Below are 54,902 nucleotides of genomic sequence, written 5' to 3'. Positions count from 1 at the left end.
CGCCGTGCAGGAGGGTAGTGTCCGGCGTCGAGAATTCCTGGTGGGAGATGCCCCGGCCGGCAATCATCAGGTTCACCTCGCCCGGACGCACGATCGCTTCAAAGCCGGCGGAATCCCGGTGCGCGATCTTCCCCGAGAACAGCCAACTGACCGTGGCCAAGCCGGTGTGCGGGTGCCGGGGAACCTGCATGCCGCCGCTCTGCGAGACCAGATCCGGTCCGTAGTGGTCGAGGAAGCACCAGGCCCCGATCAGGCTGCGCCGTTTCTGCGGCAGTGTCCGACGAACGTTCATGGCACGGATCCCGCCCAGCGGCACATCCCGTGGAGTCAGGACTTCCACGTCGGCGGCGTCGGCTTCCAACGTGCAGACAACTTCCCGTGGTGCAGTCTCCATGTTGCTCATGGCCTAAGTCTAGGCACCAGCACGCTGAAGCACCCGTGCGGCATCCGTTGGAACTTCCACCTCTGTGCTTCGGAGAGGATAGAGGTATGGAGGAACTCGGCGAACTGCTGCGCAGCCTGGATTACTGGTGGATCTATCTCGCCGGGACGTTATTCGTGAGCGTCTCCGCCATGGTTCCCCCGGTGCCGAGCACCACGTTGTTTGTGGCGCTGGGTTCGCTGTCGGTGCATACCGACCAACTCAACCCCTACCTACTGGTGGCAGCCATGCTGGCCGGAGCGGTAGCGGGTGATGCTGCGACTTTCGTGCTGGTGCGCCGCTTCAACCTCCCGGAGCGCAGGTTCTTCTCCGGGAGCCACTGGCAATCCGGCTTCCGTGCCGCCCGGACTAAGCTGGGGCGCAAGGGCCTGCCACTGGTGATGACGTCCCGGTTTGTGCCCTTGGGGCGGCTGACGCTCAACGTGGCGGCCGGGATGATTCCCCAGCCCGGCCGACGGTTCCTGGCGCACTCCGTCATTGCCGGCGTGTTGTGGTCCGCCTACTCGGTGGGCGTCGGTGCCCTCTCCGGTGCCTGGCCCCAGCTGACCACAGAGTTCGCCGTACTGCTGGCCATTGCCGTGTCCTTGGTGCTGGGAACGGTGATCAACCACGCGGTGTCGTGGTGGGAAGGCCGGCAACTGCCGGAATTTGTTCGGAAGCGGGGCAACTAGACAGCAGCCGCCAACACCGGCCGGAACCAGTGTTGACGGCATCTGTCCTATCCCCGCTCTTCCACCCCGCACCAGTTGGCGATGAACAGCGCGATGCTTTTGGTGATGCGACGGACTGACTCGACGGACACACGCTCGTCAAAGCCATGGATCGCTTCGGAGACCGGTCCGTACACCAGCGTGGGAGTGTCGGCGTAGAGCGTGAAGACCCGTCCGTCGAGGTAGCCGGGGGTGGTGAAGCTGCCGAGCTCGGTGTCAAAGACCTGCTGGTGCGTGCTCTGCAACAGGGACTCGGCTTCACTGCCCGGTTCCAAGACGTAACCCTCGGAAAAGAATCCGGTCTTGGCGGCGACGGCATGGATAGGCGCCGGACCGGTCCCAAGCTGGGCGAGTCGCTCCTGCAGTTCGTTCCAGGCTTGTTCAGCCGGGATCCCGGGGTAGATGGCTGCCCGCACATCGAACTCGCACCACGCGGGAACACTGGAGGGCCAGTCGCCGCCGGCGATCTGCCCGAAATTGAAGTTGATGGGGTGCTCCAGGTCCTCGAAAAAGCGGTGCTGGCCGCGGTCAGCGTTCCATTTCTCCTCGACCTCGCGCAGAGCGGTCATGGCGGTGTAGGCGGCGTCAATGGCGTTGAAGCCGGTGCCCATCTCGCGCGGGTGAGTCGGGTTGCCGGTAACACGCACCTTGAACCAGAGCACGCCGACGTTGGCCCGGACCAGCATGTCCTCTTCGGGCTCAGGAATGATCACGGCATCCGCCCGGTAGCCGCGCATGAGCGCCGACAGTGAACCGTTGCCGGTGCATTCTTCTTCGACCACGGACTGGAAGTGGATGCGGCCGGCCGGGTCCAGACCAGCGGCCCGGACGGCGTCGAAGGCGAAGAGATTGCCGGCCAGTCCCGCCTTCATGTCACCCGCGCCGCGGCCGTACATCCAGCCGTCGATGATGGGTGCGTCCCAGGGGGAGCGGGACCAGTGCTCTTCCGGACCCTCCGGCACCACGTCGACGTGCCCGTTCAGGATGAGTGAGCGGCCGGCTTCGGAGGCGGGGCGGTAGGTACCGACGACGTTCGTCATGTCCTCGTAGGAGACGTTGACCGGCCCGAAGCCTTGGTGCGTAGCGAGCTCCTCGGGGTCAAGCTGCCAGCGGTCCATGTCCAGCCCGCGAGCGGCCATGGCCGAGTGCAACAGGTCCTGAGCGCTGCCTTCCTGGGTGCGCAGCGACGGGTGCTTCACCAACTCCTGAGTAAAGGCCAGCTGGGCGTCGAAAGCGGCGTCGACGGCCTCGAGGATACGCCGGGACTGTTCTTCGGTGATCATCCATTGCTCCTTGGGTATGACGTGGGGGAGCCGCTTGGTCGGGCGGCTCCCCCACGGTTGTTGGAGAGTGCTGCTTGCGACGGCGGCGCTTGCCGGCCGTCGGGATCCGCACCTGTTGGGGCGGGAAACGGGTCTAAGCGTCTGCCACGATCTGCTTGTCCTGGACCCGCATCCGCTCGCCGAGGAATCCGCCGACGGCAGTGAGCAGCGCGATGATGGCCAGGATCATCGCAGCTCCCCAGGACGCGTTGCCGGAAACACCGAGCATGGCGGTGGCGATCATCGGCATGAAGCCGCTGGTAGCACCGGCGATGTTGTAGCCCAGGGCCACACCGGAGTAGCGCAGCTTGGCCGGGAACAGTTCGGTCAGCAGCGCGCCGTTGACCGCGTAGGCCACGGCAATCAGCATGATGCCCAGAGTGATGGCCAGGGTGATCAACAGCGGGGACTTGGTGTCGATCATCGCGAAGATCGGGAAAGCCAGGACGGCGGTCAGGATGCCGCCCCACATCGTGACCTTGCCCGGGCCGACCTTCTCGGCCAGCCGGCCCATCAGGATGGTGACGATGATCTGCGCGACGGCGGCGACCAGGGTGGCATTGACCATGACGTTGCGGTCCACGCCCAAAGTGTTGGCTCCGTAGCTGACAGCAAAGGTGGTGATCATGTAGAAGCCGCCCACGCCCAACAGTGCGGCGAGTACGGCAACCACCAGGCGGCCGCCGGCATGCCGGAAGACTTCGAACGCCGGCACCTTGGCGGTGTCTTCTTGAGCCAGCAGGTCCTTAAAGATCGGGGATTCCTCAACCTTAAGCCGGATCCAGAGCGCGACCAGCAGCATTGGAATGGCCAGCAGGAACGGAATGCGCCAGCCCCAGGCATCGAAGCTCTCAGACGGGAGCAGCAGCACCAGCGTGAAGGCGGCGGAGGCCATCAGGGTAGCGACCGGTGAACCAATCTGGACCAAGGCGGCGTAGCGGCCGCGCTTTTCGGCCGGGGCATGCTCGACGGCCATGGTCACCGCGCCGCCCCATTCGCCGCCGACGGCCAGGCCCTGGACCAGTCGCAGCACGGCGAGCAGGATCGGTGCGGCCAAGCCTATGGTGGAGAAGTCCGGCAGCAGGCCGATCAGTGCGGTGGCGACGCCGATCAGGACGATCGTCGTCAATAGCGCCGGACGGCGTCCATAACGGTCACCGATGTAGCCGAAGACGACGGCGCCTATGGGGCGTGCCGCAAAGCCCACGCCGAAGGTGGCGAAGGAGGCCAGCAGGGCTGCGGTTGGGTCCAGGTCCGTGAAGAACAGTCGGTTAAACACCAGGGCCGCGGCAGTGCCGAAGAGGTAGTAGTCATACCACTCAAGGGCTGTCCCGACGAAGGCGGCGCGGGCAATTTTGCCCGCGTCCTTGCCGGAAACTGTCGGCGGGGCGCCGGGAGTGTTGAGGGATTGCGGCGTCGTCACGTGGTTGCCTTTCAAGCTGTGTGGGCCGGCGTCGTTTGTGGAGCGGCGGCACCGATAATTCCAATGGCCCTGAACGGAGGACATCCCGCGGTAGAGCTGTGAAGTACCTCTCGACTGTATGGGAGTGCCAATAGCCTAAACAATGACAATACTCACCGGTTTGACAGGGGTGGATTGTGCTTATTCACAAAACGTCTCAACTTTTGTAATCCGCGAGGGCAACCAGCGCCAAGGCAGCTTGTGCTGGCACGGTCATGTCCAGCCCGATGACCTCTTCCAGCGAATGCAGTCGGTTGACCACCGTATTCCGGTGGCAGTACAGTTCCTCCGCCGTCTCCTTGATCGAACCAGTGCGGGCATAGCTGCGTGCCACCTGCAGCAACCGCTGCCGTTCGTGCGGCGTGCAGTGGTCCAAGGCGGTAGTGACCGGAAGCGAGAATCCGGGGAGGGCGTTTTCCAGCAGGTCCCGGGCGATCGTCATCCACGTTCCCGGGATGGTGGCCAGTCCCGCCTCCGCCCCGTGTTTGGCGGCCAGGACCAGGGCGGACGCTGCCGCTTGGGGAATCGCCGCCAGTCCTTCAACGCCGGGGACGTAGCCGGCCGGAAACTCGGGCGGGTCGTCCTGCCACGTCCGTCCGGCGCGGACTACGCGGAAAAGGTACAACGCGCCCGCGCGTTCGTAGCTGAAGGTCTGGCGATCCGCGGCAGGCTGACGCGGCAACTTCGCCGCGGTTTCCCGGGTGACTGCCATCAGTTCGAAGACGTCCGAGCTTTGCACTTCCAGTCCGGCGGCGATGTCAGAGACCTCGGACGTGTTCCGCGTGTCCGTATTAAAGAGCCTCGACAGCAGTCGTTGCCGGTGCAGTTGTTTGTCGCGGGCGAGCAAGGCTTCTTCTTCTGAAAAGGCTTGCTGGATGCTGCTGACGTAAGTCTCCACCGTGTCCAGAACGCGGTCCATGTTGGCCACCAGGATCTCGGTGCCGTGCCCGCGCGCCACTCGTTCAAGCCCTTTCCACAGGACCCTGAAGTCGTTGCGGACAGCGCTGAGGAAGGCCTCCAGCGGAACGCCCTGGCGGGCCCGGCGCGCGGCGACATCCCGCGGCAGGGAGACAAGATCAGCGGGCAGTTCCAGTCCGGCGAGCAGGAACAAGAACCTCTCCATGGTGTCGACCGCGGTCCGGCGGACATCCTCGTCCGGCACCAGAGCTCCCTCGTAGGAGATGCTGGCGAAGCGTTCCAGGAAGTCGCTGACCAGCGAATCGCGTTCCTGCCAGAGGCGCTGGATCAGTTCCATCCACTGCGGCTCCGCGGACGGGTCCGGATCGAAGTCCCGGGGCGGCCCGGCGCGGTGCGGAAGGATCTCTGCTAGCGACTCACTCATGGACCCATTTTAGGCAATCGCCTAATTCTTTCGGAAGTTATGGCGTCATTTAGCCATTGAGTGCGACATTACTCCAGTGTTGAATGGACGTGGCGGCCCGGCATGGCCCTGCACGCCAATCGTCGCTCCGGGCACGCCGCAGCGAAAGAACGAAGAGGACTCATGCTCGTCGATCTCCTGATCCGCAACGCCCGCATTCTGACCCAGGATTCCGAACAGCCGGTGGCTGAGAGCCTGCTAATCCACGACGGGAAGGTGCTGGCACTCGACGTCGACCAGCAGAGTGTTCCCCGCGCCCGAAGGGTTATCGACGCCGCAGGCGCCGTGATTGTCCCCGGCTTCAATGATGTGCACGCCCACAGCGTGTGGTTCGGGCTCGGCCTGATGGAAGCGAATCTTGGCTCCGTTGCGAGCCTTGACGAGGCCTACGCGGTGATAGCCGAAGCCGCTGCTTCGCTGGCGGAGGACGAATGGGTGGTGGCCTCGGGCTACAGCCCGCTGCTGCACAACGGCGCCCAGCCTGACCGCGATCGGCTCGATGCTGCCGCCGGCGGCCGTCCGGTCTGGATTAAGCACTCGTCCGGCCATGCCTGCAATGTCAACGGCATCGCCCTCGACCTGATCGTGAAACGCGGGGCGGACCTCGCTGCGCCGATCGACGGCGGCGTCGTTGCCACAGATTCTGAGGGCCGGCCCACCGGGCTGCTGGAGGAGAACGCCATGCGGCTGGTGCAGGACATCATGCTGCCCTACCCGCTGGCCACCATCGAACGCGCGCTGGACCTGGCGACGTCCCACTACCTGACCGAGGGCATCACCAGTGTCACGGACGCCGGCATCGCGGGCGGATGGATTGGCTACTCGCCGCGCGAATTCGGCGCCTACCAGAGCGCGCGCGACAAGGGCCTGCTGAGCGTCCGCATGCAACCGATGATGGTTTTGGATGCTCTCCATCGGGTTCCGGGACACGAGGCAGACCCTGACTCCCGTGGGCTTGACGCCGGCATCCGCACCGGCCTGGGCGACGATTGGCTCCGGCTGGGCCCGGTGAAGATTTTCAGCGACGGATCGCTGCTGGGCAGCACCGCGTACGTCACCGAAGAATACGTGGGCTGCCCGCATAACCACGGCTACCTGCAGATGGACGCCCAAGAGCTGCGCTCATCCTCGCTCGAGGCCTACCGGGCCGGTTGGTCCATCGCCATGCATGCGATCGGCGACCATGCCGTGGACCACGCGATCGACATCATCACGGAAGCCCAGGAAACGTACGGCCGCAAGCCGCTGCCCAACCGGATCGAGCACGGCGGCGTGGTCCGGCCAGAGCAGCTGGACCGGATTGCAGCGGCCGGCATCGTGCTGGTCCCGCAGCCGCATTTCATCACGGAGTTCGGCGATGGCATGGCCAGGCTGCTGGGACCGGAACGGACGGCGACGTCCTACCCGGCCAACAGTCTGTTGAAGCGCGGCGCCACGCTTCCGGGAAGCTCGGACCGTCCGGTGTCCAACGGCCGACCGCTTGATGTGATGCAGTCGTTCGTCCAGCGGCTGACCCCCTCCGGCGAGGTTTACGGTCCGGACGAGAGGATCACCGCGGCCGAGGCGCTGAACGCCTACACCGCCGGCTCCGCCGCGGCCACGGGAACTGACGGGACCAGAGGTCGGCTGATGCCGGGCATGCTGGCCGACCTGGTCTTTTTGGACCAAGACCCCACCGTCGTCGACCCCTCGCAGATCAGCGCCACCCAGGTGCTGGCAACCATGGTGGGCGGAGAGATCCGCTTCGGCGCAGAAAACTTCCCGGCGCAGGAAGACCGGGACACAGCGATGGCATCGACCGGGGAGGAAACCCGATGAGCACCACCCACCAGGAATTTCTGGTTGACTTCGCCGCCATGTCCGGATTCGGCGCCACCGCCGGCGGCGGCGTTGACCGGCAGGCGGGCACGACGGCGGACCACGCCACCCGCCGCTGGTTCGGCGAGTGGCTGGCCCAGCATGGCTTTGCCGAAAAAGTGGATGCCGCCGGAAACCAGTTCGGCACCCGTGACCTTGTTCCCGGCGCTCCCTACGTGCTGCTTGGATCGCATCTGGACTCGCAGCCACTGGCCGGCCGGTACGACGGCGCCTACGGCGTGCTGGCGGGGGCCCACGCGGCGGCCCGCGTCGCGGCCGAAGCTGCTGCCGGCGGGCTGGAACCGGCGTACAACATTGCCGTGGTCAACTGGTTCAACGAAGAAGGCAGCCGCTTCACGCCCAGCATGATGGGCAGCTCGGTGTTCACCGGAAAGCTGCCCTTGGAACAGGCACTGGCCACCGCTGACCCGGCCGGGACCACCGTTGCCGAAGCCCTGGCTGCCGATGACCGCGGCACCAACTCCGCCGCGCCGGTGCTGGCGGAGGTGGCCCGGTACGCCGAAATCCACATCGAACAGGGCAAGAACCTTGAGGAAACCGGCACGCAGGTAGGGATCGTGGACCGCACCTGGGCGGCCAGCAAGTACCGCGTCACAGTCGACGGCGCGCAGTCGCACACCGGCTCCACCCGGATGGAGGACCGCCGGGACGCCCTTTACGGAGCCGCGCTGGTCATCTCCGCCACCCGGGACCTCGCCGCCGAGTTCGCGCCCGGGCAGCTGCACACGTCGGTGTCCGAGATGTACGTGCTGCCCAACTCGCCGGTGACCATCGCACGGCAGGCAGTCATGAACCTGGACCTGCGTTCACCGGACGAGGAAGTCCTGGCCCGCGCCATGGAGTTGCTGGACAAGCGCATCGCCGACGCCGAGGCCCTCTCCCGAACGGACATCTCGCTGGTGCAGACGCACCGGTGGGGCTTGGTTTCCTACCAGCCCGGGGGAGTGGCGCTGGGGACCGCCAGCGCAGAGCAGCTCGGCTTCAGCCACACGAAGATCATGACGGTAGCGGGGCACGACTCCACCAACATGAAGGACGTGGTCCCCACGGTGATGCTCTTCGTGCCCAGCGTCGACGGCATCTCGCACAATGAAGCAGAATTCACCCGCGACGATGACGCCCTGCGCGGCGTGGACCTGCTGACCGAGGTCACACGGCGGCTGGTCCGCGGCGAGCTCGCCGCCGACTAACAGTCCGTCGGCGACTGCTGGGGGCTGTTCGAGTGGCGGCAAAGAACCCAGACATTATCCTCGCCGTGGCGTTCGAAGGTGACCGTGCTGACCAGGGCATGGATCAGGTTGAGCCCCCGGCCGGACTCGGCGTCGTCATCGACTTCTGGCGGATTCGAGATACCGGGGCTGGAGGGCGCTGATTACCGGCCGGGCTCCACAAGGCGCAAACAACGACGGCGGAGCGCACCTGCGCTGGTGTGCTCCGCCGTCGTACGGGGTTGGCTGTGCAGTGGTCCCGTTCAGTCCTTGGGTGTCTCCTTGCTGGGATCGAAGAAGGGCTTCTGCACTACCGCGCCTTCGCGGATTCCCTCGGGTGTGTGGATGGACAGCGAGGTGCCCTCTTCGCTGAGATCGAACGGCACCATGGCCAGGCCGATGTTGCGTTCCAGCCGCGGCGAGTTGCAGGCGCTGGTGACTTCGCCGATCTGCGCGCCGCCGCCGACCGAGACCGGGAAGGGCTCGATCATGGAGCCGTCGTTGTAGCTGCCCAGCGGTTCGCCGTCGATGTCCACCCCGACCAGCAGCCGGTCGATGCCCTTCTCGCGGATGCGGCCGAGCGCCTCTTTCCCGACGAAGTCCGCCTTCTGGTCCAAATCCACCATCCAGTCGTAGTCGTAGCCGACCTCCAGCGGGTTGGTCTTGAGCGTGATGTCGCAGCCGTAGGCGAGCATGCCTGCCTCGATCCGGCGGATGTGGCAGGGCCCGATGACGCGCAGGTCGTGCGGCTGGCCGGCTTCCCAGACGGTGTCCCAGAGGCGGCCGGCGTTTTGGGTGGCGTTGTATAGGTAAATCTCGTAGCCGATCTCCCCGGTGTAACCGGTCCGGCTGACCACCACGTCCATGCCGTTCAGGGTGTGGTGCTGCATGTAGTAGTACGGCATGTCCAGGATCTGCGGGCCGAACAGGTCGGACATCAGCCCCTTGGCCTTGGGGCCTTGGACCTGGACCGGGGCCACGTCCACTTCTTCCACCGTGACGTCCCAGCCGCCGGCGTGCGCCAGGCCCATGGCCCACAGGTGCACGTCGCTGTCCGCCAGCGACAGCCAGAACTTGTTCTCCTCCACGCGCAGGATGATCGGGTCATTGATGATCCCGCCGTCGGCCGCCGTGATAAAGGCGTACTTACATTGGCCCACCTTGCACTTGGTTAGATCGCGCGGGGTCAGCATGTTGGTGAAATCGAACGCCTGTGGGCCGCTGATCTGCAGCTGCCGCTCCACTCCGACGTCCCACAGGGTGACATCGTTCAGCAGCGACCAGTACTCGCTGACTGGATCGCCGTAGTGGCGCGGATGGTAGGTGTGGTTATAGACGCTGTAGGCCGCGACGCCGTGCTCCCGCGACTTCCAGAAATAAGGGGACTTGCGCAGCCGGGTGTAGAGCGTGACAGCCGGATGGGGATTGACGCGTGATTGGGTGCCGTTGAACGGGGATGAGCCCGAATCGAGAATCTCCGACATGGGTGTTTCCTCCTTCGAGGTTCTGGCGCCAGCCGGACCGGAAGTAGTTGCGCATGATGCGCAGCTCTGCGCCATGTGGGACATCGTGGCAGCTGATTAACGGGCCAGTCAAGGGTTCTCGACGGACGGCCTGCGGAGCCCCGCCGCGCAGGCCCTGGGAGCGCCGGAGAGAGGTGGCACGGGAGCGCCGGAAGGCTGGCCGAGCCTTTTTCTCACCGTCAGAACGGCGCCGGCCGGGAAGATTGGCTTCTCTTCCCGGCAGGCACCGTTCAGGGTCAGGCAGAAGTCAGCTGTGACGCGGGGGACAGGTCGCGGCTGCTGTGGTCGTAAGCGATGGCGACCGGACCGCCGTCGTGCTGGAACTCGTGGTTGGCCCCGTCGAGGAGGCCGTAGGCCCCGTAGTTTTCCTCCCACGATCCGTTGAGCGCGAACTTGAAGGCATATCGGCCCTCGGGTAGTTCGCCGTCCAACCGCCACAGCCCGTCACTGGGCTCGAAGCGCATCTGCACCGCGCTCGCGGCCGGATCCCAGTCCCGCTCGGCGCCGAGCAGGACACCGAAATCGCCGACCACCGCTACGGACGCCGGTTGGTCACTGGGATGTTCCGGATCCGCCGCCGCAGCGGGCGCGTCCGGCAGCGCGGAAAGCGTGGCTTCCTCCGTCGCCGCTGGCCCTTCCTCGGCCGGCGCTGCTCCTTCCGGTGGGACGGGAAGTTTTGCGTCCTCCACCGGCGCCGGCCTGTCGGGCAGCGGGGTTCCTGCGTCGAGAGCTTCGGCCAGCTCGGACGGGCTGGAGAAAGCGGCAATGGCCCGCAGCCCGTCCTCGGTGATGCCCCAACCGCCGCGGCCCTTGGACATCCAGCCCGCCTTGACCAACCGGGCGGTCGCCGTCGTCAGGTTCTTGAAGCCGCGTGGCACTCCGCCGCTGAGCAGTTCCTGTTCGTGGGCGGTCGGCGGTACCCGGCGCAGCGCTTCGCTAACGACTGCGCGGGCATCGGGGCGAGTGCCGTTGGCGGCCGCATCGGCCAAAATCTCAAGGACGGGTCTGAGTCGAAGATGGGCATTGTTGGGCATAGCCGTGGCTCCTTCGCGGTGCAGCCGTAACGGGTGACGCTCCCAGTCTGGAACCCGGCCGTGGGAAGCGCCACTGTTTCGTGGTGTGTGTCGGTGCCGCTGATGCTTTTTTGTCCGGTGGTTGAGGAGCCAGCCTGGCCGGGTGGCTAGATGGTAATGACGGCTTTGCCCCGAACCTCTCCGGCGTCCAGACGGCCGATTGCCACCGGCATCTGCTCCAGCGGGTAGGTCCGGTCGATGCTCGGGGTCACCCCGCCTGCGGCAGTCAGTTCGCTCAGCCGCTCGAGGTCGGCGGCGTTTTGCCGTGCCATGAACATGACAAAACGTTGCCGGCTAAAGAGCGAGAGGAGCATGCCGCCGATCGGTCTGAACAGCCCACCCGTCCAGCGGTCGCCGTGTTCACCGCCGACGATGACCGCCGCACCGCGAGGAGCCAGTGCCCGGCGCAGGCGCTTCAGCGACGGGTTGCCGGCCGTGTCCACGATCAGGTCGTAGCGGCGGCCGGAAGCGGCGAAGTCCTCGCGGGTGTAGTCAATGACGGTTTCGGCGCCGAGGCCGCGCACCAGATCCGCCTTGGCGCCGCTGCACACGCCGGTGACTGTTGCGCCCATGGCGACGGCGATCTGCACGGCGTAACTGCCCACGCCTCCGGAAGCGCCGGTGACCAGGACGTGCTGCTCGGCCTGGAGTTTGCCCGCGTCCCGCAGTGCCTGCAGGGCGGTCAAGCCGGAGACCGGAAGCGCCGCCGCCTTCTCGAAGGTCAGAGCGGCCGGCTTCAGGGCGAGCAGAGACTCGGAGGCGACCGCGTACTCCGCGAAGGAGCCCTTGCCGAAGCCGAAGACCTCGTCACCGACGGCGAATCGCGTGACGGCAGCGCCCACCTCGGCCACCGTTCCCGCGACATCAAGCCCCGGAATGGGATTCTTGGGAGCCCGCCAGCCCGAAACGGCGCGGACCGGGTAGGGCAGGCCGGTGGCCATATGCCACGTTCCGCGATCCAGCCCGGCCGCACGGACCCGGATGAGCACCTGATTCTCGGCAATCTCCGGCACCGCCACGGTGGCCGGATGCAGGGCGTCGGCCAATCCGTACTCGTACTGCACAATGGCGCGCATGGTGCGTCCCCGTGTGGTGGCGCTGCCCTCGGTTGGGGGCGTCTGGGCTGCCGGAACGGATGAATCTTTCGGTTCCATGGGGGCTTCCTTCGTGAGGATCGGACGGTGTGACTGCTGATTCTCGTACTTTGTACGAAGTTATCGTACAAAGTACGAGAATGCTATAGTTTCCGGAACAATGAATGAAAAATCCGCTGATCCGCCCGCAGAACGACTTCCGCTCAGCCGCGAACGCGTATTGCAGTCGGCCATGGCCATAGCCGATGGCGGCGGGCTGGCCGGGCTGACTATCCGCTCGCTGGCCAAGTCCCTAGAGACCAAGCCGATGTCCCTGTACCACTATGTGCGCAATAAGGACGAGATCCTTGACGGCATTGTGGATGCCGTCTTCAGCGAGATCGAGCTGCCGGTACCGGGCGGCGAGTGGAAAGCCGAGCTGAAGCGGCGGGCAGTATCCGCCCGCAATGTGCTGCGCCGCCACCCGTGGGCGATTGCCCTGATGGAATCCCGGACCGTGCCTGGGCCGGCGAACCTCCGCCACCATGACGCGGTCCTCGGTACCCTCCGCGCGGCCGGCTTTTCCCTTCCCCTGGCCGCGCATACCTACGCCCTGCTGGACGCCTACGTGTATGGCTCAGCTTTACAGGCGGCGGCGTTGCCGTTCGATGGACCGGAGAGCTTGGCGGACGTCGCCGGGCCGATGGTGGAAATGTTCAGCGCCGGGGACTATCCCCATTTGCGCGAGTTTGCGCTGCAACACGTTCTGCAGCCCGGCTACGATTTTGCCGACGAGTTCGACTTCGGTCTGGACCTGATCCTTGATGGCCTGGCCGCTCATTTGCCGGATCACGGTGGCGTCGAGGCAGGGGCGACCTAGCCGGCGAAGGGCTTGCCCTCGGCCGCGTTTTCCGGGGATGTTGGATCCGCCAGCAGAGTGCGAACAACCGCGAGGGCGGGGCGCCCCATCGACGAACTGGTCGAATGGAGCGCCCCGCCCTCAGTTGAAAGCGAACCGGGTTGCCAGCCGGCTACGCGGCGGCGGCCATGCTGTCGACCGTCACGCGGAGTCCGCCCTCGCCGGCGGTCACGCGGATCCGGCCACCGTCAGCCACCGCCTCGGCCACCAGCAGGTCCGCAATCCGGTCGTCCAGTTCGCGCTGGATCACGCGGCGCAGCGGCCGGGCACCGTATTCCGGTTCGTAGCCGGCCTCGGCAATCCAGTCCACGGCGGCTTCGTCCACCGCCAGCGAGATGCCCTGGGCGGCCAGCCGGGCCTCGGACCTGCGCAGCTGCAGCCGCACGATGGAGCGCAGTTGCTCCTTCTCCAGCTTGCGGAACAGCACAATTTCATCGATCCGGTTCAGGAACTCCGGCCGCATGGCCTCGCGCAGCCGGCCCATGACCCGGGCGCGCAAGTCCTGCTCGGAGGCGAAGCCGTCCACGCCGTTGTTGGCGGTGAAGCCCAAGGCTCCGCTCTTGCTGGCCAGGAACTCCGAACCGAGGTTGGAGGTCATAATCACCACGGTGTTGCGGAAGTCCACGGTGCGGCCCTGCCCATCGGTGAGGCGTCCGTCGTCGAGCACCTGCAGCAGCAGGTTGAACACGTCCGGGTGCGCCTTCTCCACTTCATCCAGCAGCACCACCGAGTATGGATGCCGACGGACCCGCTCGGTCAGCTGGCCGGCCTCGCCGTAGCCGACGTAGCCCGGAGGGGCGCCGACCAGCCGCGAGACGGTGTGGCGCTCGCCGTATTCGCTCATGTCGAAGCGCACCATGGCGTTCTCGTCACCAAACAGCGACTCCGCCAGCGCCTTGGCCAGCTCGGTTTTGCCCACGCCGGTGGGGCCCAGGAACAGGAAGCTGCCGACGGGGCGGCCCTCGTCGCCCATGCCGGTGCGGTTGCGCCGCACGGACTTGGCGATGGCGGTCACCGCATCGTGCTGCCCGATCACCCGGGCATGCAGGTCCTCCTCCAGCCGGGTTAGCCGCTGCCGGTCGCCCTGGGTCAGCCGGGCGGCCGGAATGCCGGTGGCGCGGGCAATGATTTCGGCAATCTCCGCCTCGCCCACCACATCGGAGGGTGCGACGCCGAGGCTCGCCCCGCCGTCGTTGTCCTCCATTGCATGGGTGGCTGGCTGGGCTGAATCGATCTTGGCCTTCAGCGCCTCGATCTCATCACGCAGCGTGGACGCGTCCTCGTAGCGCTCCTCCGCCACGGCTGCGTTCTTGGCAGACTCCAGCGAGGCCAGCTGGCCGTGCAGCGCCTCCACATCAACGCGGGGGCCGCGCCGCAGGCTCAGTCGGGCGCCGGCCTGGTCGATCAGGTCGATCGCCTTGTCCGGCAGGAAACGGTCGGTGATGTAGCGCGAAGACATCTCGACGGCGGCCCGGATGGCTTCGTCGGTGTAGGTCACCTGGTGGTGCTCCTCGTAGCGGTCCTTCAACCCGGCCAGGATCTGCACGGCGTCCTCGATCGAGGGCTCGCCGACCATCACCGGCTGGAACCGGCGCTCCAGGGCCGGATCCTTTTCCACCTTGCGGTATTCGCCCAGTGTGGTGGCGCCGACCAGGTGCAGCTCGCCGCGGGCCAGCCGTGGCTTCAGGATGTTGCCGGCGTCCATGCCGCCCTCGCCGCCTCCGCCGGCACCGACCACGGTGTGCAGTTCGTCGACGAAGACGATCAGCTCGCCGCCGGCGGTGCTGATTTCGTCCATGGTCTTGGTCAGCCGCTCCTCGAAGTCACCGCGGTAGCGGGTGCCGGCCAGCATGCCGGGCAGGTCCAGCGAGATGACGCGCTTGCCGCGCAGCTGCTCCGGAACGTCGCCGTCCACGATCGCCTGGGCCAATCCTTCAACGATGGCCGTCTTGCCGACGCCGGCCTCGCCGATCAGGACCGGGTTGTTCTTGGTGCGGCGGGCCAGGATCTCGATGGTCTGCGCGATCTCGTCGGCGCGGCCGATCACCGGGTCCAGTTGGTCCTCGCGGGCCCGTGCGGTCAGGTCGAGGCCGAACTGGTCCAGCATGGGGGTCTCGGAGCCGGAGTTCTGTTCCTGCTGGGTGCCGGCGCTGCCGCCCGGGCCGGCCTGGGCCTGGGCTGCTTCTGCCGCGTTGGCCTGCTGCAGTGCCTGCGGGGTGACGCCGGTGGCGGCGAGGATCTGGCCGGCTGCGGCTTCCTGGTTCAGGACGAACGCGGCGAACAGATGCTCCGGGTCGATGTAGGTGGAACCGAACGCCCGGGCCACCTGGTGCGCATCCAGCAGGGCGCGCTGCGCCGACGGGGTCAGGGACGGCGCCTCGCCGATCGGCTCGGCCTTTTCCGGCAGGCGCTGCTCGGCGGCGCGGACGATGTCCTGCGGATTGGCGCCGGTCAGCTTGATCTGGCCGGCAGCCGGTTCCTGCTCGGCCATCACGCGCAGAATGTGCAGCGCATCCACCTCCGTATGGCCGAGGCCAGCGGCGAACGCGGCCGCCTGCCCCAGCACTTCGTGGGTGCGGCGGCTGAGCAGCCGGGTGATGTCGACCGTGCGGCGGGACTGCGCCGCGCGCTGGCCCTGCAGGTAGCGGACCAGGAACTCGTCAAATGATCCGTTGCCGGATGCGGGTCCGAAGAACAATGGCATTGATGAATCCTTCCGTGGACTTGAGTGCCTTTCGCTCATGTTAACGCTTCATGATGAAGTTTATTCCAGAAGTTGGGAAAAGTTGAGTCATGCCGACTCATATTGAGGATGCCTACACATGGGGATAACGCCGGCAGCGGATCGACGCGGAGCGTAGCTTTGCTCTTGCCGGCATCAGGAGTCGAGGAGCGGATCATGAATGACAGCAGAGAGGCGTTCGTGAAGCGGCGCGAAGAACTTGAGCGGCTGTTTCGGGAGGGAGGGCCACGACTGGAGGCATATTTGCGCGAGCAGGCCAAGGAAGGCATCAGGGACGCCTATATGAATTATGACGACGCAGCACAGGACCTTGGCGGGGTGATTATCGACGGGTACAAGGCGGGAATGAACGCAGAGGAAATCCAGCGCCTGCTCGACGAACTGGCCAAAGAGGCAGAGTACTGGGCTGAATTTCCGGTCACCGTCCGTCTGAGCCCCAAGCGCGTGCAGAGCATCATCCAAAGCGCCGCGTGACGTACTGACTGCTTCTCAGAAGGGCGGGGGATTGTCGTCCCGTTGTTCTCGACCTTCTCCAGCGGGGTAACGGCCGTTGGCATCATCAGGCTCCACCTCGCTGCCACCTTCCCCTTCTGCTGTGGGGTAGGTGATGGCCCAGTTTTCGTCGGGGGTGGTGGTGTGGGTGTGTCCGGAGCGGGTGGTGAAGTGCAGGGTGCCGTCGGTGTCTTGGGTGACGGTGCCGCCGCCGTGGTGTTTGGTTTTGTGGTCCGGTTTGCAGTGGGCAGCGAGGTTTTCGGGGACTGTTTTGCCGCCGTCTTCCCAAGCGATGGTGTGGTCGATCTCGCATTGGTCGGCGGGGACGGTGCAGCCGAAGCCGCGGCAGTGCCGGTCGCGTAGCCGGACGAGGCGTTTGAGCCATTCGGGCGGGATGCGCAGGTCTTTGGCCGCGGCGATGGCTTGGCCGTAGTCGTCGGTGAGCACGAGGAGCCATGATTTGGCCAGTGCGGTGAGGTTGCGGATCATCTCAGGCGGGATGAGTCCGTAGGCGGTGAGTTCGCCCGGGTCTTCGGCCAGTCCGAGCAGGGTGGGCAGCGGGGCGGTGACGGCGACGGAGGCGGTGGTGTTCGCGCCGCCGCAGGTGCAGGAGCCCTGGTCGGGCGATCCGGACGCTGCCGGACCGGTTGCAGTGTCCGCGGAGGCCGTCTCCTTGGCGGCGGTTTCGCTTTTCGTCGTGGCCCGGGCTTCCGGTGTTGTTGTCGCAGCGGTAGCGCTGTTGCCCGTGCCAGTGCCAGTGGCGGTGGTGGTGGTGGCTGGTTGGTAGGCGTGGTCGGGGTAGCGCAGGAGCATGTCGGTGAAGACGTCGGCGCGGAGCTGGCCGAGGGTGCGGGTCTCCTCGGCGGTCTGCAGTTTCCTGGCATGGGCCTGCATCAGGTTGTAGGCGAGCAGGGCTTTGTCCGCGGAGGTGCGGATGTAGAGTTCGGCCATGCCGTCGTCCTGCGGCAGGTATTGGACGGTACGCCGTTCCATCGCGGCCCGGTGCCGGGACTCGAGGGATTCGGGATACAGCCGGTCGCGGGCGGTCCGGGCGCGGGCGTGGACGGATTCGAGGGTGATGGCCCCGGCGCCGGGCAGCACCGCGTTCTCGAACTCGGCCAAGGTCTCCGGGGACAGGTCGGCGCCTTTGCGGGCGATCGCGGCGGCGCGGGGCAGGTCGATCGCGCCGTCATCGAGGGCGGCGAGGGTGGCGGGCAGATGGGTGGCGATCTGGTGCGCGTCGGCCAGTTCCGCGGCGGCCTGCTTGCCGGGCACGGCGAGGATGGGGGCGAGTTCCTGCGCCGCGTGCCGGCTGATCCCGTCCGGCGCGCCGGCATCGGTGCCGGTAGCGGGCCGGAGCACGGCCATCCGGTCGATGGCGCGGGCGCGGCGGGACTGGGTCCAGGCCTCGTGCTTGCGCACAGCCTTGAGGTATTCGAGCACCGACCAGTCATCGAGGCTGCCGGGGTCGGTGCCGGCGAGCAGCCCGGCCAGTTCCGCCGGTTCCAGCTCCCGCCAATCCTCCTCCCACAACTCCCGCCCCGCCGGTTCTCCAAGCCCGGTGGTGCCACTCTCTCCTGTGGCACCCGGTTCGGTCGCCGGTGCTGCAGGGCCTTTCGTTGAAGTGCCGGCAGGGTCGGGCACCACGGGGCCATCAGCGGCGACATGGCCGGAACTGGATTGATCAGCTGCTGGTGTGGGAGAAGAAGCGGCATCGCTATCGGAGCCAGGTATTCCCTGCTCGGGAGGATTGGCGGCGGCAGGGCTTGTTGGGCCGATTGAGCCGGTGGCCGGGGCGGCGTCGTCGAGCGGGGCTGAGGTGCTGGAGTGCTCCTCCGGCTCCTGTGCCTCGTCCCACGGTTCCGCTGCCATGCTTCAACGCTATGCAGCGCAAGCTCAGAGTAGAACGAGTATTCGGCTCAAGTGGATAACCGCGGCTGTCCCCAGCCTGTGGAGGACAAGTCGACCGAGCTCCGACGTGAGACTGGTGAACCTCATGTCACCTGCGGAAGACGGGGCCAAGCCCATGTGAGACGCGGACGCCGTGGTCAGCGATTTTGCGCTCCCAAGAAAGTCGGTCCAGCCGGTCGAGGCCCTGCGTCGGCCGAGCTAGTCCCAAGGCATTCGAAGTTCCCGGGGTGATATTCTGATCTTCGAAGATGCGTTCGAAGATGGGGGCTTGTCATGTTCGGCTTGGAGCGGCCCTCCGGCGCGTCCGCCGGCCCGGATCTGGGCAGCGGGACGCCCGAAGACGCCCGCGGCTTTCCCTCCCCGGCACGGGACTACTTCCATGGCGGCATCGACCTGAACCGGCACCTGATCCGGGACCGCACCAGTACCTTTGTGATGCGTGTGGCCGGAAACTCGATGGCGGCGGCCGGAATTTGTGACGGCGATGAGTTGATCGTGGACCGTTCGCTGGAGCCGCGCGATGGGTCGGTGGTGATTGCCGTGCTGGACGGCGAACTGGTGGTGCGGCGGCTTCATCTGGCCGCCGACGGGGTGCAGTTGCAGACGGACGACGGCGGCGTCCCCACCGAGGTGGGCGAACTCGGCGACCTGAGCATTTGGGGCGTGGCGACGCGCTGCCTGCACCATGTCTAACCAAGGACGGGCCGAAGCGGCGACGCCCCGTGAACGGATTGCACTGGTAGACGTGAACAACTTCTATGTCTCCTGCGAGCGGGTGTTCGATCCGTCGCTCGAGGGCCGCCCCGTCGTCGTGCTGTCTAACAATGACGGATGTGTGGTGGCGCGCTCCGAGGAGGCCAAACAGCTGGGGCTGAAGACCGGCACGCCCTGGTTCCAGGTGGCGCCACGTGCCAAAGCCTGGGGGCTGGTCGCGAAATCCAGCAATTACGAGCTGTATGGAGACCTGAGCGCCCGGGTGATGGAAGTGTTGGGCCGGTTCGGCGCCTGGCAAGAGGTGTACTCGATTGACGAGTCGTTTCTGGGGCTGCCGGGGGATGAACCGCAACTGCGCGAGACGGCGAGTCGGATCCGTGCCGCGGTGGCCCGGCAGGTGGGCGTACCGGTGTCCGTGGGCGTGGCCAGCACCAAGACGCTGGCCAAGTTCGCAAACCATGTGGCCAAACGAAACCCGCAGATGGCCGGAGTCTGTTCGCTGGGTTCCATGCCGGCGCCGGACATTGAGTGGATCCAATCGCGCGTTCCCGTGACCGGGCTGTGGGGCGTGGGCGGGCGGACCGGGAAACGGCTCAACGCCATCGGGATCGAATCGATCGCCGATTTGAAGGCTGCGGATCCACAGGTGATCCGCAAAAAGTTCTCCGTGGTGCTGCAGCGGACAGTACTGGAGCTGAACGGGACGGCCTGCATCCCGCACACCGAGGAGCGGGCGGACAAGCAGCAGATCATGTTCTCGCGCAGCTTCTCCACGCCGGTGACCACGCTGGAGGAGATGGACCAGGTGATGGCTGTCTACGCCCAGCGCGGTGCGGCCCGGATGGCTGCCGAGGGGCTGCGCGCCTCGGTGCTGACCGTGACCGCCGGGACCAGCAGGTTCGCCGGCGGCGAGGCATCGTTTCCCGCCGCCAGCGTGCACCTGCCGGCGCCTACGCAGGATCCCATCCAGCTGACCAAGGCAGCCGTGGCCGCCATGCGCGGCTGCCTCATTCCCGGCGCCCACTATGTCCGGGCAGGCGTGCTGCTGTCCGGGCTTGAGCCGGCGGCCGGCCAGGAGGCCTTCGACCCGTTCGTCAGCGACCTGGACCAGCGCAACATCGGCGACTTACTCGGTGCCGTTCGGTCCAAATTTGGCGAAGCCGCCATCGGGCTCGGCCAAGGCGGGCTGGCAGCGCCGGCAGCGTGGTCGATGAAACGCGAATTCTCCTCGCCGCGCTATACCACCGAGTGGGCGGACCTCCCGGTGGTCAAGGCGTAGGGGTCAGCCGGGTCGGGGTCAGCCGTGGGCGGAGTCCTGCTGCAACGGCGGTACGCGGGTGTGGCAGATGCTTTCGAACGCGGCCGGATCGGTCAGTTGGATGGGCAAGCCAACTGCAGCGGCATGCCGGGGGCGCTCTGGCCGTGCCAGCAACGTCAAGGAAACGCAGGACGGCGCCCCGGGGAAGGGCGCGTCGCGGGCCAGCGCCCACCAGCCGTCGTCGTGATGGGAAATGCCCAGCAGTTGCCGCATCTCAGGCACCCGGAGCCAAGCCAGGGGCATTGTCCCTTCGGCAGGCCCGCCGCCGACGGCGTCCAGGCGTTGCCCGTCGGCTGCGGTGGCCAGCATTCCCACGAGAAGCGGTTCGCTGGGGACGATTCGGGTCAGCAAACCGATCCAGATGGCCTCTCCGTCCGGGGAAGGGACTGTCAGGCCCTCAGGCGCCGCGGCGCAGAACGGCAAGGTTCCCAGACTGGCAGGCGCGACGTAAACAATACCGTGGTCGGGGTAACGGTAACGCTGGAACGAGACCGACAACTGCGGTGTCAGCTTGTACTCAAACACCGCGCTTGATCCCTATCGCTGCCGCCCACTGCACCGACATTGGCGCCGGCGTCGTCAAGAAGGATGGGAATGTTCCTGGCCACGGCTCACGCTTCTGTTCAGCAGTTCCGAGCACCTCGCTGACACGAGGAGCGCCACCGCTTCGGGGCGTGGCATCGGTTTAGTCCTGCCGGCGTTACTGGGTCGTTACTGCGTTGGGCCGGGATGCGCAGGCTGGAGGAGACGAGACCCCCCAACTGAGTGAAAGGTTTAAATTCGAACGGCGCCAGCCCCGCCTTAAGAGACCTGCGTGGGCCCACCAACAGCCCTGCATCGGCCCACCAACGCCCTGCATCGGCCGTGCTGGCTCCTCCGGATCCCGACCAGCCGGCGGCGGCAACACGCTGGCTGCGTTGTCATCGCCGCCCGGCCGGTGCGGGCTAATCGCTGGGACTGGTGTCCGTGGTAAGGCCGCGGTCGTCCGGTGTTTTCCGGTCTTTCTCTTCAGCCGGGCCTGCCGGTGCGCTGGTGTCCTCTGTGTCCCCAGGCTTCCCCGCGGAATCGGTTTGCGACGCCTCTTCGGCGACGCCCGCTTCCGCCGAAGGGTCCTCTTGGCCGCGTGGCGTCTTGTCCTCGCTGCTTTCGGTCATGCCCGTCCTTCCCTCAGATGTTGTGTGGTCCGGCGCCGGCCGCTGGCTGTGTTTTGAGCCGGCCGCTGGTCCGAGAAGTCAGACGACGGGGCCGGGCGGACGCAGACCATCGCTGTCGCTGGCGGCCGGACTGCCCGGCATGGCGCCGCCCTCGTCCGTCCAGTCCTGTCCCATTGTGTCGTTGAGGGCCGGATCCGTGACGGTGTCGCCGACGGTGGTCGTGGTCCCGGTGGAGGCCCCGCCGTCGCCCTTCCCATGCTTTCCGGGCAACTTGGATGCCGCCGCGGAGCTGGCCTTTTTGGCTGCCTCGGTGAGCTGTTCAGCGACTCCCGGGGCCTTGTCCTTGACCGCGCCCGTTGCTTCGTGGACCTTGTCCTGCACGGTGGGGTTGTGCCAAAGCTCTCGGCTCTTGGTTTTCAGCGATTCATAAGCCGACCGTCCCGACTTTGAGCCCAGGACGAATCCAAGGGCCAGGCCGGCGCCAAACACGAGTTTCCCTTTCACGGGGTGCTCCTTTCATACGGTGTGGGTGATGGAGGTGCTCTGTCTGAAGGGCCTAGGGGAACGGCGCGTTGGGAGTATCGGCTTCGCCGTCGTGGTCCTTGTCGCCGTAGGCTTTCTTGGCCAGATCGTCGGCCAGCTTTTCATCGCCGTGCACCGGGATGTGGGCTTCATGGACGTCGTTGTCGTCCTTGTCGCCCGCGCCGGGGCGCTGGGATTCGTCTTCCAGATCGTCCGGGTGCTCCGAACGAGGATTCTCGCTGTTGTCCATCAGGTCCTCCTTCTCGAGTGTGTCGTTCTGGGGATCGGACAGGGCCCCGCGTTCTTTTGTGCGGCGCTCTGCGGCTCAGACTACGCGCCGGCCCGCGGCTTCGCACGGGTCCAGCGGCTCCGCGGGCGCATCGCCGGCGATTCCGGAACGCCTCCTGCAGCGGCCATGCCATGGAGCACCTCCCGAATCGCCGAGACCGAATCTACCCGCGGGTTCCACCCGAGTTCTGTCCTCGCGCGGTTGGTGTCCATCACCGGGGCGGCGCGGGCCATGTCCACCCATCCAGGGTCGCTGGCCAGCAGCCGGGCTGACCAGGCCGCGCCCACCAGCAACCTGACAAGCGGTACGGGGACGGGCAGCCAGCGCCGGGCACCGAATAGGCCAGCCACCAAGCCGGGCGTTATAACGGGTTCGGCGGCCACATTGAAGGCTCCCCGGGCACCTTGATCCAGCACGCGCCAATAGGCGTCCGCCACATCATCTGCATGCAGCGCCTGGAACACGAACTCCTCCGGAAACGGGAACAGCGGCAGCCGCAATCGGTTAACAAAGAACTTCGGGATCCACGGTCCCACGAAGTAGCGGCCAATCTGGCTGCCGGCCTTGGCTTGGAAGATCAGGCCCGGCCGCAACCGTGCCACCTTGATCTCCGGATGGTCGTCGGCAAACTGGTCCAGCAGTTCTTCCTGTTGACCCTTGAACCGGCTGTAGTGCGAAGTTTCGATGCCGCGGGCCGGCCAGTCTTCGCTAACCCGGGAGTCCTTCGGCCCGGGGCTGTATGCGCCCACCGAGGAGGCGCACACCACCTGCCCGACGCCGGCGTTGACGACAGCGGCCAGCACATTCGATGTGCCGTCCACGTTCACCCGGCGCATCTGCTCTTCGTCGTGGTTCGGCTGCAGTACCCAAGCCAGATGGACGACGGCGTCACACCCCTTAAAGGCTTCGGCTAGCCTCTGCTGCGCATCCCCTGCGGTGATGTCCAGCGCAACCCAGGTCATGCCGTCGTAGGGTGCTTGCGTGGCATCCGGCAGGCGCCGGGCAATCCCGACGATGTCCAAGTCATCCGTGCGTTCGCGTTGCGCGGCATGCAGGCGCCGCAAAAGCGCTGTTCCCACGTTTCCGCTGGCCCCGACCACCGCAATTCGCATGCTCCAGACGCTACCCGCCGATGCCGGGGCTTGGCGAGGGCCGGAAGCGGGCGACGTCTGTCGCAGGAGGTGTTCTTCCCGGATCGGTCCAGGGCATAGCTGCAGGTCAGAGCGGTTATTTAAGCCGGACGTTGATTGTTATCCATAGATAGTGCACCACTTTGTTTTGCCGGCGGGTGAGGACCGCCGTGGGCCGTCGCTCGGCTGCTGAACGAAGCTGTGCGCTCAGCGTCAAGTCCTCGGCGCGCAAAGTCTAAGGAGCAGCACCGGGTCTGCGGCAAGCTGGAGGCAGTTGTCGTCAGAGACGGGGAGGAAAAACCATGACCACCGAGACCACTGCCGAAGGTACTTTCGCTTCAGCTGCCGAATTGCTTGCAGCAATCCAGCCGGCCGAGGGCGGGCGGGAAATCAAGGATCCGGCTACCGGTGAGCTGGTCGGCCGGGTGGCGGAGCCGGGTGTCGCGGAACTGGACGCCGCCGTGGAGGCCGCCCGCCGCGTGCAGCCGGAGTGGGCCGGGCGCGGACACGCCGAGCGCAGCGAGTACCTGAACCTGGCCGCCGATGCGGTGGAGGCCAATGCCGAGGCGCTGGCCGAGCTGCTTTCGCGCGAGCAGGGCAAGCCGCTGAACGGGCCGAACGCCCGGTTCGAGGTCGGCGCCTGCGCGGGCTGGCTGCGCGCCACTGCCGCGTTCGAACTGGAGCCGGAAACATTGGTGGAGGAAGACGGCAACCACGCCGAATTGCACTACCGGCCGCTGGGCGTGGTGGGTGCGATCGGGCCGTGGAACTGGCCGATGATGATTAGCATCTGGCAGTTGGCCCCGGCGCTGCGGATGGGCAACACCGTGGTGATGAAGCCCTCCGAATACACGCCGCTGTCCGTGCTGGCGCTGGCAGAGGTGCTCAACACCGAGCTGCCGGCGGACGTGCTGCACGTGGTTCCGGGTGGCCGCGACGTGGGCGAGGCCCTGGCCGCGCATGAGGGCATCGACAAGGTCATGTTCACCGGTTCCACCGCCACCGGCAAGGCGATCATCCGCTCTTCCGCGGACACGGTGAAGCGCCTGACCCTGGAACTGGGCGGCAACGACGCGGGCATCGTGTTGCCGGACACCGACCCGAAGGCCGCCGCGCAGGATTTGTTCTGGGGCGCATTCATCAACACCGGCCAGACCTGCGCCGCGCTGAAGCGGCTGTATGTGCACGAGGACATTTACGACGACGTGTGCGCCGCGCTCACCGAGGTCGCCGAGCAGATGCCGATGGGTGTCGGGCTGGACGAGAACAACGTGCTGGGCCCGCTGCAGAACAAGGCCCAGTACGACATCGTCGCGAAGCTGGTGCAGGCGGCGAAGGATTCCGGCGCCCGCGTGCTCACCGGCGGCAACCCGGACGAGGGCCAGGCCGGCTACTTCTACCCGGCCACGCTGGTGGCGGACATCGACAACGACAACCCGCTGGTGGCCGAGGAGCAGTTCGGTCCGGCGCTGCCGATCATCAAGTACTCCACCGTGGACGAGGCGGTGGCCATGGCCAACGGGCTGAAGGTTGGCCTGGGCGCCTCGGTCTGGTCCTCCGACCCGGCCAAGGCCCGCGAGGTCGCGGCCCGGGTGGAAGCCGGCACGGTCTGGATCAACAAGCACGGCGCCATTGATCCCCGGGTCCCGTTCGGCGGGGCCAAGCAGTCCGGCTACGGCCTCGAGTTCGGCGTCGAGGGTCTCAAGCAGCTCGGCGCCCCGCAGGTCATCGCCGGCTAACCACGGCAACGCGGCTGGCCGGACGGAACGGTCCGGGCCGGCCGCGTTGACTATCGGCACCTTCACAGGCGAGACAACGACGGCGGGCGAGCCCCGCCGTCGTTGTTCTTTCCGTGATTCCACCTCCGCGGCCGGGACGAGGGCAAGAGACGGAGGGCTGGGTGGCAGGGGCCTCGCGGCAAGCGGTGAAGACCGGCAGTCTCGCGTTTTTCGCTCCCACGTCTCGGCGAGGGCTCCAGACGTTTCTCCTAGTCAGCGCACTTTGGTGGCCGCCAAAGATGGGAAGTTACTCCTATACCTGGGAGCGAAACCGGCGGGCAGCGCCGGCATCGCCCAGAGGGGCATGCGCCGGCGTCGCCGGTGGGCAGCGCGGGCGTCTCCGGTGGGCGGCACCGGCATCGCCCAGGGGGCAGCGCCGCCCAGACCCCGGGGTCACCGGTGGGCGAAGTTCAGGCCCAGCCGCTTCTCGCTCAGGTACAGGCTCAGTCCAATCCCGAGCAGGGCGAACGTGCAGGTCATCCACCAGGTGGACTGCCAGCCGCCGGTTGCGGTGGCCAGCCAGGCGACCATGGCGGGGCCGGTGAAGTTGCCGACGTTGAAGATCTGTTGCATCAGGCCCATCGCGGCCGGGGTGGAACCGTCCGGCGGTGCCAGGTCCACTGCCATGCGGGTGAGCGTGGACGGGATCACGGCGCCGACCATGGAGAACACGGCCACGCAGGCGAACTGGATCGCCATGCCCCCGGGCACGGCGGACCAGTCGACGGCGAAGGTGAGCACCGTCGTCGTGCCCATCAGGATGAAGGTGGGGATGAGCAGCAGCCGGGGCGGGACGCCGCGCTGCAACAGGGGAGCGGTGCCGATGGCTCCCACCGCATTGAGGCCGCCGACCACCGCGGACAGGATGCCCGCCCAGATGCCGGTGACGCCGTTCTGCTGGTAGATGGTGGGCAGGAAGCCGACCACCGCCATCCACTGGACGGTGTAGCAGCCGAACACCACGCCGGCGATCCAGGGTTTGGGGGAGCGGACGGTGCGGCCGATGCGGCGGGCGGCCGCGGGCAGGCCGGAGCCATCGCGCGGCGGGTCCTGCGGCACGAACTTCAACACCAGCGGGATCGGCACCAGGGTCAGGGCAGCCATGATCCACCACCAGACATGCCAGCTAGTGGCCTGCAAAATCAGCGCACTGGCCACCAGCCCGGTGAACGTGGCGAAGCCCTGATAGGCGCTCCAGAAGCCGACGGCCATGTTCACCCGGGCCAGCGGGGTGCTGGCTCGGATCAGCCCGGGCGCCACCACCGTGGTCAGGAGGAAGCCGGCGCCTTCCAGCGCGCGGCAGGCCATGAGCACGACGGCGGAGTCTGCGAAGCCGCCGATGACCGAACCGGCGATGAGCAGCCAAAGGCCGACCAGCAGGCAACGCCGCGCGCCAATCAGTTCCGCCAGCAACGAGACCGCCAAACCACCCGCCATACCGGCTACCTGCACCACGCCCAGCAGGACGCCCGCCTGCACCAAGGACATGTTGAGCTCGTGCTGGATGACGGGAATGGCGGTCGGCAGCTTCCAGATGTGCATGGCGGCGGTGACGCCCGCAAGTACGACGACGATCCACGCAGCGTCTGCCCGCTGCCGGGTGGCGATGGGTGCGGTCATGGTGCTCCTTCCGCACGAGTGCCGATTTTGTTGCCTGACCAGACTAACCGGGCCCGGGGGTAAGGTGACGCACGGCACGTAAGACGGGCGTCGGCGTCGTAATAGTTGACTCGGATCCGGGCTCCGGAAGGCGTCGTGCGGAGAGTTGACTCGGCGCCGGCGCGGAAACCATGGGGCGGCTATCAGGGAGTCCACGGGACGGCTGACACGGAAACCAAGGGGCGCCCGGTTTGGAAACCATCGGGCCGCCTGCGGCGTGGCGGCTGTGGATAGACTGGCTGAGGCGGCAAAATCGCCGGGAACCACGGGAGGGCATAAATGTTTGAACCTGGGGCGCCGATCGACGAGGTCGAGCGCGACGTCGAATCCATCATCATGGACTTGGTGCACGAGCTGGGCGAGCGGGCCGACGCCGATCCGGAGCCGCTGGGCGCGGAGGAGCGGGCCTACATCGCGGCGTTCTCCGACGCACGGGCCAACAACGACCGCAACCAGGCGGGCTTGCTGTCCACCGCGATCCGGCAACCGAACCTGGCCGAATCGCTGATCTACCTTAACCAGCGGCTGGACCGGCAGGACCTGGATCCGCGCGAGCCCGTGGGCATCCTGGGGATCATCGTCCGGCTGGCGATGGACGGGCTGTGGGTATCCGACATCCTGGACAGCACGCGGTTCAAGCCCGCGGACCGGCGCCGGATCACGGACGTCCTCACCGGCATGACCTATCTGACCGACGAGCGGCTCAAGGAGTTGCTGGCCGAGCTGCAGCCGAAGGCCCGGGGCGACAAGAAGGACTAAGCCGCCGGGCCGTCACGCACCAGTGGCGTCGTGGCCGCGCTGCCGGGCCAAGGCTTTGACCACCCGGGCGATCAGGTCGTATGGAACAGGTTTGCCCAGCGGGAACTTCAAGGTCCCCTTGGCTGCGACGTAGGGTTCCATGTCGTGCTTCAGCGCTGCATCGGCTTCAGGCAATGGGTAAAGCGAGACGTGATGCTTCCAGCCGGCGAAGTAGACGAGGTAGTGACCCTCGAACATGATGGCGGGGATGGCGTAGCTGATCTGTTCGCCGGCTCCGGGGATGGCGTTGTGAATGGTCCGCCGGACTTCCTGCAGAATGGTCTGCACGTCTTCCGGAAACGACTCGATGTAATCGTCGACGTTCGAAAACTTTTCCGCCATCCCTGGTCGCCCCCTTTGGTCATGCCACCTGATTCCGGCGTGCCGCCACTTATCTGGGTGCTGCCGCTTACCCGGCCTGCCCCGTGAACGGCGTCAGTATGATCTTCCCAGAGGCGTGGCCTTGCTGACTGTGCCGCATGGCGTCCGCTGCCTGGTCCATCGGAAAGGCGCGGTCGACGTCCACGCTGAGCTTGCCGGCATCGGCCAGTTCGCTCAGCCGTGCCAGCTCCGATCCGTATGGACGCACCCAGATGAAGCGGCCGCCGTGTTCGGTCACCGCCGGGTCGGCGATGGACGCGTGCCGTCCGCCGTTGCGCAGCACGGCTTGGGTGTCCTGCAAGACGCCGCCCACAAAGTCGGCCGCCACGTCCACACCCTGCGGCGCCAGTTCGCGAACGCGGTGCACCAAGCCGGCGCCGTATTCCACAGGTTCGGCACCCAGTTCCCGCAGCCGCTGGTGGTGCTTCTCCGAGGCCGTGGCAAGGACCCGGAGACCACGCTCGACGCCGAGTTGGATACCGATCCGGCCGGCCCCACCGGAGCCGTTGTGGATCAGGAGGGTTTCGCCGGTGGACGGTGCCAAAGCATCCAGGGTCCGTTGCGCCACCATGCCGGTCAGCGGCAGGCCGGCGGCTTGTTCCCAACTCAACGATTGAGGCTTCCGCGTCACCATCGAGACAGGCAAGGCGACGAACTCCGCATAGGTGCCACCGGCCACCGTGTCCCGGCGGCCGTACGCGTACACCTCGTCGCCGGGCGAGAATTCCGGAGTATCCGGCCCGACCCGCTCCACCACGCCGGCCACATCCCAGCCGGGGATCACCGGGAAGTGGACGTCCAACATCCCGTCCAGGCCGCCGGACATCACCTTCCAGTCCACCGGGTTCACGCTTGCGGCCTTCACGCGGATGAGCACCGTCCCCGGGGCGACCTTCGGTTGCGGGACCTCGGACTGTTCCAGCACCTCCGGTCCGCCGTAACGGGAGTACGTCATCGCACGCATGCTCTTGGCCAAGGGGAACCGCCTTCCTGCTGCTTCCTGTTTCGGTCCACCCTAGTGGCGGGCAGCGGTGCTTTCCATGGCGCCGCGGGCGCGCGGGCAGGTGCACACGGAGGATGTGCGCACCCCATACAGGCCCATTCACGACGGCGATGCGCACCTGCCGTGGTGAGCATCATGGACAGATCCTGCTGAACTCGGACAACAACGCAAGCAAGCGGACGCCCACGCAGGCCTCGGTGTAGCGAAGGTCACCCCGCCCGGAGAAATTCCGGCACCGGGCCACGGCGTTAACCCAAGCAGACACCACACCCCCAACTTGAGGAGTCCCATGAGCGTCGAAACCGCTGAGGTCAACCTGGAAAACCTGCTGTCCGTGGACCGCGAGGCCGCGGACCAGCTGTTCCTGGAGGCCCGCACCGCGAACACCTTCTCCAACGAGCCGGTCTCGGACGAGCAGCTCGCCGCGATTTATGAGCTGGCCAAAATGGGCCCGACCATGATGAACAACCAGCCGCTGCGCATCACCTGGGTCCGCTCCGCAGAAGCCCGCCAGAAGCTTGCCGCACGCATGGCCGAGGGCAACCGCGCCAAGACCGAGACCGCTCCGATGGTCGCCGTGCTCAGCTACGACGCCGATTGGCACGAGCACTTCGGGACGTTCTTCCCGCATGCGCCGGAACGCAAGGAAATGTTCGACGGCAACGCCGAAATGCGTGCCGAGGTAGCCAAGAACAACGCGTGGCTGCAGGCCGGTTACTTCATCATGGCCGTCCGCGCCGTGGGCCTGCACGCCGGCCCGATGGGTGCCTTCGACGCCGCCGGCATCGACGAGGACTTCAACGCCGGAACCGCCAACCGCACCTTCATGGTGGTCAACGTCGGCACCCCGGGCGAGAACCCCTGGTTCCCGCGGCTGCCGCGCCTGGACGCCGAGATCGCCGTCCAGACGGTCTGACCCCTTCCTGAACCGCTGACGACGGCGGTGCCCACCCCACCGGGGCCTTGCGAGCTTCCCGGGGCGGGCACCGCCGTCGAGCATTTAAGCTATAGCCCGGGTAGGCCGGCGACGACGTTAAATGCCATTAGCCCTCCGTCGGCAGCCGGTGGCAGAGTTGAGGAGGCACCGAGATGTGGCACGACTACGGCATAACATGGGCCGATGCACTCAGGGTGGTCGTTTCGGCGATAGCTCTCTACGGGGCTGTACTGCTGGTGATTCGTGTACTGGGCCAGCGCACACTCGCCAGCATGTCCAGTTTCGATCTGGCCGCAGTCATTGCGTTGGGCGCCGTGATCGGCAGGGCCATCCTGGGCTACACTCCAACGCTTGCAGCCGGCTTGTTGGGGCTGATCACGCTGCTGACCCTGCAGGCAATCACCGGGCAGGTTCGCCGGCTGCGGAGGGGCGCGCGACTCGTCACCTGTCGCCCGGTGCTGCTGATGGCCGGGCAGGACATGCTGCGGGATAACCTCACCCGTTCCCATGTGGTGGAGGATGAAGTGCGGGCCAAGCTGCGGTTGGCAGGCATTCGGCACCCGTCAGAAGTTGCCTGCGTGGTGCTCGAATCCACCGGGCAGGTCAGCGTGCTCCGCCGTGGTCAGCCCATCGATCCCGCGTTGTTGGACGGAGTTGTCGGCGCGGACCGGATGCCGCAGGAGCTGCTTTGGCGTGGCGGAAAGGGATCGTGACCTGCTGGATCAGGACAGCGTGGCGCCGCCCTGCCACAGGGCGTCGAACGGAGCGTTGGAGGACACCCGGGCCTTGATGCCCTCGGTAACGAAGGTCTTGGCGGTCTTGGCGGCCTGCAGCGGGGTGGCGCCCTTGGCCAGCTCGGCGGTCACCGCGGCGGCCAGGGAGCAGCCGGCGCCGGAGACGGCCACTTCGCCGACCTTCGGTGCGGAGAGAACCTCCAGGGTGTCGCCGTCGTAGAACACGTCCACCGCGTCTGCGCCCGCCAACCGCACGCCGCCCTTGGCCAGCACGGCCGCGCCGGAGGCGTCATGGATGATCCTGGCGGCCGCCTTCAAATCTTCGACGTCGTTGATCGTGATGCCGGACAGGGACTCGGCTTCGAAGTGGTTGGGGGTAACGAAGGTAGCAAGCGGCAGCATCTGGGCCTTGAGCGCCTGGTCGGTGTCCAGCGCGTGGCCGGGTTCCTGCCCCTTGCAGATCAGCACGGGGTCCAGGACCACATGGTCCCACTGCTGGTTCTTCAGCGCCGCGGCGACCGTGTCGATCGTCAGGGGCGAGCCGAGCATGCCCAGCTTGACCGTCTTGAGGGAGCCTTCATAGCAGGTCTGGATGGCTTCCAGTTGGTCCGCGATGACGCCGGCGTCCACCGGGACAAAGCGGTGGTTCCAGTTGTCCTTCGGGTCAAAGGAGACAATGCAGGTCAGGGCGGTGATGCCGTAGGTGCCCAGCGCCTGGAAGGTCTTCAGGTCGGCCTGCGCGCCTGCGCCGCCGGTGGCTTCGGAGCCGGCAATGGTCAACGTGATGGCGGGCCGGGTGGTTTCGGTGATGGAAACAGACATGCGCTTATTTTCCACCCGCCGCCCTCCGGTTCCTAATGACGACGGCGGCGCTCACCTCTGGGCGAACGTGCAGCGGCCCGCGGAGCCGGGGTCGGTCAGCGGATATCCATCATTTTCCACACGCTGAAGCGGCCGATCGCGGCAGCCAGCCCGATCAGCGCTGCCAGTTCGAGTGTGCCGATCGGGTCGCCGCTGGAGAGCGACACCAAGATCAGGAACGACGCCGCGGTCATCACCAGGAAGAAAGCCAGTACGTGCAGCCACTGGTTGGCCACGGGCCGCAGCAACAGGCCCAGCACAAACGCGATAGGTACCCCGACAACCAGTCCGACACCGCCGGCATAGAGTCCGACGACCAGTGCCAGGAGTGCTGCCGACGCCAGTTGGTGGCCGTTGACCGGGCCGCCGACCAGGGTGAGCAGCAGTGCGCCCAGTGTGAAAACGGAGATCGCCACCAGGAATCCGACCACAAAGGCCCCGAACCCAAACGTCACCCGGTGGCGCGGGTTGTTCCGCTCGAACTCGTCGAGCTCCGGTTCCTGGCTCATAAAGCAAGAATAGGGCGGCGGCTCAGGAACTGCCGGGCCGTGGGAGAATGGATGGCGGTCCGGGTGGCAGGCGGGCCCACTAGTGCTAATACAGCCGACGTTTCGTCAGGCCCCAGAGGGGGTGAAGCGTCGCGCGAACCACTTCTACAAGGGTGAATCTCCACAATGACTGAACTGCAATCCCGGACACCTGCCCGCTTCGCCTCGATCGGCAGCCCCTACTTTGGCATCATGCTTGCCGTCATGGCCGTGGTCCTGATCCTGTCCAACATCGGCGCCGCCAAGGGTGTGGTCATCGGGCCAATCATCACCGACGGCGGGTTTTTCCTCTTCCCGCTGGCCTACATCCTTGGCGACGTGATCAGCGAAGTTTACGGTTTCAAGGTGGCGCGCAAGGCCATCGTCACCACCTTTGCCCTGTCGGCCTTCGCCTCGCTTTGCTACTGGGTCATTATCGGACTTCCCGGCTTCGACGACGACTACGGCCAGATGAAACAGCAAGCCTTGGAGGGTGCGCTCGGCCCGGTGCCGCTGATTGTGCTCGCCAGCCTGCTGGGCTTCCTGGTCGGCCAGACGCTGAATTCCTGGGTGCTGGTGCGGATGAAGGAACGCTGGGGCGAACGCCGCTTGTGGGCGCGCCTGATGGGCTCCACCGGGGTTGGGGAATTCGCCGACACACTGATCTTCTGCTCGATAGCGGCGTCCATCATCGGCATCAACGACTTCCCCACGTTCGTCAACTACGTACTGGCCGGCTTCATCTACAAGACCTTGGTGGAGTTCCTCTTCGTCCCCGTCACCACCGCCGTCATCGGCTGGGTAAAAAAGCGTGAACCGTCCTACAGCGCGCTGGCTTCGGAACCGTCCGCAGGCTGATCGTCGATGGCCAGTGTCGGGACGCGCTCGCTGAGTTCCGACGGAGTCAGGTTTGCAGCTCCGAGGATCTCCTCCGGCGCGGCCCCGGCTTTGAGGGCTATATCAATGGCCACGTCCAGATGCGTTTCCGCCTGGTCCATCTCCACCTGCAACCCCTCGACTGCTGCCGAAGCGGTCCATACATCCTTCAGATGTTCTTCCATCGTGCAAACTTCCTATCTGGCCAGACGAAGGTCCCTCTGCCCTAGCCGGGCCTCTCCCTCGGATGAAGGAACGAGTCCCGGATTCGCCAGCTTACAGTGTAAGGTCCGCCCTTGGCATCCCCGATCGGGCACTTTACCGGGAATTTTCCCAACCTTCTCCGATAGCGGAAAAACCGCGGCCTGAAGCGGAAAATCACGCACCGGCGGTACGGGATTCGGGCAGGGGAGGTCTCGCCGCCGGAGGCGAGGGGGGACAGGGCGAATCGCGGCGCGTAGGCTGGTGCGCAATCGCAGGAGGGAGTGCTCAATGGCCGAGTCCGAAACGTCCGCTTCGCCAGACGGGGACCACCCCGGTGGCGACAGGCAGCGGCTGGACCGGCAGCGTATTCTCGAGGCCGGCGCCGTCTTTATCGAGAAGCACGGCGTCCGCCAACTGAGCATGCGGCGTCTGGGAGCAGAGCTGGATGTTGAAGCCATGTCGCTGTACCGCTACGTGCCGTCGCGCGAGGACCTGCTTGACGGCATCGTGGAGTCGGTGGTCGACGAGTTGTATAGCGATCCAGAGGTCTACGTGGAGCCGCGCCATGGCTGGCAGGATTACCTGCTCCGGCTGGCCCATGGTCTGCGCCGGATGGCCGTGAAACATCCCCAGGTCTTCCCGCTGATTGCCACCCGGCCGGCCGAAGCGCCGTGGGTGCGCCCGCCCTTGCGGAGCCTGCGCTGGGTGGAGTCTTTCCTCAGGGCGATGACGAATGCGGGGTTCAGCAATGAGGACGCGGTGGAGGCCTACCGGGCGTTCAGCAGCTTCCTGATCGGCCACCTGCTGCTGGAGGTCGCGGCGCTCGGGGCCGATATCGGCCCGGTCGAGGACATCAGCCATTCGCCCTCCAGCAAGGCCGACCTGACCGAGTACCCCCTGCTGCAGGAACTGCAGGGCCTGCTGTCGGAAGACCGGTCCAAACAGGAGTTCGACGCGGCGCTTGATGCCCTGCTGGACCGGCTGGATAGCCAGCTCGCCTGACAGTCGCTGCTGCCCGCGATTCTCCGCGCGACCAAATTTCGCCTTCCGGCCGACAGGAATTCACCGGCTGACTTGGCAGAATGATACTAAGCATGCTTTGCTTACATCGTAAGCATGATTACTGTTTTGGCTCCGGTTCGCCGGAGACATGGGTTCGCAGCAGGTAGGCCGGCCTGGCAAGGCCCCGCCGCCGGACTGCGCATGGATGAGGAGAAGGCATGCAGGTTATACGCGACAACTACGGCGCATCACGCTTCGATGCCTACGTTGATGGTGAAGTGGCGGCGTCGCTGAAGTACAAGATCCAAGACGGCGAAATGTGGCTCCTCGAGATCGAAGAAGACCGTTGGCACCGCGGATCGGGACACGGTGAGGCCTTGGTGCGCCGGGCGTTGGCGGAGGCGCATCGACGCCGCCTGCGTGTCCTGCCCTTCTGCCAGGAAGCCAGGCAGCAGGTCTTCGGCCATCCAGTGTTCCTGCAGTTGGTTCCGCGGGAGCAGCGCAGCCGGTTCCACAAGTCGTGGGCGCTGGAAGGCAAGGCCCGCGCCGCACGTCGCCGGCGCCGTGTTCCGGCAGACGCTATCCGCTCCTCGGCGGCGGCCACGGCGGCAGCACGGTGAGTGGCAAACTTAAGGTCACCGTCCGAGTCGACTTGGAGTTCTCAGCGGTGCACATCGACGTGCGCGGGCGGGTCGACGAGCGCAACGTGTTGGCCGTGTATTCGCTGGCGCAGCGGGCAAACTCCTTGGCGCCGGGTCTGGAAGTGGCCATCGATCTGACGCATGCTTCTGTGGACGGAGCCGTCCTCTGGCACCTGCAGGCATGCGCGGTATCTGGATTCCTGCCCGAATATGCCGACCCGCTGCAGGCTGAATGCCGGCTGAAGATCCTGGCACCCGAGGCACAGGGCGAGCATGCCGACGTCGTGCTTGCCGCCTAGGCGGTAAATAGGGCCCTCATCGCGGAAGGCCGCCGTCGTGATCTTTTGGATCCGACGGCGGTCTTCGTGTGCGCGGGGGAGTTGCCGCGGGGTTAGGCGTAGTAGCGGCCCAGCACCTCTGCCTTGAAGTCGAAGAAGGAACCGTCGTCGATGGCCAACCGCGCATCGTCGACCAGCTTTACCGTGAAGCGTTCGTTGTGGATGGAAATCAGCGTGTGGCTGACCATCTCGTTCGCCTTGTATAGGTGGTGGATGTAGGCGCGGGTGTAGTTGGCGCAGGTGTAGCAGTCGCAGCCGTCCACCAACGGAGTGAAGTCCAGTTTGAACCGGCGGTTGGACAGGTTTTTGCGGCCGTCCGGCGTGTAGAACGCCGAGTTGCGGGCCACGCGCGTGGGGGAGACGCAGTCGAAGGTGTCCGCGCCGTTCTCGATCGCGGTGAAGATGTCGTCCGGTTCGGAGATGCCCAGCAGGTGCCGGGGTTTGTCCTCGGGGAGCTCCTCGGTGCACCAGCGCACGATGGTGCCCAGGTTCTCCTTCTCCAGCGCGCCGCCGATGCCGAAGCCGTCGAAGTTCATCGCGCCCAGGTCCCGGCAGGCCTTGCGCCGCAGGTCCTCGTACTGGGCGCCCTGGATGACGCCGAACAGCGCTTGGTACGGACGGTGCGAGCGCTCGTCGGTGAGCCGCTCGTGCTCCGTCACGCATCGTTCGGCCCACAGCCGGGTGCGCTCCAGCGACTCCTCCTGGTAGCCGCGAGAATTCATCAGCGTGGTCAGCTCGTCGAAGGCGAACATGATGTCCGCGCCCAGCTGGTGCTGCACCTGCATGGAGATCTCCGGCGTGAAGCGGTGTTTGTCGCCATTGAGGTGGGACTTGAACCAGACGCCGTCATCGTCCACATGGGCCAGCCGCTCCTTGCCGGGGGCCACTTGGTCATCCGAGCCGGTGCTGGCCGCGGCGGCGTCCATGTTGATGACCTTCTTGAACCCGGAACCGAGGCTCATCACCTGGAAGCCGCCGGAGTCGGTGAAGGTGGGGCCGTCCCAGTTCATGAACTTGCCCAGGCCGCCGGCCGCATCGAGGACCGCTGCGCCGGGCTGTAGGTACAGGTGGTAGGCGTTGGCCAGCAGCGCCTGGGCGCCGAGTTCCTTCATGGCTTCGGGCAGCACCGCTTTAACCGTGGCCTTGGTGCCGACGGCGATGAACGCCGGGGTCTGGATCTCGCCGTGCGGCGTGCTGATGGTGCCGGTGCGGCCCTGGAACCCGCCCCCGTTCTTTTCAATCCGGGCGGGGGAGGGGCTGGCGGTGTTGGCGAGGCGGTTGCCGACGCGGAAGGAAAAATCAGACTGGGGCACTCCACCATTTTGCCTTACCCGGTGCAAGCCAGGGCGCGTGCATGCCGGCGGGCACCGCCAGGCACTGCCCGTTGTGGTGAGGCGGACACCCGTCTGTCGGGCGCGCTCTGGTGAGGCGGACACCCATCTGTCGGGCCGTTCACAGAATGATGGTTGCCTCAGGTAAGCGAATTAGGGTTGGGGAGTGACCCCTCTGCTGTAGGCAGTCCCGCGCCGGTGATGCGTCGACGCATGGTGGATATTGTGGCAAGCGAAAGGCGGGCAGCATGGTGACGCAGCACGTACGGGAGTTCTTCCGGGTAGGTCCGGCGCGTCAGGACCATATTGTGGCCACCCGCTGTGGAATCAGCGTGGGCCTGCCGCTGCTCGCCCTGCTGGCAATGGGCCGGTTCGATCTGATGATTTTTGCCGCCTTCGGTGCCTTCACCGGTATCTATGGCCGGGGCGAGGCCCACGGAGCCAGGCTGCGGCACCAAGGCCAGTTCGGCGTACTGATCATGCTGGTGATGTTCCTCGGCGCGCTGACCGCCATGGCCGATTCCGGACCGTGGGAAATCGTCTTCGGCACCACCGTGGTGGCCGGTCTGTGGTCGCTGGCGGTCAACTATTTGCAACTGCGTCCGGTCGGCGTCATTTTCTTTACCTTCGGCTATGCGGCCATCGGTTCCATAACGCTGACCGCACCACTGTGGCAGGCCATGTTGACCGGCTTGGTGAGTGTGGTGCTGGCCATGCTGATCGGGATCAGCAGCAGGCTGGTACCGTCCTGGCGCACGTCCATGGCGCCGCCGGCCAGGCCTCAGTTGACCAGCGAACACTGGCGCGAATTCGGCGTCGAAGCCGGCGCCAACGCCGTGGCGGCCCTGACCGCTGGAACCCTGGCCACCATGGTGGGGTTGGGCCACAATTACTGGGCGATGGTGGCGGCCGTGGCGCCGATCGCAGGTCCTAGCCTGGCGCAGCGGGTGAAAAAGGGCGTGCACCGCATCTTGGGGACCTTCGCGGGCGTTGCGGCAGCCGGGCTGTTGCTGGCGCCGCACCCGCAGCCCTGGGTCTTGGTCCTCATGGTGATCGTGCTGCAGTTCGCGGCTGAGATGTTCGTGCTGCGGCACTATGCGCTGGCGTTGATCTTCATCACGCCTCTTGCCCTGATCATGACCGAGCTTGCCGCCCCCACGAATCCGCAGGAGCTCATGGTGGACCGGGCGCTGCAGACCGCCATCGGCGCCCTGGTCGGACTGAGCTTGGTCTACCTGATGCACCAGCGGACGCTCCGCGAGAAGAACCGACGCCGCCTTCGCAGGCACCGAGACGGGGCCTGAAACGGTCTCCCTTACCAACGAGGAACCGGCGTCAGGAGGGGTGCTTACTCGCCGCCGACTCCGGCGGTGCTGCCGGGCACCAGCGGGTCGGCGCCGGGCAGTGCGTTGCTGCGCCACGCTTCCCAGCCGTCCCGGATTTCGGCCAGCCGCCGGGCACCGAGCCCGTAACAGCTGATCAACACTTGGCTGCCGCCCTCGGGCCTGCCGTCCGGGTGCGATGGAGTTGTTGCAACGATCAGCAGGCCGCCGCCATGGTCGGCATAGCCATCAACGGTCAACCCCATCTGGCGGTCCGACCGGAACCACACCTTTCCGGAAATGTCCTCCCCGGTGGCAAGCGTGGCGCTGTACGCTTCGCCCGGCTCCGGCAGGTTCTCCAGGCCGAGGCTGGAGAGCAGGCCGCCCGACGGGATGGAATCAGCGCCGATGTACGTGGTCTGCCGGTGGTCATTGGGATGCCGTTCCAGCGCGAATCGCAGCTGCTGCAGGAAGGTCAGCCAGCCTTCGCTGACGTCCTCCCACCATTCGTCGGACTGCTCGCCTGACTCCGGACCCCGCTGCAGGGCGAGCCGGACGCCGTCGCCCACCGGCTCCAGGATGAAGGCGTCGCTGTCGCCCATGGTCAGCCGTTTATGGTCTTCGGCCTCGATGGCATCGGTGAAGTAGATCTCGCGGATCTCCTCGTCCAGCCCGGCCATGTCCCAGCCATGCCACTGGGCGATGCGCTTGGGCTCGCGCAGCATGGTCCATACCTGGCGGGCGTCGGCATTGATGTGGACGCTGAGTGAACCGGGTTCTGTTGCAGCACCGCTCTCCGTCATGCGGCCGACTCTACTCCCGGGCCGCCGGGAGTGGCCAGAGTCCGGGCGCCGGGGGTTAGGAGTTCCGTTGCTGAACGTCCAAAGCCCGGATGGCGACTAGTTCGTTGCTGATCCGGCGGTCCAGTTCGATCGGTTCCAGGGTCTCCGACCCGCCGTGCGTGCGCAGGTACAGCAGTGCGGTCAGCCGCAGTTCGCGCCACTCGCGTTCCGCCGTATGGTCCGCCGCAGCCATCGCCCGGTGGATTTCCTTGTCATAGAGGTTCGGCTCGTTCAGCTGGCGCTGGCGGACCTCGGCATTGATCTTCGCACGGAAAGGATCCTCGTCGGCGTCGTCCGGCATGCGTAACGCTTCGGCCAGCTGCAGGGCCTCGGCGCTGTCTTCCTCGCTGCCTGATTCACGCAAGATGTAGGCGGCCATGGCCAGCGAAGACTCGATCCATTTCCACCGGCCGAAGTTCCCGTCGAAGGGCTGGTCGATGATCAGCCGGCACACCGTAAGCGCGCGCTCGCGGTCGTCCAGTTCCACGAACAACGTGTGCGCGAGGTCCCGAACGTCCTGCAGATGGCTGCCGGCCTTGGTGTTCAGACCGCGGCTCAGGCGGGCGGCCAGCCGTTGGACCCCGGCGTGGCGGCCGTGCGCCCGGGCCACCGCCACCACCACGGCTTCCGGTGTGCCCTCCTCCGCCGGAATCAGTTCCAGGTCATCCTGCGCCAACGCGCCAGGCAGTTGGGCGGGCCTGCGCGAGGAAGCAATGCGGATACGCGATCCGTGGGCAATGCGCACGCGGCTGCCGTCTTCCAGCGTGGCCACCACCAGCGCCGGGGTGCCGAAATCGTCGCCCACGACGGCGGTGTCCGCCACGGGGGCGGAGTGCTCACCGGAGCGCGTCAGGAACCGGGCGCCGGCGCCTACGCTTTCGGCTTTGACATGGTGGATGAATGTCTCTGCCTGTTGTTCCGTCATGGGTAAATCCTTAGTCACGCTCGCGATCGTCAGATCAGTATATGAAATCGTTACCTTTCGGACGGGAGGCCCGCTGTGGTGTGCCGCGTGCCGGGATGATGAAACGATGGATCGTGATTGGCATCTCAGCGGTACCGCGTGGGAGCAGGGCGGGCGCGTAGATGGTCGGCCGACATGGTCGTGCTGTGGGTGACGGGCTTGTTTTGGATGGTGGGTTGCGCTGCGTGCCGGGCTGGCTTGGCAGACGTGGGCGACCGGCGCCACCGTCAGGCAGCAGAACCAGCGCTGCTATCGCCCCTTACCCGTCCCCCAAAGCGGGCTTCGGAACACGTGCGTACAGTATGCGCCACATTGTCTTCCCCTTCGTTAGCGCTACTGACGCTGGCCGCACTTGAGGGCCGCCACTGAAGGGGCCATTTCTGGCAAGCAGAAGGAACGCTGGTCAGTCCTCCCGCAATGTGGCGCCCGCTGTACAGGCGATAAACATTGACTCCTGCTGCACAAGCAACAACAGTGGAGCCCGCTGCAGACGGCGCGAACTATGGCCGCCCGCTGCTCAGGCCGGAGGACAGCGCCCCGGCAACACGGGGGGCACCAGGCGGCGTGGCCGAGCCCGCCAATGGACGATGTGCTTGCTCGAACTATTTGAAATCCGAGCAGGATCGCGGACCAGACGTGACCGCGATGGTCGATAGCGTCTAGATATCGAGAAACGCCCGGAGCCGCATCTGCGTCAGGCCTCCGGGGAAGCCGTACCCACGCACAGCAGCCCTCCGTTCTGTGAAAGTTGATCCTGCCATGAGCGTCATTCTTGCCCCCGAGGCCCGCGCTGGCCATGTGCCGACGCACGCACCCGTTCAGCCCGAACAGTTCCGCAGCAGGAGCCGCCTCACCGTTCTGCTGCGCGGCGCCGGCCTGATCCTGATGGATCTTGCCAACCGGCGCAGCCAGCGGCCGGTGACACTGAAGCGGCTGCGCTGTCAGGACCAGCACCAGGAGCAGTCCCGGGACCTGGCCGCCCAGATGTACACCTGGACGCTGCCCAGATAGCGCCCGCCCGACCGGGGCACGGGCTCGCGCCAGACCGGGCGGGCCCACGTCTCGTCCTGATCATCGAGGAGTCAGCAGGCGCCCTTTTCGCGGCTGAAAAGGGCGCCTGCTGAATATTTGTCGGGGTTGGCGGTGCCGGAGTTGAAGCCCTGCCGGGTCGGCGGTCAGCGGCACCAGCCTGCGTGGGCCAGTGCCTGGCGCAGGAGATTGCCGCGGCCGCCGATGAACTCGGACTGGACCGCCGGGCTGAGGGCATCTTCCGGCGTCATCCAGCTCAGCTCCAGTGCGTCCTGGCGTGGATTGCATTCGCCGGTGACCGGGATGACGTAGGCCAGTGCCACGGCGTGCTGCCGGTCATCGGTCAGCCCGGTCTCGGACGGCGACGGAAAGTATTCCGCCACGGTGAACGGCACCGGGCTGGCCGGCAGCTGCGGAAAGGCCAGCGGGCCCAGGTCCTTTTCCAAGTGCCGCAGCAGCGCAGCGCGGACCGTCTCGCGGTACATCACCCGTCCGGATACGAAGGTGCGCACCATCTCGCCTTCGGCGGAGGCCTGCAGCAGCAGGCCGATCTCCGTTACGTACCCCAGCGAATCCAGCCGCACCGGCACCGCTTCCACGTAGAGCATGGGTAAACGTTGCCGGGCCTCGTGCAGATCCTCGTTGGAAAGCCAGCCGGGATACGGGTCGGGAGTGCGTACGCTCATGTACTTGTTCTACCCCACGGCTGCGATGCCAGTCACGCCAGCGCACCCGGAACGGCGCGTCCCCCGGGTCAGTCGGCCTCAGCGGGTCCGGCCGGGGCCTCCGGCCGGACAGTGAAACGCAGCTGTCCCAGGGCGGCCGCACCCGTGTCGTCGGGATGTTCCACCAACAGTGTCGGATCGACTGTCTCCTCCGCCGGGGTGCAGGCGATTCCCGCCGCGGTGAGACGGACGCGCAGGGCGGTCAGGTCGTCGTCGTACTCAAAAGAAAGTTCCAGCTGCTCCGCTGCGCCGTGTCGCACGGCGACCAGCCCGCCGTTCTTCGCCGCGAAGTCCGCCCATTCGCCGGCGTCGCCGAACCGCGGGTGTGCGCCGATCCCGCGGAGCGTGGCAACCGCCCCCGGGACATCCGGCGTCACCCAAGCCGGCATCACGGCCAGCGCCGGATCCGGTTGGTCCGGCCCGGAGTGGTTACCGAAATGCGGGGAGGCGGGATCGGCCAGGAAGCTGAACCCCGATGGCGCGGTAATCCTGGCAGTGCGGCCGTGCTCGGCGTCTTCGATCGCCACCCGGGTGCCGTCGGCTGCGGTGCGGCGGGCGAACTGGTCCAGGTCGCGGACCTCGAAACCCAGCTCCAAGCGGCCGTCAGCGGGATCACCGGCATCGACCCGGCGTAGTCCCAGGCGACCGGAGGCGGCATCAAACTCCAGTCAGGCCCCGCCGTCGTCGGCCGCGCAGGCCAGCCCGGCCGCGGTCAGCAGCTCCCGCCACGGCTCGATCCGGGACGTGAACACAACGGGGCGCACGCGCAGCACGGCATTCTCCTTCAGGTCAGCAACGAAGATACTTCCGAAACTACTAGACGGCGGGGCCCTGGCGTGCTGGCATAAGGCATGCCTGCAGAACTTCCCGAATTGTTGTTGCCCGACGCCGCCGCCTGGCGGGCCTGGCTGGAGGAACACTACGCCGCGTCGCCCGGTGTCTGGCTCATCCTGCACAAGAAGGGCGGCTCGGTGACGGCTCTGGACTACGCGGGTGCGCTCGAAGAGGCCCTGTGTTTCGGCTGGATCGACGGCCAAGCTAAACGGCGGGATGCGGAAAGCTCCTTCCAGCGGTTTACCCCGCGCGGCAAGCGCAGCATCTGGTCGCAGCGCAACGTCGGGTACATCGAAAAGTTGGAGCAGGCCGGCAAGATGCACGACGCCGGCCGGGCTGCGGTGGCTGCTGCGCAGGCCGACGGTCGCTGGGAGAAGGCCTACGCCGGCCCGGCCACGGCCCAGGTTCCCGCGGACCTGGCCGAGGCGATCGCCGCGGTCCCGGAGGCGCAGGCGATGTTCGATGTGCTCACCTCGCAGAACCGCTATGCCCTGATCCACCGGTTGGGCCAGCTGAAAACCGACGCCGGCCGGCAGCACCGGATTGCCGACTTCGTGCAGATGCTGGCCCGGCACGAAACACCGTACCCGCAGCAGAAACAGCCGTCCTGACCGTCGCTCGGAGGCCGCACCGTGCTCCGCGGTCAACCAGCCAGCGTGGCGGCGGCCTCCAGCGTCATCCACGCCTGCAATTGAGTGGAAAGTTCGACGCCGGTGCCCGGCTCCGGTTTTCCCGCCGCCGGCGCTGCGGGGTCGGCGGAGAAGACCAGGACCTCCCAGCTGCGGTGGTTCTCGATGGCCCGTCCGGCCCAAAATCCTGCGGCGGTGTCCGCGACCATTCGCGCGGCCAGTTCGCGCACCTCGCCGGGCAGCTTGTTGGACCGCGCCGCCACCGCCAGGTAGCGGGCCAAGATACCGGTGAACAGTCCGCCGTCGCCGGCGCCGTGCGTGCGCAAGACCAGTTTCCGGCCCTCTTCCTCGGTGACTTCGGGCTGCTGCACCAGGCCGGCCGCGATACCGTGCACCAGCTCGGCGGCGCGCTGCAGATCGGTGTCCCGACCGACAGCCAGCAGCGCCCCCAGCACCGGCCCCTGGTTGTAGGTATAGATTTCCGGCACCAGTACCGGCTTCCCGCCGGTGATGCGCACGCCGTCCAGGTACAGCCGCCGCTCCGGTGCGTACAGTTCGGTATCCAGCCAGTCCAGCAGCCGCGCGGCCTGACCGGTGTCGCCCATGCGGGCCAGATACAGCGCGGCCGGCGCCGTGGCCGGTGTGTTCTTGAAGTCCCGGGCGGTGCTCCAGAACAAGCCGCCGCCCAGATCCGGGGTATGCGCCGATTCCAGCTGGGCCAGCAACCGGGAGGCAGCAGTCCTGTTCCGAAAGCGAGGCTTGTCCGCGTCGGCGGCCAGCGCGTCCAGCCGCTGTGTGGCCAGCGCCAGCCAGGCCATGTCGTCGTAATAGTTGTTGGTGAAGCGGAAGCCATTGCGCCACCGCACCGTGCGCAGCAGCCGGGCAGCCAGACGTCCTGCGCTCGGACCGTTGCCGCCGTCGTAATGCTGCTCCCGGCGCAGCTCCCGCCGGCCGGCATCCACCAGACAGTCCAGGAAGTGTGCCTGCCACCAGTAGTGCCACGGGCCGGTCTGGCTGTGCGAGGGCCGGCGGACGGCGCCCAGCAGGGTGAAGGGCAGCCCCAGCCAACGGTGGCCGAAATGGCGGACGACGGCGATCGCTGCCTCGTCCGCGCGGCCTGCCGCCAGCGTCGGGTTGGGCGGACGGAAGGCTCCGCCGCCGGGCGGGGTGCGCATGGGCACTAGCCTAACGGCGGATGAGTGCTCCAGCGGGCCGGGCATGCTGGCCGCAGGCCCCGCGCGTGACCGCGGTGTGCGCCGGGCCACACTAGGCTGAGTTGAGCGGTGCTGCCGGTCGGCCGCGGCACCGCACCCCGGTGCTGCCGGTTTGGCCGGCGGGGAGAAGCACGTTCAGAGGATGAGGAGGATTCAGTGGAGGTTTCCGGAGCCGTAGCCCTGATTACCGGCGGAGCATCAGGGCTGGGTGCGGCGACCGCCCGCCGGCTGCATGCTGCCGGTGCGTCGGTGGTGCTGGTGGATCTGCCCGGTTCGAAGGGGGAGGAGTTCGCTGCCGAGCTGGGCGGCCGCGCCCTGTTTGCACCCGCCGATGTAACCGAAGGCGAGCAGGTTCAGGCAGCGGTGGACCGCGCGGCGGGGATGGGGCCGCTGCGCATACTGGTGAACTGCGCCGGCGTCGGCACGCCGGGCAAGGTGCTGGGGCGGGACGGCGTGCTGCCGCTGGAAGCGTTCAGCAAGGTGGTCCAGATCAATCTCATCGGCACCTTCAACGTGATCCGGCTGGCAGCAGCCGCGATGGCTGCAACCGAACCGGTGGAAACCGAACTGGGCGGCCCGGAACGAGGCGTCATCATCAACACGGCTTCGGTGGCGGCTTTCGACGGCCAGATCGGCCAGCCTGCCTACGCCGCCTCCAAGGGCGGGGTGGCGGCGATGACGCTGCCGCTGGCCCGGGAACTGGCGCGCTCGTTGATCCGGGTGGTCACCATTGCGCCCGGCATCTTCGAGACCCCGATGATGGCCGGGCTGCCGCAGCAGGCGCAGGAATCGCTGGGCCATCAGGTTCCGCACCCGTCCCGGCTGGGCCGGCCGGCGGAATACGCGGAACTTGCCGCGCACATCGTGGCCAACAGCATGCTCAATGGTGAGACCATCCGGCTGGATGGGGCCATCCGGATGGCACCGAAGTAGACCGCCCGCAGGCTAGGGGTGGCGCACCACCTGTCACGCGGCGCCTGGGGCGGTGGTGCGGGAGGCGACGGGACCGCGGTCAGCGGGCGCCGCCGTCGTACGCTTGAGGGGATGACGCGCTTATGCTGCGGAATCCGCCCTGCCGGCACCAACCGGCGAGCCCTGTAGGACGCGAAAGGACCAGGCCCATGCCGCACGCCGCCCGCGATCGGGACCTCGACGCGAGCCTGCGCGCCGACGTGCGCCGGGTGAGCACGTTGCTGGGCGAATCGCTGGTGCGCCAGCACGGACCGGACCTGCTGGACCTGGTGGAACAGGTGCGGCTGCTGACCAAGGAATCCAAGGAAGCGGCCCGCGGCGAGGGCGAAGCGACCGGGCCGTGGACCGCCCGCGACGTGATCGACCAGGTCCGCGAATTGCTTGCCGGCCTGGACGTCAGCGAAGCCACCGATCTGGTGCGGGCGTTCGCCTTCTACTTCCACCTGGCCAACGCCGCCGAACAGGTGCACCGCGTGCGCCAATTGCGCGTCCGGCCCGAGGAGGACGGACAACTGCTGCGCACCGTCGCGCAGATCGCCGATGAAGCCGGGCCGGAAGCGCTGCAGCGCGCGGTCAACCAACTGGACGTCCGGCCGGTCTTCACCGCCCACCCCACCGAGGCATCGCGCCGGACGGTTTTGGACAAGCTGCGGGCCATCTCCGATCTTCTCTCCACGACGACGGCGGAGGGCAGCACGGCGCGGCGGCGGCAGGACCGGCGGCTGGCCGAAATCATCGATCAGATGTGGCAGACGGACGAGCTGCGGCACGTGCGGCCCAGCCCGGTGGATGAGGCCCGCAACGCGGCCTACTACCTGGGCAACATCCTGACCAACACCATGCCCGAGCTGATGGGCGACCTGTCCGAACTGCTCTCCGAACACGGTGTGGCACTGCCCGACGACGGCGCCCCGCTGCGCTTCGGCTCGTGGATCGGTGGCGACCGGGACGGCAATCCACACGTCACCGTGGACGTGACGCATGAGGTCTTCCAACTGCAGAACCAGCACGCCGTGCGAATTAACATCGATTTTGTGGACACCCTGATCGCGGTGCTCTCCAACTCGACGACGATCGTGGCCGCCAGCGGCGAGTTGCTGGAATCTGTGGCCAAGGACCTGGACAACCTTCCGGGCCTGGACGGCCGGGTGCGCGAGCTGAATGCGAACGAGCCGTATCGGTTGAAGCTAACCTGCATCAAGGCGAAACTGCTCAACACCAGCGCCAGGATACAGCGCCGGCAGCCGCACGAACCGGGGCGTGACTACAGCTCGACGGCGGAGGTGCTGGCCGATCTGGCGTTGATCGAGCAGTCGCTGCGCGCGCACACAGCGTCGCTGGTGGCCGACGGTTCGCTGGCCGCGGTGCGCAGGGCGGTTTCCACCATCGGACTGCATCTGGCCACCCTGGATTTCCGGGACAACGCGGGCAAACACCACAAGGCCGTCGCGGCACTGCTGGCGGCCCGCGACGCTGAACGTGTGGCGGCGGACGGGGCGGCGCTTGGTCCGGCCCGCGACGGCGAACGTGTGGCGGCGGACGGGGCGGCCGGCGACGCCGAACCGGTGGCGGCGGACGGGGCGGCGCTTGGTCCGGCCCGCGACGGCGAACGTGTATCCGCCGGTGCGCCGGTGGGTGGCCCGTCGGCACCGGCGGCTACGGCGGTGGCACCGGCGATCGCAGCGGTGGATGACGCCGCGCCCGCAAACTACCTGGAGCTGGCGTCCGGCCCGCGGCAGCGGCTGCTCTCCTCGTTGTTGCTCTCGCCAGGACCGTTGGCACCGCCGTCGTCGTTGAAAAAGAAGCGCGCGCGCACGCTGGAGGTGTTCCAGGCGATTGCCGACGCCCTGCGCCAGTACGGCCCGGACGCGGTGGAGACGTACATCGTGTCCCGGGTGCGCGGCGCCGACGACGTGCTGGCGGCGGTGGTGCTGGCGCGCGAGGCCGGCCTGCTTGACCTGAGCGGGGCCGAGCCGACGGCGGCGATCGGGTTCGCGCCGCTGCTGGAAAGCGTCGAGGCTTTGCGCCGCGGCGGGCAGATTCTGGACGACCTGCTCTCGGATCCGCAGTACCGCCGGATCGTGCGGCTGCGCGGGGACCTGCAGGAGATCATGTTCGGCTACTCCGACTCCAACATGGAGGCCGGCGTGGCCACTAGCCAGTGGGAGATCCACAAGGCCCAGCTGGTGCTGCGGGATGTTGCCGCCCGGCACGGCGTGCGGCTGCGCTTCTTCCACGGCCGCGGCGGATCGGTGGGGCGTGGCGGCGGGCCGACGTACGACGCGATCCTCGCCCAGCCCAACGGCGCGCTGGCCGGCGAGATCAAGTTCACCGAGCAGGGCGAAGTCATTTCGGACAAGTACACGCTGCCGGAGTTGGCCCGTGAGAACCTGGAGCTGGCACTGGCGGCCGTGCTGCAGGCGTCCGCCCTGCACCAGGAGCCGAGGACGTCGGAGGCCGAGCGCGGCCGGTACCACGCCGCTATGGAGGAAATCTCCGGCGCGGCGTACGGGCGGTACCGCTCGCTGGTGGAGCATCCGGATCTGCCGGAGTACTTCCGGGCGTCGACGCCGGTGGAGCAGCTGAGCGCCGTGAAATTCGGTTCGCGTCCGGCGGACCGCCCGGAAGCGGGCCCGGCCGCCGGATCGGGCATGGGCAAGCTGCGGGCCATCACTTGGGTGTTCGGCTGGACCCAGTCGCGGCAGATCGTTCCCGGCTGGTACGGCGTGGGCAGCGGCCTGCGGGCAGCCCGGGCCGCGGGGCTCCAGCCGCAGCTGCGCGAAATGATCAGCAACTGGCACTACTTCCAGTCCTTTATCTCGAATGTGGAAATGACGCTGGCCAAGACCGACCTGGAAATCGCGGCGCATTACGTCTCCACGCTGGTTCCCGCCGAGCTGCGGCATCTGTTCGACGACATCCGCGCCGAGTACGAGCTCACTGTGGCGGAAATCCGGATGCTTACCGGTGAAAACCAGCTGCTGGACAACCAGCCGGTGCTGCAGCGCTCGCTGGATGTCCGGGACCAGTACCTTGACCCGATCTCCTACATGCAGGTGGAGCTGCTGCGGCGCATCCGGGCGTCGGAGCCGGACGAGGCGCTGCAGCGGGCCATGCTGATCACCGTCAACGGGATTGCCGCCGGCCTGCGGAATACGGGGTAGTGGCGGGCGCGCTGGCGGGGGGCTTGCGGGGCCGCGGAGCGGGCCGGGCGACTGCAGGCATTTACGGCGTTCGCTCCCAAGTATCGGCCTAACTTCCCACGTTTCAGACGACCCAAACCGCCCTGACTTGGGACGATGCTGGCGGGCACTCTTGAGACTAGGGAGCGAAATGAACTGGCGGCCGGCTGGGTCCCCTCCCGCAGCCCCGCTACCTGTCCCGGCTGAGTCGCCTCCCGGGCAGCCCCGACACGCGGCGACCTCGCCACCGCGGTTTCCTTCCACCCAGCGGAAACCAGCGGTTGCCCGGCGCCGCCCGGCCCGGCATGCTGTGGAGCATGACCAAGCTGCAGCCTTTCGGAAACCTGTACGGCCACGACGTCACCGCCGCGATCGAGGCCGATCCGGACGGCGTGCTGCAGCTGGAGGGGCATCTGGCCCGGATCTGGGAGCAGGCCGCGCCGCTCCTGACCGTCCGGGACAACGACGCGCACACGCTGTACGCGTTCGGCCTGGCCCAAGCCATGCTGGCCGCACATCCGGAGGCCGACGCCGACGTCGTGCTTCCGGCGATCATGCTGCACGACATCGGTTGGTCCCAAGTGCCGCCGGAGGAGGTGCTGTCCGCCATCGCCCCCGGTGGCGGCCGGCCGGACCTGGTGCTGCTGCACGAGAAGGAAGGCGCCCGGCTGGCGGCGGGCATCCTTGAGGGCGCCGGCCACCCGGCGGAGCTCATCCCGCGCATCCTGGAGATCATCGACGGGCACGATTCGCGCAAGGAAGCGCTCTCGATCGAGGACGCGATCGTCAAGGACGCGGACAAAACCTGGCGGCTCAGCCCGCACGGCGTGGACACGGTGATGGAATGGTTCGGGCTGGACCGCGGCCAGGCACTGCGGCTCTGCAGCCAGCGCGTGCTCGGCCACCTGTTCACCGAGGAAGCCGAGGCCATGGCCCGGGCGCTGTCCGCGCTGGAGTCGGCGACGCTGTGGCCTCAGCGCCAGGTGCTTCTGGGGCGCTAGACTCGGTGTCGGCCGGCTGCCGACAAGGCGCCGGCGGCGGAGCCCGGATGGAATGACGACGGCGGTGCCCGGCTCCGCGGGTCCGCCTGCGGAACGTGGGAGGCAGCTATGGCCGGCGGTAGCCGCGAGTCGGGGCGTTCGGTCACGTCCCGGGTGCTGGCCATTCTGGAAGCCTTCGAACAATCACGGACCGCGCTGAGCCTGACCCAGATTGCCGAAGGCTCGGGGCTGCCGCTGAGCACCACGCACCGGCTGGTCGCCGAACTAACCGACTGGGGCTTCCTCACCCGCGGCGCCAACGGCCGGTACCAATTGGGCATCCGGCTCTGGGAGCTGGCGCAGAACGCCGGCCGCCAATTGCGCGATGCTGCGCGGCCGTTCGTGCAGGACCTGTTCTCGCTCACCGGAGAAACCTCGCAACTGGCCGTCCGGGAAGGCCACGAAGTGCTCTACATCGAGCGCATCTACGGCACCAAACGCGTCCCGCGGGCCTCCAGAGTGGGCGGCCGGCTGCCGATGCACGCCACCGCCGTCGGGAAAGTAATCCTGGCGTACGAGGAGGAATGGGTCCGCACCGCCTACCTGAACCGGCAGCTGGAGCGGCCCACGGCCCACACCCACATCGTTCCCGGGCGGCTGGCCGAGGAGCTGGACCAGATCCGCGAACAGGGTTATGCCACCACGCTGGAGGAAGTCCGGCTTGGCTCCTGCTCCATTGCCGTGCCGGTTTTCCATACCGGCAGGATCGGGGCCGGCCTGGGGCTGGTTTTGCTCACCGCCCAGGCCGCCACGATGACCCGGCACCTTCCCGCCCTGCGCGGCGTCTCGGCGCAAATCGAGCGGGCAACCGCGCACATCCCGCTGGAGTCGCTGCTGGGCAGCCACGCGGTGCGCACAAGCTGAGCCGCTCACCGCCATGACGGTTCTGCATCCGGGCCGGCTTGCGGACTCCACGGCGAGAAGCTAAGCACTATTCGTTTCCACTCAGTGGAAGAGGTAGATGTGCGTCACAGGGTGACGTGGGCAACACTGGAGTGAGATCAACCCGCCGGAGCCGGAAACGGCCGCCGCGGGAGCCGACCCAAGGAGTTCCAGATGTCATCCTCAACCGAAACGGCAGCTTGTCCGTTTGGCCACGGTGCCGAGGCCCCTGCCGGACACCACGGCTACGAGCCGTTCCAAATGAAGGACCCGTTCCCGGCCTACGCCGAACTGCGGAATGAACAGCCCGTGATGTTCGATGAGCGGGTCGGCTACTACGTTGTCTCGCGCTACGACGACATCAAGGCCGTTTTCGACGACTGGGAAACCTTCTCCAGCGAGAACGCCCAAGCCCCGGTGCGCAAGCGCGGTCCGCAGGCCACCAAGATCATGGAAGACGGGGGCTTCACCGCCTACTCGGGGCTGTCCGCCCGCCGGCCGCCGGAGCACACCCGGATCCGCGCGGTGGCGCAGAAGGCCTTCACCCCGCGCCGCTACAAGGCGCTGGAACCGTTCATCCGGCAGAACGTGGTGGACCAACTGGAGGCGATGCTGGCCCGACCGGAGCGCCGCGGCGAACTGGTCCGCGACCTGGCCTATTCCGTCCCGACGGTCACGATCCTGACCCTGATCGGCGCCGACGTTTCACAGGTGGACACGTTCAAGCGCTGGTCCGATTCCCGCGCGGCCATGACCTGGGGTGACCTGAGCGACGAAGAGCAGATCCCGCACGCGCACAACCTGGTGGAGTACTGGCAGGAGTGCCTGCGCCTGGTCCGCGTGGCCCATGAGCAAGGCGGCGACAACCTCACCGCCGACCTGGTCAGGGCGCAGCAGGACGGCGCGGAGATCAGCGACCACGAGATCGCCTCGATCCTGTACTCCCTGCTGTTCGCCGGACACGAGACCACCACCACCCTGATCGCCAACTCGCTGCGCGTGCTGCTGGCCCGTCCGGAGCAGTGGCAGCAGTTGGTGGAGGAGCCCAAGAAGATCCCGGGAGCCATCGACGAAGTACTGCGTTTCTCCGGCTCGATCGTCGGTTGGCGCCGGAAGGCGCTCAAGGACACCGAAGTGGGCGGGGTGAAGATCCCGGAGGGCGGCGAGCTGCTGCTGCTGATGGGCTCCGCCAACCGCGACGCCGACCGGTTCGAGGACGGCGAGGAGTTCGACATCTCCCGCGGCAACGCCCGCGAGCACCTGTCCTTCGGCTTCGGCATCCACTACTGCCTGGGCAACATGCTGGCCAAACTGCAGGCCAAGATCGCGCTCGAAGAGGTGGCGCGGCTGGCACCCAACCTGAAGCTGGAGAGCCCGGAGGGCATCGAGTTCCGCGAGAACATCTCCTTCCGCGTCCCCGAAACCGTTCCCGTTAGCTGGGAGGCCTGAACACCATGCACAGCAATGAATTCATCCAGTTTTTCGACGGCGGCGTCGAACCCACGCTCGAGAACCTCGGCGGCAAGGGTGCATCCCTGGTCACCATGACCTCTGCCGGCATGCCGGTGCCCCCGGGCTTCGTCGTCACCACCGCCCAGTTTGACCGCTTCATGCAGGAAGCCGGCATCACCGGGCACATCAACCAACTGCTGGCCGGCCTCGATCCCGAAGACGTCGCCCAGGTGGACGCGGTGTCCGCCGCCATCCGCGAGGACATCTGCTCCCGGCCGGTTCCGGCCGACATGCGCGCCCAGACGATCGAGGCGTACGAGGACCTGATGTCCCGCTTCGATGCGCCGGTGCCGGTGGCCGTCCGCTCCTCCGCCACCGCCGAAGACCTACCGGACGCGTCGTTCGCCGGCCAGCAGGACACCTACTTGTGGCTGGAGGGGTTCGCTGCCGTGGGTGAACACATCCGCAGCTGCTGGGCGTCGCTGTACACCTCCCGGGCCATCATCTACCGACTGAAGAACAACATCCCGGACGAAGGCCTGTCCATGGCCGTGGTGGTGCAGAAGATGGTCAACGCCAAGGTTTCCGGCGTCGCCATGACGCTGGATCCGGCGAACGGGGACCGCTCCAAGATCACTATCGACGCATCCTACGGGGTCGGCGAAATGGTGGTGTCCGGGCAGGTCACGCCGGACAACATTGTGCTGGACAAGGTCACGTTGGTCCCGGTCACGGAGCATATCGGCGACAAGCACGCCGAGCTGGTGCCGGATGCCTCAGCCCGCAGCCTGGTTGAGCGCGAGGTCGACGCCGAACGGCGCTCCCGCCGCTGCCTGACCGACGACGAGCTGAAAGCCGTCGCACAGATGGCTAAGCGGGCGGAGAAGCACTACAAATGCCCGCAGGACATCGAGTGGGCGCTGGACCATGACCTGCCCGACGGCGAAAACCTGCTGCTGCTGCAGTCCCGTCCGGAGACCGTCCACTCGGCCAAAAAATCCTCCTCCGCGGTAACGCCGGGATCCGGCGGCTACGCCTCGGTGCTCGGGGCGGGCATCCCGTCGCAGAAACCCGCGGATGCGTCCGGGAACCCCGCCTCCGCCAACACCGCCTCCGGCACGTCAGGCTTCAGCTTGGGCAGCATCACGGCCTCGCTGATGAAGGCCTCCATGTAATCGTTCCACGCACTACCTGCTTCATCGGCTCCACCCGTTTCAGGCAGCACCGTTCCACTGTTCGAACCGTCCCAGGCTCAACGCAGAGCCGCCACCGAAAGGACCGCCATGTCCATGAAGTCCTTCCCGAAGCCGTCCGAGTTGCCGGTTCCCGCCGGCGCCGAAGGCTGGGAGAAGATCTACCCCTACTACCTGGTGTTCCAGGACAAGCTCAAGGAACAGGAAGACGCCAAGTTCTGGTTCTGCGACAGCCAGCACTGGCCCACCGTTTTCAAGCCGTTCGAGACCATCGGCGGTGAGTTCGCGGTCAAGTGCCTGGGCCAGTACAACGCCCGGCATCTGATGATCCCCAACGCCAACGGGATCGAGTTCCGTGTGCATCTGGGCTACCTGTACATGTCCCCGATCCCGGTTCCCGAGGACCAAATCGCCGACCGCGTTCCGCATTTCGAGCAGCGGGTGGGCCACTACTTCCAGAACTGGGAGGAACTGCTCAAGCAGTGGCACGTGAAGGTCCGCGGCACCATCGAGGAGATGGAGACCATTTCCTTCAAGAAGCTGCCGGACATGGTGCCGATGGAGGACATCACCACGGGCAAGGCCAAGGACGGCTCCGAGGTGCTGCTGGAGAACTATGACCGGCTGATCCAGCTGGCCTACCAGAACTGGCAGTACCACTTCGAGTTCCTGAACCTGGGCTACATCGCCTACCTGGATTTCTTCAACTTCTGCAAGGAAGTGTTCCCGAACATCCCGGACCAGTCGATCGCCACCATGGTCCAGGGCGTGGACATGGAACTGTTCCGTCCGGACGACGAGCTCAAGCACCTGGCCAAGTTGGCGGTGGAGCTGGGCATCCAGTCCGCCTTTGCCAACACCGACGACGTCGATGCCACCTTGGCCACGGTCCGCGCCTCCGCAGGCGGCGAGCGCTGGATCGCCCGCTACGAGGAAGCCAAGGATCCGTGGTTCAACTTCACGGTGGGCAACGGTTTCTACGGGCACGACAAGTACTGGAACGAGCACCAGGAAATTCCGCTGGGCTACATTGCCGACTACATCCGCCGGCTGGACGAAGGCCAGGAGATCATGCGCCCGGTCGCGGAGCTGGTGGCGGAGAAGGAGCGGATCGTGGAGGAATACCGCGACCTGCTCGAAGGCGAGGCCCAGTCGGTGTTCGACGCGAAGCGCCAGCTGGCGGCCACCGCGTACCCGTACGTGGAGAACCACAACTTCTACATTGAGCACTGGACCATGGGCGTCTTCTGGCGCAAGATCCGCGAACTCTCCCGGATGATGCACGCCGAGGGCTTCTGGACGGAGCCGGACGACCTGCTGTACCTGAACCGGAACGAAGTCCGCGACGCGCTCTTCGACCTGGTCACCGGCTGGGGCGTCGGCGCCGCACCGATCGGGCCCACCTACTGGCCTGAGGAGATCGAACGCCGCCGCGGGATCGTGAACGCGCTCAAGACCGCCCGTCCGGCGCCGGCGCTGAACACCCCGCCGGCCTCCATCACCGAACCGTTCACCCGGATGCTCTGGGGCATCACCACCGAGCAGGTCCAGCAGTGGCTGGGCGAGGGCGAAGAAGTCGAAGGCGGCGGGCTGCGCGGCATGGCCGCTTCGCCAGGCGTGGTGGAAGGCTTCGCGCGGGTGATCCACGATTCCGACCAGCTCGCCGAGGTGCAGCAGGACGAGATCCTGGTAGCCACGGTGACCGCACCAAGCTGGGGCCCGATCTTCGGCAAGATCAAGGCCACCGTCACGGACATCGGCGGCATGATGAGCCACGCGGCCATCGTCTGCCGCGAGTACGGCTTGCCGGCAGTGACGGGTACCGGTTCGGCGTCCACCACCATCAAGACCGGCCAGCGGCTGCGGGTGGACGGCACCAAGGGAACCGTACAGATCCTGGATGCCGAAGCCGAACCGGCGGTCGCCGGCCCCGGCGCGCACAGCCACAGCCACGTCTGAGCACGGCGCCGGATAACAGGCGCACCCAGTGCCGGACCGGGCGATCCCGTTCCACGGGCCCCGGTCCGGCACATCCCAACAGGAAAGTTTGACCATGACACAGCCTCCTCTCGATCCCGCAGCTACCCGCCACGGCGGGCACGCCGGGTCCGAAACGCGGACCGTGCTGATCACCGGCGCCGCCGGCGGACTCGGCCGGGCCTTCGCCTTGGGCTTCGCGTCCCGCGGCTACCGGGTGGCGGCGGCCGACACCAATCTGGCCGGTGCCGAGAAGACCGCGGCGCTGGTCCGCGAAGCCGGAGCCGAAGCCGAGGCCTTCGAAGCCGACG

General features: G+C 66.8%; 52 protein-coding genes (2 of these 52 cut by a window edge). 26 read left to right on the top strand and 26 right to left on the bottom strand.

All coding sequences use genetic code 11. The annotated features are described in order from the left end of the window. Positions 1 to 403: the beginning of a pirin family protein gene (locus AC5RW2_RS25085; RefSeq protein WP_493963906.1), read on the bottom strand. It extends 611 nt beyond the left edge of the window; only the first 403 of its 1,014 coding nucleotides appear in the window; its start codon is at positions 401 to 403; its stop codon lies beyond the left edge, outside the window. An 86-nt stretch (positions 404 to 489) separates the two neighbouring features. Between AC5RW2_RS25085 and AC5RW2_RS25080 the strand changes: the two genes are divergently transcribed. Continuing rightward, positions 490 to 1,113, top strand: a complete 624-nt coding sequence (locus AC5RW2_RS25080; RefSeq protein ID WP_493963905.1) for a DedA family protein — start codon at positions 490 to 492, stop codon at positions 1,111 to 1,113. 47 nt (positions 1,114 to 1,160) lie between these two features. Here AC5RW2_RS25080 and AC5RW2_RS25075 read toward each other — a convergent pair whose 3' ends face one another. The 3 genes from AC5RW2_RS25075 to AC5RW2_RS25065 form a co-directional block, all read right to left on the bottom strand. Then, entirely contained in the window at positions 1,161 to 2,435 is a 1,275-nt protein-coding gene (locus AC5RW2_RS25075; protein ID WP_493963904.1) for an ArgE/DapE family deacylase, read from the bottom strand. Positions 2,436 to 2,568: 133 nt separating this feature from the next. Then, positions 2,569 to 3,897, bottom strand: a complete 1,329-nt coding sequence (locus AC5RW2_RS25070) for an MFS transporter (protein ID WP_493963903.1) — start codon at positions 3,895 to 3,897, stop codon at positions 2,569 to 2,571. Between the two features lie 196 nt (positions 3,898 to 4,093). After that, entirely contained in the window at positions 4,094 to 5,278 is a 1,185-nt protein-coding gene (locus tag AC5RW2_RS25065) for a helix-turn-helix domain-containing protein (RefSeq protein ID WP_493963902.1), read from the bottom strand. A 162-nt stretch (positions 5,279 to 5,440) separates the two neighbouring features. Between AC5RW2_RS25065 and AC5RW2_RS25060 the strand changes: the two genes are divergently transcribed. Then, positions 5,441 to 7,135: an amidohydrolase gene (locus AC5RW2_RS25060; protein ID WP_493963901.1), complete on the top strand. Its 1,695-nt coding sequence runs from the start codon at positions 5,441 to 5,443 to the stop codon at positions 7,133 to 7,135. Then, positions 7,132 to 8,385, top strand: coding sequence for a M20 family metallo-hydrolase (locus AC5RW2_RS25055; RefSeq protein WP_493963900.1), 1,254 nt, complete (start codon positions 7,132 to 7,134; stop codon positions 8,383 to 8,385). Before AC5RW2_RS25060 ends, AC5RW2_RS25055 begins: the two co-directional genes overlap by 4 nt. 281 nt (positions 8,386 to 8,666) lie before the next feature. Here AC5RW2_RS25055 and AC5RW2_RS25050 read toward each other — a convergent pair whose 3' ends face one another. From AC5RW2_RS25050 to AC5RW2_RS25040, 3 genes are all read right to left on the bottom strand, one after another. Beyond that, the gene (locus AC5RW2_RS25050; RefSeq protein WP_493963899.1) at positions 8,667 to 9,887 is read right to left on the bottom strand and encodes a glycine cleavage T C-terminal barrel domain-containing protein; all 1,221 of its coding nucleotides are present in this window, start codon (positions 9,885 to 9,887) and stop codon (positions 8,667 to 8,669) included. 275 nt (positions 9,888 to 10,162) lie between these two features. Next, entirely contained in the window at positions 10,163 to 10,960 is a 798-nt protein-coding gene (locus AC5RW2_RS25045) for a pullulanase X25 domain-containing protein (protein ID WP_493963898.1), read from the bottom strand. 146 nt (positions 10,961 to 11,106) lie between these two features. Further along, complete coding sequence (locus AC5RW2_RS25040) at positions 11,107 to 12,153, bottom strand: NAD(P)-dependent alcohol dehydrogenase (protein ID WP_493963897.1); 1,047 nt, start codon at positions 12,151 to 12,153, stop codon at positions 11,107 to 11,109. A gap of 100 nt (positions 12,154 to 12,253) precedes the next feature. Here AC5RW2_RS25040 and AC5RW2_RS25035 point away from each other — a divergent pair, with 100 nt between their 5' ends. Beyond that, on the top strand, positions 12,254 to 12,952 hold the full coding sequence (locus AC5RW2_RS25035; protein ID WP_493963896.1) for a TetR/AcrR family transcriptional regulator C-terminal domain-containing protein: 699 nt from the start codon (positions 12,254 to 12,256) through the stop codon (positions 12,950 to 12,952). A gap of 151 nt (positions 12,953 to 13,103) precedes the next feature. On the opposite strand, the gene AC5RW2_RS25030 is transcribed toward AC5RW2_RS25035, so the two are convergent. Further along, on the bottom strand, positions 13,104 to 15,695 hold the full coding sequence (locus AC5RW2_RS25030) for an ATP-dependent Clp protease ATP-binding subunit (protein WP_493963895.1): 2,592 nt from the start codon (positions 15,693 to 15,695) through the stop codon (positions 13,104 to 13,106). Between the two features lie 195 nt (positions 15,696 to 15,890). Here AC5RW2_RS25030 and AC5RW2_RS25025 point away from each other — a divergent pair, with 195 nt between their 5' ends. Next, complete coding sequence (locus AC5RW2_RS25025) at positions 15,891 to 16,208, top strand: hypothetical protein (RefSeq protein ID WP_493963894.1); 318 nt, start codon at positions 15,891 to 15,893, stop codon at positions 16,206 to 16,208. A gap of 15 nt (positions 16,209 to 16,223) precedes the next feature. On the opposite strand, the gene AC5RW2_RS25020 is transcribed toward AC5RW2_RS25025, so the two are convergent. Beyond that, positions 16,224 to 18,098 (bottom strand): HNH endonuclease signature motif containing protein, encoded by a 1,875-nt coding sequence (locus tag AC5RW2_RS25020; protein ID WP_493963893.1) that lies wholly within the window; start codon positions 18,096 to 18,098, stop codon positions 16,224 to 16,226. Positions 18,099 to 18,410: 312 nt separating this feature from the next. Between AC5RW2_RS25020 and AC5RW2_RS25015 the strand changes: the two genes are divergently transcribed. Together AC5RW2_RS25015 and AC5RW2_RS25010 are read left to right on the top strand one after the other, a co-directional pair. Continuing rightward, positions 18,411 to 18,830: a LexA family protein gene (locus AC5RW2_RS25015; RefSeq protein WP_493952031.1), complete on the top strand. Its 420-nt coding sequence runs from the start codon at positions 18,411 to 18,413 to the stop codon at positions 18,828 to 18,830. Continuing rightward, positions 18,823 to 20,130 (top strand): Y-family DNA polymerase, encoded by a 1,308-nt coding sequence (locus AC5RW2_RS25010; RefSeq protein WP_493963892.1) that lies wholly within the window; start codon positions 18,823 to 18,825, stop codon positions 20,128 to 20,130. The genes AC5RW2_RS25015 and AC5RW2_RS25010 overlap by 8 nt, the downstream gene beginning before the upstream one ends. Before the next feature lie 18 nt (positions 20,131 to 20,148). Here the strand turns inward: AC5RW2_RS25010 and AC5RW2_RS25005 are convergent, their stop codons facing one another. The 5 genes from AC5RW2_RS25005 to AC5RW2_RS24985 all read right to left on the bottom strand — a co-directional run bounded on the left by AC5RW2_RS25005 (position 20,149) and on the right by AC5RW2_RS24985 (position 23,246). Then, a complete protein-coding gene (locus tag AC5RW2_RS25005; RefSeq protein ID WP_493963891.1) occupies positions 20,149 to 20,694 on the bottom strand; it encodes a hypothetical protein in 546 nt (181 codons plus the stop codon). 419 nt (positions 20,695 to 21,113) lie between these two features. After that, a complete protein-coding gene (locus AC5RW2_RS25000; protein ID WP_493952028.1) occupies positions 21,114 to 21,323 on the bottom strand; it encodes a hypothetical protein in 210 nt (69 codons plus the stop codon). 78 nt (positions 21,324 to 21,401) lie between these two features. Next, positions 21,402 to 21,827 (bottom strand): hypothetical protein, encoded by a 426-nt coding sequence (locus AC5RW2_RS24995; protein ID WP_493952027.1) that lies wholly within the window; start codon positions 21,825 to 21,827, stop codon positions 21,402 to 21,404. A 52-nt stretch (positions 21,828 to 21,879) separates the two neighbouring features. Continuing rightward, positions 21,880 to 22,095: a hypothetical protein gene (locus tag AC5RW2_RS24990; RefSeq protein WP_493963890.1), complete on the bottom strand. Its 216-nt coding sequence runs from the start codon at positions 22,093 to 22,095 to the stop codon at positions 21,880 to 21,882. Positions 22,096 to 22,175: 80 nt separating this feature from the next. Next, positions 22,176 to 23,246, bottom strand: coding sequence for an NAD-dependent epimerase/dehydratase family protein (locus AC5RW2_RS24985; RefSeq protein ID WP_493963889.1), 1,071 nt, complete (start codon positions 23,244 to 23,246; stop codon positions 22,176 to 22,178). A 320-nt stretch (positions 23,247 to 23,566) separates the two neighbouring features. On the opposite strand from AC5RW2_RS24985, the gene AC5RW2_RS24980 reads away from it, so the two are divergent. Beyond that, complete coding sequence (locus AC5RW2_RS24980) at positions 23,567 to 25,003, top strand: aldehyde dehydrogenase family protein (RefSeq protein WP_493963888.1); 1,437 nt, start codon at positions 23,567 to 23,569, stop codon at positions 25,001 to 25,003. Positions 25,004 to 25,435: 432 nt separating this feature from the next. Here the strand turns inward: AC5RW2_RS24980 and AC5RW2_RS24975 are convergent, their stop codons facing one another. After that, positions 25,436 to 26,662: an MFS transporter gene (locus AC5RW2_RS24975; RefSeq protein ID WP_493963887.1), complete on the bottom strand. Its 1,227-nt coding sequence runs from the start codon at positions 26,660 to 26,662 to the stop codon at positions 25,436 to 25,438. Between the two features lie 318 nt (positions 26,663 to 26,980). Between AC5RW2_RS24975 and AC5RW2_RS24970 the strand changes: the two genes are divergently transcribed. Further along, positions 26,981 to 27,460 carry a TetR family transcriptional regulator gene (locus AC5RW2_RS24970; protein ID WP_493952022.1) on the top strand — a complete coding sequence of 160 codons (480 nt, stop codon included), beginning with the start codon at positions 26,981 to 26,983 and terminating at the stop codon, positions 27,458 to 27,460. A gap of 12 nt (positions 27,461 to 27,472) precedes the next feature. Here the strand turns inward: AC5RW2_RS24970 and AC5RW2_RS24965 are convergent, their stop codons facing one another. Both AC5RW2_RS24965 and AC5RW2_RS24960 read right to left on the bottom strand, forming a co-directional pair. Beyond that, complete coding sequence (locus tag AC5RW2_RS24965) at positions 27,473 to 27,841, bottom strand: iron chaperone (protein WP_493963886.1); 369 nt, start codon at positions 27,839 to 27,841, stop codon at positions 27,473 to 27,475. Positions 27,842 to 27,908: 67 nt separating this feature from the next. Beyond that, positions 27,909 to 28,844, bottom strand: coding sequence for an NADP-dependent oxidoreductase (locus tag AC5RW2_RS24960; RefSeq protein WP_493963946.1), 936 nt, complete (start codon positions 28,842 to 28,844; stop codon positions 27,909 to 27,911). A 328-nt stretch (positions 28,845 to 29,172) separates the two neighbouring features. On the opposite strand from AC5RW2_RS24960, the gene AC5RW2_RS24955 reads away from it, so the two are divergent. Next, entirely contained in the window at positions 29,173 to 29,799 is a 627-nt protein-coding gene (locus tag AC5RW2_RS24955; protein ID WP_493952020.1) for a malonic semialdehyde reductase, read from the top strand. 173 nt (positions 29,800 to 29,972) lie between these two features. Continuing rightward, on the top strand, positions 29,973 to 30,533 hold the full coding sequence (locus AC5RW2_RS24950) for a DUF421 domain-containing protein (protein ID WP_493963885.1): 561 nt from the start codon (positions 29,973 to 29,975) through the stop codon (positions 30,531 to 30,533). A gap of 9 nt (positions 30,534 to 30,542) precedes the next feature. Here the strand turns inward: AC5RW2_RS24950 and AC5RW2_RS24945 are convergent, their stop codons facing one another. Next, entirely contained in the window at positions 30,543 to 31,376 is an 834-nt protein-coding gene (locus AC5RW2_RS24945; RefSeq protein WP_493963884.1) for a hydroxymethylpyrimidine/phosphomethylpyrimidine kinase, read from the bottom strand. 95 nt (positions 31,377 to 31,471) lie between these two features. Beyond that, entirely contained in the window at positions 31,472 to 31,924 is a 453-nt protein-coding gene (locus AC5RW2_RS24940; RefSeq protein ID WP_493963883.1) for a hypothetical protein, read from the bottom strand. Between the two features lie 165 nt (positions 31,925 to 32,089). Here AC5RW2_RS24940 and AC5RW2_RS24935 point away from each other — a divergent pair, with 165 nt between their 5' ends. Then, positions 32,090 to 32,800, top strand: coding sequence for a queuosine precursor transporter (locus tag AC5RW2_RS24935; protein ID WP_493963882.1), 711 nt, complete (start codon positions 32,090 to 32,092; stop codon positions 32,798 to 32,800). Here the strand turns inward: AC5RW2_RS24935 and AC5RW2_RS24930 are convergent. Then, positions 32,764 to 33,003: a hypothetical protein gene (locus AC5RW2_RS24930; protein WP_493963881.1), complete on the bottom strand. Its 240-nt coding sequence runs from the start codon at positions 33,001 to 33,003 to the stop codon at positions 32,764 to 32,766. The two genes, AC5RW2_RS24935 and AC5RW2_RS24930, sit on opposite strands and share 37 nt — an antisense overlap. 307 nt (positions 33,004 to 33,310) lie before the next feature. Between AC5RW2_RS24930 and AC5RW2_RS24925 the strand changes: the two genes are divergently transcribed. The 3 genes from AC5RW2_RS24925 (at position 33,311) to AC5RW2_RS24915 (ending at position 34,964) form a co-directional block, all read left to right on the top strand. Continuing rightward, positions 33,311 to 34,024, top strand: coding sequence for a TetR/AcrR family transcriptional regulator (locus AC5RW2_RS24925; RefSeq protein ID WP_493963880.1), 714 nt, complete (start codon positions 33,311 to 33,313; stop codon positions 34,022 to 34,024). Positions 34,025 to 34,242: 218 nt separating this feature from the next. Continuing rightward, positions 34,243 to 34,644 (top strand): GNAT family N-acetyltransferase, encoded by a 402-nt coding sequence (locus tag AC5RW2_RS24920; protein ID WP_493952013.1) that lies wholly within the window; start codon positions 34,243 to 34,245, stop codon positions 34,642 to 34,644. Further along, entirely contained in the window at positions 34,641 to 34,964 is a 324-nt protein-coding gene (locus AC5RW2_RS24915; protein WP_493939357.1) for a hypothetical protein, read from the top strand. The genes AC5RW2_RS24920 and AC5RW2_RS24915 overlap by 4 nt, the downstream gene beginning before the upstream one ends. Before the next feature lie 92 nt (positions 34,965 to 35,056). Here AC5RW2_RS24915 and tgt read toward each other — a convergent pair whose 3' ends face one another. Then, positions 35,057 to 36,316 carry a tRNA guanosine(34) transglycosylase Tgt gene (tgt, locus tag AC5RW2_RS24910; RefSeq protein ID WP_493952011.1) on the bottom strand — a complete coding sequence of 420 codons (1,260 nt, stop codon included), beginning with the start codon at positions 36,314 to 36,316 and terminating at the stop codon, positions 35,057 to 35,059. 266 nt (positions 36,317 to 36,582) lie between these two features. On the opposite strand from tgt, the gene AC5RW2_RS24905 reads away from it, so the two are divergent. After that, positions 36,583 to 37,638, top strand: a complete 1,056-nt coding sequence (locus tag AC5RW2_RS24905) for an FUSC family protein (RefSeq protein ID WP_493952010.1) — start codon at positions 36,583 to 36,585, stop codon at positions 37,636 to 37,638. Positions 37,639 to 37,682: 44 nt separating this feature from the next. Here the strand turns inward: AC5RW2_RS24905 and AC5RW2_RS24900 are convergent, their stop codons facing one another. Together AC5RW2_RS24900 and AC5RW2_RS24895 are read right to left on the bottom strand one after the other, a co-directional pair. Continuing rightward, the gene (locus tag AC5RW2_RS24900; protein ID WP_493952009.1) at positions 37,683 to 38,459 is read right to left on the bottom strand and encodes an SRPBCC family protein; all 777 of its coding nucleotides are present in this window, start codon (positions 38,457 to 38,459) and stop codon (positions 37,683 to 37,685) included. A 55-nt stretch (positions 38,460 to 38,514) separates the two neighbouring features. Continuing rightward, entirely contained in the window at positions 38,515 to 39,423 is a 909-nt protein-coding gene (locus AC5RW2_RS24895; RefSeq protein ID WP_493952008.1) for a DUF6707 family protein, read from the bottom strand. A gap of 798 nt (positions 39,424 to 40,221) precedes the next feature. Here AC5RW2_RS24895 and AC5RW2_RS24890 point away from each other — a divergent pair. Further along, positions 40,222 to 40,473: a hypothetical protein gene (locus AC5RW2_RS24890; protein ID WP_493963879.1), complete on the top strand. Its 252-nt coding sequence runs from the start codon at positions 40,222 to 40,224 to the stop codon at positions 40,471 to 40,473. Positions 40,474 to 40,637: 164 nt separating this feature from the next. Here the strand turns inward: AC5RW2_RS24890 and AC5RW2_RS24885 are convergent, their stop codons facing one another. Together AC5RW2_RS24885 and AC5RW2_RS24880 are read right to left on the bottom strand one after the other, a co-directional pair. Then, positions 40,638 to 41,177, bottom strand: coding sequence for an NUDIX hydrolase family protein (locus AC5RW2_RS24885; RefSeq protein WP_493939351.1), 540 nt, complete (start codon positions 41,175 to 41,177; stop codon positions 40,638 to 40,640). A gap of 68 nt (positions 41,178 to 41,245) precedes the next feature. Then, positions 41,246 to 41,812: a VOC family protein gene (locus AC5RW2_RS24880; RefSeq protein WP_493963878.1), complete on the bottom strand. Its 567-nt coding sequence runs from the start codon at positions 41,810 to 41,812 to the stop codon at positions 41,246 to 41,248. Positions 41,813 to 42,067: 255 nt separating this feature from the next. Here AC5RW2_RS24880 and AC5RW2_RS24875 point away from each other — a divergent pair, with 255 nt between their 5' ends. Beyond that, the gene (locus AC5RW2_RS24875) at positions 42,068 to 42,661 is read left to right on the top strand and encodes a YdeI/OmpD-associated family protein (protein WP_493963877.1); all 594 of its coding nucleotides are present in this window, start codon (positions 42,068 to 42,070) and stop codon (positions 42,659 to 42,661) included. Between the two features lie 32 nt (positions 42,662 to 42,693). Here AC5RW2_RS24875 and AC5RW2_RS24870 read toward each other — a convergent pair whose 3' ends face one another. Beyond that, positions 42,694 to 43,854 (bottom strand): glycoside hydrolase family 76 protein, encoded by a 1,161-nt coding sequence (locus AC5RW2_RS24870; protein WP_493963876.1) that lies wholly within the window; start codon positions 43,852 to 43,854, stop codon positions 42,694 to 42,696. Between the two features lie 195 nt (positions 43,855 to 44,049). On the opposite strand from AC5RW2_RS24870, the gene AC5RW2_RS24865 reads away from it, so the two are divergent. From AC5RW2_RS24865 to AC5RW2_RS24830, 8 genes are all read left to right on the top strand, one after another. Further along, positions 44,050 to 44,826, top strand: a complete 777-nt coding sequence (locus AC5RW2_RS24865) for an SDR family NAD(P)-dependent oxidoreductase (protein ID WP_493963875.1) — start codon at positions 44,050 to 44,052, stop codon at positions 44,824 to 44,826. 188 nt (positions 44,827 to 45,014) lie between these two features. After that, a complete protein-coding gene (locus AC5RW2_RS24860) occupies positions 45,015 to 48,029 on the top strand; it encodes a phosphoenolpyruvate carboxylase (protein ID WP_493963874.1) in 3,015 nt (1,004 codons plus the stop codon). Positions 48,030 to 48,364: 335 nt separating this feature from the next. Further along, complete coding sequence (locus AC5RW2_RS24855) at positions 48,365 to 49,048, top strand: HD domain-containing protein (RefSeq protein WP_493963873.1); 684 nt, start codon at positions 48,365 to 48,367, stop codon at positions 49,046 to 49,048. A gap of 108 nt (positions 49,049 to 49,156) precedes the next feature. After that, on the top strand, positions 49,157 to 49,951 hold the full coding sequence (locus AC5RW2_RS24850) for an IclR family transcriptional regulator (RefSeq protein ID WP_493963872.1): 795 nt from the start codon (positions 49,157 to 49,159) through the stop codon (positions 49,949 to 49,951). Positions 49,952 to 50,143: 192 nt separating this feature from the next. Next, on the top strand, positions 50,144 to 51,418 hold the full coding sequence (locus AC5RW2_RS24845; RefSeq protein ID WP_493963871.1) for a cytochrome P450: 1,275 nt from the start codon (positions 50,144 to 50,146) through the stop codon (positions 51,416 to 51,418). Between the two features lie 5 nt (positions 51,419 to 51,423). After that, positions 51,424 to 52,596 carry a PEP/pyruvate-binding domain-containing protein gene (locus AC5RW2_RS24840; protein ID WP_493963870.1) on the top strand — a complete coding sequence of 391 codons (1,173 nt, stop codon included), beginning with the start codon at positions 51,424 to 51,426 and terminating at the stop codon, positions 52,594 to 52,596. 108 nt (positions 52,597 to 52,704) lie between these two features. Beyond that, positions 52,705 to 54,573: a PEP-utilizing enzyme gene (locus AC5RW2_RS24835; protein WP_493951997.1), complete on the top strand. Its 1,869-nt coding sequence runs from the start codon at positions 52,705 to 52,707 to the stop codon at positions 54,571 to 54,573. A 94-nt stretch (positions 54,574 to 54,667) separates the two neighbouring features. Then, a protein-coding gene (locus AC5RW2_RS24830) for an SDR family NAD(P)-dependent oxidoreductase (RefSeq protein WP_493963869.1) crosses the window boundary here: on the top strand, positions 54,668 to 54,902 show its beginning. The gene runs 563 nt beyond the window's last position; the window shows 235 of its 798 coding nt (coding positions 1-235); its start codon is at positions 54,668 to 54,670; its stop codon lies beyond the right edge, outside the window.

It is taken from the genome of Arthrobacter sp. B0316-1-20, from assembly GCF_059091865.1.
Note: the sequence above shows the minus strand (reverse complement) of the source record. Positions and strands in the feature narration are given on the sequence as shown.

What these genes read in the sequence shown, in the direction of transcription:
- AC5RW2_RS25080 (WP_493963905.1), top strand. Translation starts at nt 490, where the DNA reads ATGGAGGAACTCGGCGAACTGCTGCGCAGCCTGGATTACTGGTGGATC.
- AC5RW2_RS25075 (WP_493963904.1), bottom strand. Translation starts at nt 2,435, where the DNA reads ATGATCACCGAAGAACAGTCCCGGCGTATCCTCGAGGCCGTCGACGCC.
- AC5RW2_RS25065 (WP_493963902.1), bottom strand. Translation starts at nt 5,278, where the DNA reads ATGAGTGAGTCGCTAGCAGAGATCCTTCCGCACCGCGCCGGGCCGCCC.
- AC5RW2_RS25060 (WP_493963901.1), top strand. Translation starts at nt 5,441, where the DNA reads ATGCTCGTCGATCTCCTGATCCGCAACGCCCGCATTCTGACCCAGGAT.
- AC5RW2_RS25055 (WP_493963900.1), top strand. Translation starts at nt 7,132, where the DNA reads ATGAGCACCACCCACCAGGAATTTCTGGTTGACTTCGCCGCCATGTCC.
- AC5RW2_RS25050 (WP_493963899.1), bottom strand. Translation starts at nt 9,887, where the DNA reads ATGTCGGAGATTCTCGATTCGGGCTCATCCCCGTTCAACGGCACCCAA.
- AC5RW2_RS25045 (WP_493963898.1), bottom strand. Translation starts at nt 10,960, where the DNA reads ATGCCCAACAATGCCCATCTTCGACTCAGACCCGTCCTTGAGATTTTG.
- AC5RW2_RS25040 (WP_493963897.1), bottom strand. Translation starts at nt 12,153, where the DNA reads ATGGAACCGAAAGATTCATCCGTTCCGGCAGCCCAGACGCCCCCAACC.
- AC5RW2_RS25035 (WP_493963896.1), top strand. Translation starts at nt 12,254, where the DNA reads ATGAATGAAAAATCCGCTGATCCGCCCGCAGAACGACTTCCGCTCAGC.
- AC5RW2_RS25030 (WP_493963895.1), bottom strand. Translation starts at nt 15,695, where the DNA reads ATGCCATTGTTCTTCGGACCCGCATCCGGCAACGGATCATTTGACGAG.
- AC5RW2_RS25025 (WP_493963894.1), top strand. Translation starts at nt 15,891, where the DNA reads ATGAATGACAGCAGAGAGGCGTTCGTGAAGCGGCGCGAAGAACTTGAG.
- AC5RW2_RS25020 (WP_493963893.1), bottom strand. Translation starts at nt 18,098, where the DNA reads ATGGCAGCGGAACCGTGGGACGAGGCACAGGAGCCGGAGGAGCACTCC.
- AC5RW2_RS25015 (WP_493952031.1), top strand. Translation starts at nt 18,411, where the DNA reads ATGTTCGGCTTGGAGCGGCCCTCCGGCGCGTCCGCCGGCCCGGATCTG.
- AC5RW2_RS25010 (WP_493963892.1), top strand. Translation starts at nt 18,823, where the DNA reads ATGTCTAACCAAGGACGGGCCGAAGCGGCGACGCCCCGTGAACGGATT.
- AC5RW2_RS25000 (WP_493952028.1), bottom strand. Translation starts at nt 21,323, where the DNA reads ATGACCGAAAGCAGCGAGGACAAGACGCCACGCGGCCAAGAGGACCCT.
- AC5RW2_RS24990 (WP_493963890.1), bottom strand. Translation starts at nt 22,095, where the DNA reads ATGGACAACAGCGAGAATCCTCGTTCGGAGCACCCGGACGATCTGGAA.
- AC5RW2_RS24985 (WP_493963889.1), bottom strand. Translation starts at nt 23,246, where the DNA reads ATGCGAATTGCGGTGGTCGGGGCCAGCGGAAACGTGGGAACAGCGCTT.
- AC5RW2_RS24980 (WP_493963888.1), top strand. Translation starts at nt 23,567, where the DNA reads ATGACCACCGAGACCACTGCCGAAGGTACTTTCGCTTCAGCTGCCGAA.
- AC5RW2_RS24975 (WP_493963887.1), bottom strand. Translation starts at nt 26,662, where the DNA reads ATGACCGCACCCATCGCCACCCGGCAGCGGGCAGACGCTGCGTGGATC.
- AC5RW2_RS24970 (WP_493952022.1), top strand. Translation starts at nt 26,981, where the DNA reads ATGTTTGAACCTGGGGCGCCGATCGACGAGGTCGAGCGCGACGTCGAA.
- AC5RW2_RS24965 (WP_493963886.1), bottom strand. Translation starts at nt 27,841, where the DNA reads ATGGCGGAAAAGTTTTCGAACGTCGACGATTACATCGAGTCGTTTCCG.
- AC5RW2_RS24960 (WP_493963946.1), bottom strand. Translation starts at nt 28,844, where the DNA reads ATGCGTGCGATGACGTACTCCCGTTACGGCGGACCGGAGGTGCTGGAA.
- AC5RW2_RS24955 (WP_493952020.1), top strand. Translation starts at nt 29,173, where the DNA reads ATGAGCGTCGAAACCGCTGAGGTCAACCTGGAAAACCTGCTGTCCGTG.
- AC5RW2_RS24950 (WP_493963885.1), top strand. Translation starts at nt 29,973, where the DNA reads ATGTGGCACGACTACGGCATAACATGGGCCGATGCACTCAGGGTGGTC.
- AC5RW2_RS24945 (WP_493963884.1), bottom strand. Translation starts at nt 31,376, where the DNA reads ATGTCTGTTTCCATCACCGAAACCACCCGGCCCGCCATCACGTTGACC.
- AC5RW2_RS24940 (WP_493963883.1), bottom strand. Translation starts at nt 31,924, where the DNA reads ATGAGCCAGGAACCGGAGCTCGACGAGTTCGAGCGGAACAACCCGCGC.
- AC5RW2_RS24935 (WP_493963882.1), top strand. Translation starts at nt 32,090, where the DNA reads ATGACTGAACTGCAATCCCGGACACCTGCCCGCTTCGCCTCGATCGGC.
- AC5RW2_RS24930 (WP_493963881.1), bottom strand. Translation starts at nt 33,003, where the DNA reads ATGGAAGAACATCTGAAGGATGTATGGACCGCTTCGGCAGCAGTCGAG.
- AC5RW2_RS24925 (WP_493963880.1), top strand. Translation starts at nt 33,311, where the DNA reads ATGGCCGAGTCCGAAACGTCCGCTTCGCCAGACGGGGACCACCCCGGT.
- AC5RW2_RS24920 (WP_493952013.1), top strand. Translation starts at nt 34,243, where the DNA reads ATGCAGGTTATACGCGACAACTACGGCGCATCACGCTTCGATGCCTAC.
- AC5RW2_RS24905 (WP_493952010.1), top strand. Translation starts at nt 36,583, where the DNA reads ATGGTGACGCAGCACGTACGGGAGTTCTTCCGGGTAGGTCCGGCGCGT.
- AC5RW2_RS24900 (WP_493952009.1), bottom strand. Translation starts at nt 38,459, where the DNA reads ATGACGGAGAGCGGTGCTGCAACAGAACCCGGTTCACTCAGCGTCCAC.
- AC5RW2_RS24895 (WP_493952008.1), bottom strand. Translation starts at nt 39,423, where the DNA reads ATGACGGAACAACAGGCAGAGACATTCATCCACCATGTCAAAGCCGAA.
- AC5RW2_RS24890 (WP_493963879.1), top strand. Translation starts at nt 40,222, where the DNA reads ATGAGCGTCATTCTTGCCCCCGAGGCCCGCGCTGGCCATGTGCCGACG.
- AC5RW2_RS24885 (WP_493939351.1), bottom strand. Translation starts at nt 41,177, where the DNA reads ATGAGCGTACGCACTCCCGACCCGTATCCCGGCTGGCTTTCCAACGAG.
- AC5RW2_RS24875 (WP_493963877.1), top strand. Translation starts at nt 42,068, where the DNA reads ATGCCTGCAGAACTTCCCGAATTGTTGTTGCCCGACGCCGCCGCCTGG.
- AC5RW2_RS24870 (WP_493963876.1), bottom strand. Translation starts at nt 43,854, where the DNA reads ATGCGCACCCCGCCCGGCGGCGGAGCCTTCCGTCCGCCCAACCCGACG.
- AC5RW2_RS24860 (WP_493963874.1), top strand. Translation starts at nt 45,015, where the DNA reads ATGCCGCACGCCGCCCGCGATCGGGACCTCGACGCGAGCCTGCGCGCC.
- AC5RW2_RS24855 (WP_493963873.1), top strand. Translation starts at nt 48,365, where the DNA reads ATGACCAAGCTGCAGCCTTTCGGAAACCTGTACGGCCACGACGTCACC.
- AC5RW2_RS24850 (WP_493963872.1), top strand. Translation starts at nt 49,157, where the DNA reads ATGGCCGGCGGTAGCCGCGAGTCGGGGCGTTCGGTCACGTCCCGGGTG.
- AC5RW2_RS24845 (WP_493963871.1), top strand. Translation starts at nt 50,144, where the DNA reads ATGTCATCCTCAACCGAAACGGCAGCTTGTCCGTTTGGCCACGGTGCC.
- AC5RW2_RS24840 (WP_493963870.1), top strand. Translation starts at nt 51,424, where the DNA reads ATGCACAGCAATGAATTCATCCAGTTTTTCGACGGCGGCGTCGAACCC.
- AC5RW2_RS24835 (WP_493951997.1), top strand. Translation starts at nt 52,705, where the DNA reads ATGTCCATGAAGTCCTTCCCGAAGCCGTCCGAGTTGCCGGTTCCCGCC.